General features: G+C 55.2%; 51 protein-coding genes and 6 tRNA genes (2 of these 57 running past the window's edge). 27 read left to right on the forward strand and 30 right to left on the reverse strand.

What is annotated here, in order from left to right:
* Positions 1 to 172, forward strand: partial view of a sensor histidine kinase gene (locus tag AAIE02_RS11885; RefSeq protein ID WP_034809573.1) — the 3' end only. It extends 1532 nt beyond the left edge of the window; only the last 172 of its 1704 coding nucleotides appear in the window; its start codon lies off the left edge, out of view; the stop codon is at positions 170 to 172.
* Complete coding sequence (locus tag AAIE02_RS11890) at positions 169 to 900, forward strand: LytR/AlgR family response regulator transcription factor (protein ID WP_336706841.1); 732 nt, start codon at positions 169 to 171, stop codon at positions 898 to 900. The genes AAIE02_RS11885 and AAIE02_RS11890 overlap by 4 nt, the downstream gene beginning before the upstream one ends.
* 44 nt (positions 901 to 944) lie before the next feature.
* On the opposite strand, the gene glk is transcribed toward AAIE02_RS11890, so the two are convergent.
* A complete protein-coding gene (gene glk / locus AAIE02_RS11895) occupies positions 945 to 1910 on the reverse strand; it encodes a glucokinase (protein WP_166990770.1) in 966 nt (321 codons plus the stop codon).
* 202 nt (positions 1911 to 2112) lie between these two features.
* Between glk and AAIE02_RS11900 the strand changes: the two genes are divergently transcribed.
* On the forward strand, positions 2113 to 3345 hold the full coding sequence (locus AAIE02_RS11900; protein WP_166990767.1) for an ion channel protein: 1233 nt from the start codon (positions 2113 to 2115) through the stop codon (positions 3343 to 3345).
* Here AAIE02_RS11900 and AAIE02_RS11905 read toward each other — a convergent pair whose 3' ends face one another.
* Positions 3346 to 5007 carry an alpha-keto acid decarboxylase family protein gene (locus tag AAIE02_RS11905; RefSeq protein WP_498532579.1) on the reverse strand — a complete coding sequence of 554 codons (1662 nt, stop codon included), beginning with the start codon at positions 5005 to 5007 and terminating at the stop codon, positions 3346 to 3348.
* A 169-nt stretch (positions 5008 to 5176) separates the two neighbouring features.
* Between AAIE02_RS11905 and mgrA the strand changes: the two genes are divergently transcribed.
* Entirely contained in the window at positions 5177 to 6166 is a 990-nt protein-coding gene (mgrA, locus tag AAIE02_RS11910; RefSeq protein ID WP_336819313.1) for an L-glyceraldehyde 3-phosphate reductase, read from the forward strand.
* A 155-nt stretch (positions 6167 to 6321) separates the two neighbouring features.
* The gene (locus AAIE02_RS11915; protein WP_008459618.1) at positions 6322 to 6642 is read left to right on the forward strand and encodes a DUF2502 domain-containing protein; all 321 of its coding nucleotides are present in this window, start codon (positions 6322 to 6324) and stop codon (positions 6640 to 6642) included.
* Between the two features lie 48 nt (positions 6643 to 6690).
* Here AAIE02_RS11915 and AAIE02_RS11920 read toward each other — a convergent pair whose 3' ends face one another.
* On the reverse strand, positions 6691 to 7947 hold the full coding sequence (locus AAIE02_RS11920; RefSeq protein WP_286130863.1) for an Nramp family divalent metal transporter: 1257 nt from the start codon (positions 7945 to 7947) through the stop codon (positions 6691 to 6693).
* 345 nt (positions 7948 to 8292) lie between these two features.
* On the opposite strand from AAIE02_RS11920, the gene AAIE02_RS11925 reads away from it, so the two are divergent.
* A complete protein-coding gene (locus tag AAIE02_RS11925; protein ID WP_008459614.1) occupies positions 8293 to 9480 on the forward strand; it encodes a NupC/NupG family nucleoside CNT transporter in 1188 nt (395 codons plus the stop codon).
* 41 nt (positions 9481 to 9521) lie between these two features.
* Here the strand turns inward: AAIE02_RS11925 and AAIE02_RS11930 are convergent, their stop codons facing one another.
* From AAIE02_RS11930 to AAIE02_RS11945, 4 genes are all read right to left on the reverse strand, one after another.
* Positions 9522 to 11165 carry a diguanylate cyclase gene (locus AAIE02_RS11930; protein WP_498532580.1) on the reverse strand — a complete coding sequence of 548 codons (1644 nt, stop codon included), beginning with the start codon at positions 11163 to 11165 and terminating at the stop codon, positions 9522 to 9524.
* Positions 11166 to 11197: 32 nt separating this feature from the next.
* Positions 11198 to 13381: a sensor domain-containing phosphodiesterase gene (locus AAIE02_RS11935; RefSeq protein WP_336982115.1), complete on the reverse strand. Its 2184-nt coding sequence runs from the start codon at positions 13379 to 13381 to the stop codon at positions 11198 to 11200.
* A gap of 233 nt (positions 13382 to 13614) precedes the next feature.
* Positions 13615 to 13690 (reverse strand) — tRNA-Ala (locus tag AAIE02_RS11940).
* A gap of 46 nt (positions 13691 to 13736) precedes the next feature.
* Positions 13737 to 13812: transfer RNA gene (locus AAIE02_RS11945), tRNA-Ala, on the reverse strand.
* Between the two features lie 230 nt (positions 13813 to 14042).
* Between AAIE02_RS11945 and AAIE02_RS11950 the strand changes: the two genes are divergently transcribed.
* Together AAIE02_RS11950 and AAIE02_RS11955 are read left to right on the forward strand one after the other, a co-directional pair.
* The gene (locus AAIE02_RS11950) at positions 14043 to 14399 is read left to right on the forward strand and encodes a YfeC-like transcriptional regulator (RefSeq protein WP_498532581.1); all 357 of its coding nucleotides are present in this window, start codon (positions 14043 to 14045) and stop codon (positions 14397 to 14399) included.
* A gap of 48 nt (positions 14400 to 14447) precedes the next feature.
* Entirely contained in the window at positions 14448 to 14804 is a 357-nt protein-coding gene (locus AAIE02_RS11955; RefSeq protein WP_008459606.1) for a YfeC-like transcriptional regulator, read from the forward strand.
* 52 nt (positions 14805 to 14856) lie between these two features.
* Here AAIE02_RS11955 and gltX read toward each other — a convergent pair whose 3' ends face one another.
* Positions 14857 to 16272 carry a glutamate--tRNA ligase gene (gltX, locus tag AAIE02_RS11960; RefSeq protein WP_008459604.1) on the reverse strand — a complete coding sequence of 472 codons (1416 nt, stop codon included), beginning with the start codon at positions 16270 to 16272 and terminating at the stop codon, positions 14857 to 14859.
* A 259-nt stretch (positions 16273 to 16531) separates the two neighbouring features.
* Between gltX and AAIE02_RS11965 the strand changes: the two genes are divergently transcribed.
* The 5 genes from AAIE02_RS11965 to AAIE02_RS11985 all read left to right on the forward strand — a co-directional run bounded on the left by AAIE02_RS11965 (position 16532) and on the right by AAIE02_RS11985 (position 17701).
* A tRNA-Val gene (locus AAIE02_RS11965) sits at positions 16532 to 16607 on the forward strand.
* 43 nt (positions 16608 to 16650) lie between these two features.
* Positions 16651 to 16726 (forward strand) — tRNA-Val (locus AAIE02_RS11970).
* 33 nt (positions 16727 to 16759) lie between these two features.
* Positions 16760 to 16835 (forward strand) — tRNA-Val (locus AAIE02_RS11975).
* Positions 16836 to 16837: 2 nt separating this feature from the next.
* Positions 16838 to 16913: transfer RNA gene (locus tag AAIE02_RS11980), tRNA-Lys, on the forward strand.
* Positions 16914 to 17335: 422 nt separating this feature from the next.
* Entirely contained in the window at positions 17336 to 17701 is a 366-nt protein-coding gene (locus AAIE02_RS11985; RefSeq protein WP_008459602.1) for a FlxA-like family protein, read from the forward strand.
* On the opposite strand, the gene AAIE02_RS11990 is transcribed toward AAIE02_RS11985, so the two are convergent.
* Positions 17698 to 18627, reverse strand: coding sequence for a LysR family transcriptional regulator (locus tag AAIE02_RS11990; RefSeq protein WP_336982112.1), 930 nt, complete (start codon positions 18625 to 18627; stop codon positions 17698 to 17700). The genes AAIE02_RS11985 and AAIE02_RS11990 overlap by 4 nt on opposite strands.
* Before the next feature lie 90 nt (positions 18628 to 18717).
* On the opposite strand from AAIE02_RS11990, the gene AAIE02_RS11995 reads away from it, so the two are divergent.
* Positions 18718 to 19713, forward strand: a complete 996-nt coding sequence (locus AAIE02_RS11995; protein ID WP_336819300.1) for a bile acid:sodium symporter family protein — start codon at positions 18718 to 18720, stop codon at positions 19711 to 19713.
* Here the strand turns inward: AAIE02_RS11995 and AAIE02_RS12000 are convergent.
* The 3 genes from AAIE02_RS12000 to zipA form a co-directional block, all read right to left on the reverse strand.
* Positions 19710 to 19925 (reverse strand): DUF3820 family protein, encoded by a 216-nt coding sequence (locus AAIE02_RS12000; protein WP_039295779.1) that lies wholly within the window; start codon positions 19923 to 19925, stop codon positions 19710 to 19712. The two genes, AAIE02_RS11995 and AAIE02_RS12000, sit on opposite strands and share 4 nt — an antisense overlap.
* Positions 19926 to 21944, reverse strand: coding sequence for an NAD-dependent DNA ligase LigA (ligA, locus tag AAIE02_RS12005; RefSeq protein ID WP_498532582.1), 2019 nt, complete (start codon positions 21942 to 21944; stop codon positions 19926 to 19928).
* Between the two features lie 66 nt (positions 21945 to 22010).
* On the reverse strand, positions 22011 to 22967 hold the full coding sequence (gene zipA, locus AAIE02_RS12010; RefSeq protein ID WP_336819302.1) for a cell division protein ZipA: 957 nt from the start codon (positions 22965 to 22967) through the stop codon (positions 22011 to 22013).
* A 232-nt stretch (positions 22968 to 23199) separates the two neighbouring features.
* On the opposite strand from zipA, the gene cysZ reads away from it, so the two are divergent.
* The 5 genes from cysZ (at position 23200) to crr (ending at position 28040) form a co-directional block, all read left to right on the forward strand.
* Positions 23200 to 23961, forward strand: a complete 762-nt coding sequence (cysZ, locus tag AAIE02_RS12015) for a sulfate transporter CysZ (RefSeq protein WP_498532583.1) — start codon at positions 23200 to 23202, stop codon at positions 23959 to 23961.
* Between the two features lie 159 nt (positions 23962 to 24120).
* Positions 24121 to 25092, forward strand: a complete 972-nt coding sequence (gene cysK, locus AAIE02_RS12020; protein ID WP_008459590.1) for a cysteine synthase A — start codon at positions 24121 to 24123, stop codon at positions 25090 to 25092.
* Positions 25093 to 25463: 371 nt separating this feature from the next.
* Positions 25464 to 25721 (forward strand): phosphocarrier protein Hpr, encoded by a 258-nt coding sequence (gene ptsH, locus AAIE02_RS12025; protein WP_002913505.1) that lies wholly within the window; start codon positions 25464 to 25466, stop codon positions 25719 to 25721.
* A gap of 44 nt (positions 25722 to 25765) precedes the next feature.
* Entirely contained in the window at positions 25766 to 27493 is a 1728-nt protein-coding gene (ptsI, locus tag AAIE02_RS12030; RefSeq protein ID WP_045783391.1) for a phosphoenolpyruvate-protein phosphotransferase PtsI, read from the forward strand.
* A 43-nt stretch (positions 27494 to 27536) separates the two neighbouring features.
* Complete coding sequence (gene crr / locus AAIE02_RS12035) at positions 27537 to 28040, forward strand: PTS glucose transporter subunit IIA (protein WP_008459580.1); 504 nt, start codon at positions 27537 to 27539, stop codon at positions 28038 to 28040.
* A 52-nt stretch (positions 28041 to 28092) separates the two neighbouring features.
* Here crr and pdxK read toward each other — a convergent pair whose 3' ends face one another.
* Positions 28093 to 28944: a pyridoxine/pyridoxal/pyridoxamine kinase gene (gene pdxK, locus AAIE02_RS12040; RefSeq protein WP_166871993.1), complete on the reverse strand. Its 852-nt coding sequence runs from the start codon at positions 28942 to 28944 to the stop codon at positions 28093 to 28095.
* A gap of 447 nt (positions 28945 to 29391) precedes the next feature.
* On the opposite strand from pdxK, the gene AAIE02_RS12045 reads away from it, so the two are divergent.
* Positions 29392 to 30603 carry an oxalate decarboxylase family bicupin gene (locus AAIE02_RS12045; RefSeq protein ID WP_498532584.1) on the forward strand — a complete coding sequence of 404 codons (1212 nt, stop codon included), beginning with the start codon at positions 29392 to 29394 and terminating at the stop codon, positions 30601 to 30603.
* A 52-nt stretch (positions 30604 to 30655) separates the two neighbouring features.
* Here AAIE02_RS12045 and cysM read toward each other — a convergent pair whose 3' ends face one another.
* The 9 genes from cysM to AAIE02_RS12090 form a co-directional block, all read right to left on the reverse strand.
* Positions 30656 to 31567, reverse strand: a complete 912-nt coding sequence (cysM, locus tag AAIE02_RS12050) for a cysteine synthase CysM (RefSeq protein WP_498532585.1) — start codon at positions 31565 to 31567, stop codon at positions 30656 to 30658.
* Between the two features lie 70 nt (positions 31568 to 31637).
* Positions 31638 to 32723: a sulfate/thiosulfate ABC transporter ATP-binding protein CysA gene (cysA, locus tag AAIE02_RS12055; RefSeq protein ID WP_008459576.1), complete on the reverse strand. Its 1086-nt coding sequence runs from the start codon at positions 32721 to 32723 to the stop codon at positions 31638 to 31640.
* Complete coding sequence (gene cysW / locus AAIE02_RS12060; RefSeq protein ID WP_008459574.1) at positions 32713 to 33588, reverse strand: sulfate/thiosulfate ABC transporter permease CysW; 876 nt, start codon at positions 33586 to 33588, stop codon at positions 32713 to 32715. Before cysW ends, cysA begins: the two co-directional genes overlap by 11 nt.
* Positions 33588 to 34421, reverse strand: a complete 834-nt coding sequence (gene cysT, locus AAIE02_RS12065; protein WP_008459572.1) for a sulfate/thiosulfate ABC transporter permease CysT — start codon at positions 34419 to 34421, stop codon at positions 33588 to 33590. Before cysT ends, cysW begins: the two co-directional genes overlap by 1 nt.
* Positions 34421 to 35437, reverse strand: coding sequence for a sulfate ABC transporter substrate-binding protein (locus AAIE02_RS12070; RefSeq protein WP_039305348.1), 1017 nt, complete (start codon positions 35435 to 35437; stop codon positions 34421 to 34423). The genes cysT and AAIE02_RS12070 overlap by 1 nt, the downstream gene beginning before the upstream one ends.
* Positions 35438 to 35594: 157 nt before the next feature.
* Positions 35595 to 36494, reverse strand: a complete 900-nt coding sequence (locus AAIE02_RS12075; protein WP_166871987.1) for a Dyp-type peroxidase — start codon at positions 36492 to 36494, stop codon at positions 35595 to 35597.
* Positions 36495 to 36624: 130 nt separating this feature from the next.
* Entirely contained in the window at positions 36625 to 37200 is a 576-nt protein-coding gene (locus AAIE02_RS12080) for an RpoE-regulated lipoprotein (protein ID WP_498532586.1), read from the reverse strand.
* Between the two features lie 49 nt (positions 37201 to 37249).
* Entirely contained in the window at positions 37250 to 37702 is a 453-nt protein-coding gene (locus tag AAIE02_RS12085) for a DUF2919 family protein (RefSeq protein ID WP_166990720.1), read from the reverse strand.
* Positions 37703 to 37722: 20 nt separating this feature from the next.
* Entirely contained in the window at positions 37723 to 38148 is a 426-nt protein-coding gene (locus tag AAIE02_RS12090) for a GNAT family acetyltransferase (protein ID WP_008459564.1), read from the reverse strand.
* Positions 38149 to 38364: 216 nt separating this feature from the next.
* Here AAIE02_RS12090 and amiA point away from each other — a divergent pair, with 216 nt between their 5' ends.
* The gene (gene amiA, locus AAIE02_RS12095; RefSeq protein WP_336982086.1) at positions 38365 to 39237 is read left to right on the forward strand and encodes an N-acetylmuramoyl-L-alanine amidase AmiA; all 873 of its coding nucleotides are present in this window, start codon (positions 38365 to 38367) and stop codon (positions 39235 to 39237) included.
* Between the two features lie 5 nt (positions 39238 to 39242).
* Positions 39243 to 40148 carry an oxygen-dependent coproporphyrinogen oxidase gene (gene hemF / locus AAIE02_RS12100; RefSeq protein WP_336706813.1) on the forward strand — a complete coding sequence of 302 codons (906 nt, stop codon included), beginning with the start codon at positions 39243 to 39245 and terminating at the stop codon, positions 40146 to 40148.
* A 155-nt stretch (positions 40149 to 40303) separates the two neighbouring features.
* On the opposite strand, the gene maeB is transcribed toward hemF, so the two are convergent.
* Positions 40304 to 42583, reverse strand: coding sequence for an NADP-dependent oxaloacetate-decarboxylating malate dehydrogenase (maeB, locus tag AAIE02_RS12105; protein WP_008459558.1), 2280 nt, complete (start codon positions 42581 to 42583; stop codon positions 40304 to 40306).
* 256 nt (positions 42584 to 42839) lie between these two features.
* Here maeB and tal point away from each other — a divergent pair, with 256 nt between their 5' ends.
* Both tal and tkt read left to right on the forward strand, forming a co-directional pair.
* A complete protein-coding gene (gene tal / locus AAIE02_RS12110; RefSeq protein WP_336982084.1) occupies positions 42840 to 43790 on the forward strand; it encodes a transaldolase in 951 nt (316 codons plus the stop codon).
* A gap of 18 nt (positions 43791 to 43808) precedes the next feature.
* On the forward strand, positions 43809 to 45809 hold the full coding sequence (gene tkt / locus AAIE02_RS12115) for a transketolase (protein WP_498532587.1): 2001 nt from the start codon (positions 43809 to 43811) through the stop codon (positions 45807 to 45809).
* Between the two features lie 59 nt (positions 45810 to 45868).
* Here the strand turns inward: tkt and AAIE02_RS12120 are convergent, their stop codons facing one another.
* The 7 genes from AAIE02_RS12120 to napF all read right to left on the reverse strand — a co-directional run bounded on the left by AAIE02_RS12120 (position 45869) and on the right by napF (position 52747).
* Positions 45869 to 46912, reverse strand: a complete 1044-nt coding sequence (locus AAIE02_RS12120; RefSeq protein WP_498532588.1) for a DUF1176 domain-containing protein — start codon at positions 46910 to 46912, stop codon at positions 45869 to 45871.
* Positions 46913 to 47055: 143 nt separating this feature from the next.
* Positions 47056 to 47631: a GDP-mannose pyrophosphatase NudK gene (gene nudK, locus AAIE02_RS12125; RefSeq protein WP_498532589.1), complete on the reverse strand. Its 576-nt coding sequence runs from the start codon at positions 47629 to 47631 to the stop codon at positions 47056 to 47058.
* A 746-nt stretch (positions 47632 to 48377) separates the two neighbouring features.
* Entirely contained in the window at positions 48378 to 48980 is a 603-nt protein-coding gene (gene napC, locus AAIE02_RS12130) for a cytochrome c-type protein NapC (RefSeq protein ID WP_008460173.1), read from the reverse strand.
* A 3-nt stretch (positions 48981 to 48983) separates the two neighbouring features.
* Positions 48984 to 49433 carry a nitrate reductase cytochrome c-type subunit gene (gene napB, locus AAIE02_RS12135; protein WP_166871960.1) on the reverse strand — a complete coding sequence of 150 codons (450 nt, stop codon included), beginning with the start codon at positions 49431 to 49433 and terminating at the stop codon, positions 48984 to 48986.
* A gap of 86 nt (positions 49434 to 49519) precedes the next feature.
* Positions 49520 to 52006, reverse strand: coding sequence for a nitrate reductase catalytic subunit NapA (napA, locus tag AAIE02_RS12140; protein WP_336982075.1), 2487 nt, complete (start codon positions 52004 to 52006; stop codon positions 49520 to 49522).
* A complete protein-coding gene (gene napD, locus AAIE02_RS12145; protein ID WP_039295845.1) occupies positions 52003 to 52266 on the reverse strand; it encodes a chaperone NapD in 264 nt (87 codons plus the stop codon). Before napD ends, napA begins: the two co-directional genes overlap by 4 nt.
* Positions 52256 to 52747 carry a ferredoxin-type protein NapF gene (gene napF / locus AAIE02_RS12150; RefSeq protein ID WP_336982073.1) on the reverse strand — a complete coding sequence of 164 codons (492 nt, stop codon included), beginning with the start codon at positions 52745 to 52747 and terminating at the stop codon, positions 52256 to 52258. Before napF ends, napD begins: the two co-directional genes overlap by 11 nt.
* 351 nt (positions 52748 to 53098) lie before the next feature.
* Here napF and narQ point away from each other — a divergent pair, with 351 nt between their 5' ends.
* From narQ to acrD, 3 genes are all read left to right on the forward strand, one after another.
* Positions 53099 to 54808 carry a nitrate/nitrite two-component system sensor histidine kinase NarQ gene (narQ, locus tag AAIE02_RS12155; protein WP_336982071.1) on the forward strand — a complete coding sequence of 570 codons (1710 nt, stop codon included), beginning with the start codon at positions 53099 to 53101 and terminating at the stop codon, positions 54806 to 54808.
* 19 nt (positions 54809 to 54827) lie between these two features.
* Entirely contained in the window at positions 54828 to 55469 is a 642-nt protein-coding gene (gene narP / locus AAIE02_RS12160; RefSeq protein ID WP_166871949.1) for a nitrate/nitrite response regulator protein NarP, read from the forward strand.
* 152 nt (positions 55470 to 55621) lie between these two features.
* A protein-coding gene (acrD, locus tag AAIE02_RS12165) for a multidrug efflux RND transporter permease AcrD (protein ID WP_008460186.1) crosses the window boundary here: on the forward strand, positions 55622 to 57671 show its 5' portion. It continues 1061 nt past the right edge of the window; only the first 2050 of its 3111 coding nucleotides appear in the window; its start codon is at positions 55622 to 55624; the stop codon falls past the right edge of the window.

Consider the following 57671-nt stretch of genomic DNA (forward strand, 5'->3'; position numbering starts at 1 on the left):
CGAAATGCCGGGGAATAAAATTGGCCTGCTGAACGTGCATCACCGAGTGCAGTTGCTCTACGGCGAAGGGCTGATCATCCGCCGCCTGGAGCCGGGGACCGAAATCGCCTTTTACGTGCCGCGCTATGTCCCCACCGCCGCGCCGCGCCCACTGGAAGGGAGAGAAGCATGAAGGTCATTATCGTAGAGGATGAGTTTCTGGCGCAGCAGGAGCTGAGCTGGCTCATCAAAAACCACAGCGACATGGAGATTGCCGCCTCTTTCGACGATGGTATGGATGTGCTGAAGTATTTGCAGCATCATGAAGTGGACGCCATTTTCCTCGACATCAATATTCCGTCGCTGGACGGCGTGCTGCTGGCGCAGAACATCAGCAAATTTGCCCACAGGCCGTTCATCGTGTTTATTACCGCCTGGAAAGAGCATGCGGTGGAAGCTTTTGAGCTGGAAGCGTTTGACTACATTCTGAAGCCGTATCAGGAGTCACGCATTATTGGCATGCTGCAAAAACTCGAGGTGGCTTATCAGCAGCAAACCTCTCAGCCTGCCGCCAGCCATGAAAACCGCGACGCCACGACGATTAACCTGATCAAAGACGAGCGAATTATCGTCACCGACATCAACGATATTTACTACGCGGAAGCTCACGAGAAGATGACCTTCGTCTATACGCGCCGTGAGTCTTACGTCATGCCGATGAACATCACCGAATTCTGCAGCCGCCTGCCGGAGAGCCATTTCTTCCGCTGCCACCGCTCTTATGTGGTGAACCTGAGCAAAATCCGTGAAATAGAGCCGTGGTTTAACAATACCTATATTCTTCGCCTGCGAGATCTCGATTTTCAGGTGCCGGTGAGCCGCAGTAAGGTGAAAGAATTCCGGCAGCTAATGCGCCTGTAGAGAAGGGAAACTGGCGGGCGCAATCGCAGTGCGCCCGCGCGGTATTACAGGACGTGGCCCAGCGTCTGACGCAGGTGAGCCCCGGCGCCCAGCAGCCCAGGCTGATCGTGCACGATGAGATAAACGGGAATATCCTTCACGAACGCTTTGAAGCGGCCTTTGTCTTCAAACCCGCCGCGGAAGCCCGAAGCCTTAAAGAACTCCAGGAAGCGCGGCACGATACCGCCGGCGATATACACGCCGCCAAACGTACTCATGTTCAGCGCAAGGTTGCCGCCGAAACGCCCCAGGATCACGCAGAACAGCGACAGCGCGCGGCGGCAGTCGGTGCAGGTATCGTCCACGGCTTTTTCGGTGATGTCCTTCGGCTGGTAGTTTTCCGGTTCACGGCCATCGGCCTTAACGATGGCGCGGTAGAGATTCAGCAGACCTGGCCCGGAGAGAATGCGCTCGTTGGAGACGTGCCCAAGTTCATTGCGCAGCTGCTCCAGGATAATGCCCTCTTCTTCGCTGTTCGCCGCGAAATCTGAGTGGCCGCCTTCGCCCGGCAGGCTGATCCAGCGTTTGTCGACGTGCACCAGGTGAGAAACGCCCAGCCCGGTGCCCGCACCGTACACCACCACCGGTTTGCCTGCCACAGGCTCGCCACCGCCGAACTGAATCAGATGCTCTTTTTTCAGCGCCGGGATGGCCATGGAAACGCCGGTAAAGTCGTTGATAATTTCCAGATGATCGAAGCCCAGGTTTTGCTTCATTTCGGCGGTGGAAAATGCCCAGGTGTGGTTGGTCATTTCCACCCAGTCCCCGTTTATCGGGCAGGCAATGGCCACACAGCCTGACTGCACGCTGATATTATGTTCTTTGAGGTAGTGCTGAATCACCGCTTCCAGGCCTGGAAAATCAAGGCCGGAGTAAGTCTTTGCCTGTGAAATATCACCCGTGTTCAAATCGCATAGCGCCAGACGTGCATTGGTGCCGCCGACATCTCCCACCAAAGCATATTTTGTCATTCTCAAACAGCTCCGCTAAAGTCAGAATAAGTTCTGGCAACACTGTAAAATTAGCCAGCCGAAACAACAACGACCATCATCCAGGTGCGGCGCGATTGTTGAACCAGGTCACATTCTGGCTTTACCGTTTCAGCTCTATTTGCAATGCGGCTTAAGACTTTCCGTTTTTGCGCCGTGCGACTTCCTATTGTAAGGATTGACTATGCTCCATCCGCGAGCCAGAACCATGCTGGTACTTTCCATTCCGGCTCTGATTATCGGCGTCTTATCCAGCCTGGTATTAATTGTCGTTATGAAGGTTGCCGCTGCGCTGCAGGAATATCTGTGGGCCACGCTGCCAGCGGCGCGCGGGTACGATCCCCAGTCCCCGTTTTGGATACTGCTTATTTTGACCCTGACCGGCGTCGCGGTTGGGCTGGTTATCCGCTATTTGCCTGGCCACGGCGGGCCCGATCCCGCGACCGAACCGCTTATCGGGGCGCCCGTGCCAACGATGGCTATTCCGGGCCTGGTGATGGCGCTGGTGATTGGCCTTGCCGGTGGCGTGAGCCTGGGGCCGGAGCACCCGATTATGGCGGTGAATATTGCGCTCGCGGTGGCGCTTGGCGCCCGCGTTTTGCCGAAGGTCAGCCCGCTTGACTGGACTATTCTCGCCGCGGCGGGCACCGTCGGCGCTTTATTCGGCACGCCGGTGGCCGCGGCGCTGATCTTTTCGCAAACCCTGGGCGGAAATAATGAAGTCCCGCTGTGGGACAGACTGTTCGCGCCATTGATGGCCGCATCCGCCGGGGCGCTGACCACCAGCATTTTCTTTCAGCCGCACTTTGCACTGCCGGTTGCCAGCTACCCCGAAATGCACATTGAAGACCTGTTCAGCGGGGCGGTTGTCGCGGCTATCGCCATTGCGATGGGCATGGTGGGCGTCTGGTGTCTGCCAAGGCTGCACCGCCTGATGCACCAGCTCAAACATCCGGTGCTTATACTCGGTGCAGGCGGTTTTTTGCTAGGCCTGCTGGGGGTAATCGGCGGTGAGGTGACAATGTTTAAAGGCCTGGATGAGATGCAGCAGCTGGCTATCGCCGATTTCTCCGTGTCGTCGCTGCTGCTGTTTGCCGTGGTGAAGCTGGCCGCGCTGATTATCGCTGCCGCCAGCGGTTTCCGGGGCGGGCGTATTTTCCCGGCGGTGTTTGTGGGCGTGGCGTTAGGCATGATGCTGCACCAGCACGTTGAGGCGGTCCCTGCCGCGATTACCCTCTCCTGCGCCGTCCTTGGCATGGTGCTGGTGGTCACGCGCGACGGTTGGCTGAGCCTGTTTATGGCGATGGCCGTGGTACCGGACGTCAAACTCCTGCCCTTGCTGTGCATCGTGATGTTGCCCGCCTGGCTCCTGCTGGCGGGTAAACCGTTGATGATGGCCGGGCGGCCAAACCGCTAATTAATGTTCCATTTCCGAGTTGCGTTTACCCAGCGAGGTGGTGACCGCTCTGAGCAGCTCGGGAATGTCCTGCTTAGGCAGCACCACTTCCACCAGCGCCAGCCTCTCCGGGCTGGCCAGCTTTTCCAGCACGGCAGCAAGCTGTGATGTTTCCGTGACACGCCAGCATTCGGCCAGGCTATCCACGTTCATTGCCTGCGGCAGGCGGGTCCAGTCCCACGCGGCAATGTCGTTGTAGCGCTGTTCCGGGCCATGGATCGCGCGCTCAACCGTGTAGCCATCGTTATTCAGCACCATGACCACCGGCTTCTGGCCGTCACGCTGCATGCTACCCAGTTCCTGAATAGTCAGCTGGGCGGAGCCGTCGCCTATCAGCAAAAGCACACGCCTGCTCGGCCATGCGGTTTGTGCGCCAAATGCCGCAGGCAGCGTAAAACCAATCGATCCCCACAGCGGCTGGACGATAAAGGTCACACCTGCGGGCAGCGTTAAGGCCGCGGCACCAAAGGCCGCCGTGCCCTGGTCGGCCAGAATGATATCGCCAGGCTGTAAGGCGTCCTGCAGGGTTTGCCAGAAAGCGTGCTGGTCCAGCCGGTCGCTGTCGCAAACGGGAAGCTGCGGTGGCCTTTGCGTGGCCTCCGGCCAGGACGCAGCCTGTTGAGCACACAGCGGCTGCAAAATGGCGATGGCCTGCGCCATCGGGATCCCGCTAAACCAGCGCTCGCCTACCCGCACCGCCTCCGGCTGAACCTCAATTGTCTGCTGCTGACTTAGCTTCTGGCTGAAACCGGCGGTGATGGTATCGGTAAACTTCACACCCACGCAGATAACCAGCTCCGCGCTCTCAATCCCCTGCTTCACCAGCGGCGGACTGGCCGCCCCGCTGTAGGTGCCCAGAAAACCAGGCTGGCTTTCATCGAACAACCCTTTCCCCATCAGCAGTGAAGCGTGAGGGATGGGCGTGCTCGCCATCCACTGCTGGAGCGTTTTTTGCTGCCCATAACGCAGGGCCAGAAAATCGGCCAGCAGCGCTACGCTTCGGCTTTCGGCAATTTTTGCCTGCGCACAATGACGAAACGCTTCCAGCGTTGCCGGTTCAGCCACCGTTTCAGGAGCCATTAGTCGTTTTGAAGGCCGCGTTGCTGGCGCCTCCGCCACATCGCTCGGCAATAACAGGTAACCGGGGCGCTGCTGCTTGAGCGCTTCAAGAATTACGCGATCAATTTCGCTGCAGGCATTGGCGGGGGTGAGCGAAGCCTGTGTCACGGAAACTTCTTCGGCAATACGCAGGAAATGGCGGAAATCCCCGTCGCCTAATGTGTGATGAAGCAGTTCACCGCGCTGCTGGGCGCGGCTATTGGGCGCGCCAACAATATGAATGACAGGAAGATGTTCGGCATAGCTGCCCGCTACGCCATTCAGCGCGCTCAGTTCGCCCACGCCAAACGTGGTCAGCAGCGCCGCCGCGCCTTTGCAGCGGGCATACCCGTCGGCGGCGTAAGCCGCATTCAGCTCGTTAGCGCAGCCCACCCAGGCAAGCCTCGGATGCGCAATCACGTGATCCAGGAAAACAAGGTTGTAGTCACCGGGGACGCCGAAGAGGTGCTCGATCCCGCCTTCGTTAAGCCGGTCAACAAGATAGTCTGCCACACAGTAGCGCATAGGATTTTCCTTCTATGAGGGCTTGCTGTGAGTATTAAGTAACCGGGATCGGTGTCGAGAATATATCCGATTTAAGGGGTGGCACGTGGAATTTACAGTGAAATACGGCGTATTCTGGGCTGTGAAAACGTATACACTGATTTCTCTGTTACCTGTAAGGATGACAATAATGACCTGGCAGCCCAACCCTGAACGCTATTCGTCTATGGAGTACCGTCGCTGCGGCCGCAGCGGCCTGAAACTGCCCGCCATCTCCCTTGGCCTTTGGCATAATTTTGGTGATGAAACGCTGCTGGAAACCAGCCGCCAGCTGCTGAGAAAGGCTTTCGATCTGGGCATTACCCATTTTGACCTTGCCAATAATTACGGGCCACCGCCTGGGTCAGCTGAAGCCAACTTTGGGCGCATTTTGCGGGAAGATTTTCAGGCCTGGCGCGACGAGCTGATTATCTCCACCAAAGCGGGTTACACCATGTGGGACGGGCCTTATGGCGACTGGGGTTCACGCAAATATCTGATTTCAAGTCTCGACCAGAGTCTGAAGCGCACGGGGCTGGAGTATGTCGATATCTTTTATCACCACCGCCCGGATCCTGACACGCCGCTGGAGGAGACCATGCGCGCCCTCGACCATGTGGTGCGCCAGGGCAAAGCGCTGTATGTCGGGATCTCAAACTACCCGGCCGATCGGGCAGAGAAAGCTATTGATATCCTGAACGATCTCGGTACGCCTTGCCTGATCCACCAGCCGCGTTATTCCCTGTTTGAGCGCTGGGTCGAAGGTGGCCTGCTGGATCTGCTGCAGGAAAAAGGCGTAGGCAGCATCGCTTTTTCCCCGCTTGCCGGGGGCCAGCTAACCGACCGCTATCTGAGCGGCATCCCTGCAGATTCACGCGCTGCCAGCGGCAGCCGTTTCCTGAACCCCGATCAGATTACGGCAGAGAAGCTGGCAAAAGTACGGCAGCTCAACGCGCTGGCGGAGAAACGCGGGCAAAAGCTGTCGCAGATGGCGCTGGCCTGGGTACTCCGCGATGAAAAAGTGACTTCGGTGCTTATTGGCGCGAGTAAAACCAGCCAGATAGAGGACGCCGTGGGCATGCTAAGCCAGCGCCATTTCAGCGAACAGGAACGAGCAGAAATCGAGGCGATCTTAGTGTAAACGTTTAACTTTCCCTCCGGGTTCACGCCAGTGACTTGTGCAATAAGTGCTATGGCCGATGATTTAGGAATTGTGTAATTCATCAGCCCGGTTGTCGGTTTGTAAGATTGTGTTAACAAGCCGCAACACGGCTCTGAGAACCAGGGAGAGAAAGTATGTTCAGGTCACTAATGCTTGCCCTTGCCTTACTGGCCGCGGCGCCGATGGTCGCAAACGCGGGTGAAATCACCCTGCTGCCGTCGGTGAAATTACAGATTGGCGATCAAGATTATCGCGGTAATTACTGGGACGGCGGCAGATGGCGCGACCGTGATTATTGGCACCGCAATTATGAATGGCGCGATCGCGGCTGGCATCGCCACCGTGGCTGGGATCGAGGCTGGGACCGCGGACGGAATAGCTATGAACGCGGCTATCGCGAAGGCTGGAACGACCGCGACGACCATCGCGGCAGAGGCCACGGACACCGTCATTAAATAAAAAAGGGCTGGATAATCCAGCCCTTCGCACTTTCTTTGGCAAGATTAGTTGCCAAACAGCGTACTAAAAATTAACCACAGGTTGAGCGCCACCACCACCGCGACTATCGCCCAGCCAACCAGCTTAACCCAGCGCACGTTAACCAAATCACCCATCAGCTTTTTGTCGCTGGTAAACACCAGCAGCGGCACCAGCGCCAGCGCAATCCCGAAGCTCAACAGCACCTGGCTCATGACCAGAATACGCGTTGGGTCGAGCCCCATCATGATGACCACGAAGGACGGCGCCATGGTAATCGCCCGGCGAACCCACAGCGGAATATAAAAACGGACAAACCCCTGCATCACCACCTGCCCGGCAAGCGTGCCCACCACCGTGGATGACAAACCGGCCGCCACCAGGCTAAGCCCGAAAATCGTGGCTGCGGCATGGCTCAACAGCGGTTCCAGCGTTTTATAGGCATCTTCCAGCTCGGCAACGCCGGTATGCCCGGTGAAGTGAAACGCCGCTGCGGCGGTGGCCATCATCGCCAGGTTGACGAAGCCGGCAATCGTCATCGCTATCGCCACGTCCCATTTAGTGGCGGAATAGCGCTCTGCCCGGTTGCCCGCATGCAGGTGCTGAGTCAGAGAAGAGTGCAGGTAAATCACGTGCGGCATGATTGTCGCGCCCAGAACGCCAGCAGCAAGGTAGACCGCCTCGGACGTCGGCAGACTTGGGATCAGCATCCCTTTGCCCAGCTCAGCTACCTTCGGCTGGGAAAAAATAAGCTCAACGATGTAGGCCGCCGCCACAAACAGCAGCAGCCCGCCGATAACTTTTTCCAGCGGCTTTTGCCCGCGGCTTTGCAGCATCAAAATCAGGAAAGTGGCTATCCCTGTCAGCACCGCTCCCTGGAGCAAAGAGACGCCCAGAATCAACTTGAAGCCAATGGCCGCCCCGATAAACTCCGCGAGGTCCGTCGCCATGGCAATAATTTCCGCCTGAACCCAGTAAATCCACACCAGCGGGCGCGGGTAATGATCGCGGATTTGCTCGGCGAGGTTCTTGCCGGTGGCGATCCCCAGCTTGGCGGAGAGTACCTGAATCAGCGCCGCCATCAGGTTTGCCCACACCACCACCCACAGCAGTTGATAGCCATAACTCGCCCCGGCCTGGATATTGGTCGCGAAGTTACCGGGGTCGATGTAGCCGATAGCGGCGATAAACGCTGGCCCCATCAACGCCAGCCGCAGCTTACGCGCGGTACGTCCGGTATTGCTGTCAATGCGACTGCTTGTCATCTTCTGCCTCTGAGATATAGCCTTTGCTATGTTTTATGCTATCAAAATGAGAATGGTTATCAAGTTCATTTAGTGCGGGGAAATTGATTTCTCTGATAGCTGAAAACGATGTGCAGGAGGCGTGAGATAGTGAATCTGGATGCCGGTTAACGGATTAACATTTGGCCAACGTGTAAACTGTCGATGAGCCATCTTAACGTAACTTTTAGCTTCTTTACTTAACATAGCAGAAATGTATGGTGGATCACTATTTTTGCGTTCCGTCACAGCTCATCACTATAGTGTGGAATTGATCTCGTTTTCTTATTGCTTGTTACATAGAATGTGCAACGAAATTAAACCTGCCTCATATTTGGAGCAAATATGTCCCGCGTTTTGCACTTTGTTTTAGCGCTTGCTGTGGTCGCGCTGCTGGCTTTGCTGGTTAGCCCTAACCGCAAGCAAATTCGTATTCGCTTTGTCATTCAGCTGTTGGTGATCGAAGTGTTACTGGCCTGGTTCTTCCTGACCTCCGACGTCGGCCTGGGCTTCGTAAAAGGTTTCTCCGAAATGTTCGAGAAACTGCTCGGTTTCGCTAACGAAGGGACAAACTTTGTCTTCGGCAAAATGAACGATGAAGGCCTGGCTTTCTTCTTCCTGAAGGTGCTGTGCCCTATCGTGTTCATTTCTGCGCTGATCGGTATTCTGCAGCATATTCGCATTCTGCCGATTGTTATCCGCGCTATCGGTACCGTGCTTTCTAAAGTCAACGGTATGGGTAAGCTGGAATCCTTTAACGCCGTAAGCTCGCTGATTCTGGGACAGTCAGAAAACTTCATCGCCTATAAGGATATTCTCGGCAAGATGTCGCGCAACCGCATGTACACCATGGCGGCGACCGCTATGTCTACCGTGTCCATGTCAATCGTAGGTGCGTACATGACGATGCTGCAGCCAAAATACGTGGTTGCCGCGCTGGTACTGAACATGTTCAGTACCTTTATCGTGTTATCGCTGATCAACCCGTACCGCGTGGATGAGAAAGAAGAAAATCTGCAGATGACTAACCTGCATGAAGGTCAAAGCTTCTTCGAAATGCTCGGCGAGTACATTCTGGCAGGTTTCAAAGTGGCGATTATCGTTGCCGCCATGCTGATCGGCTTTATCGCCCTGATTTCTGGCCTGAACGCGCTGTTCGCTGCCGTGCTGGGTATCTCCTTCCAGGGCATTCTGGGCTATATCTTCTACCCGGTTGCCTGGGTGATGGGCGTGCCGTCCGCAGAAGCGCTGCAGGTCGGCAGTATCATGGCGACTAAACTGGTGTCTAACGAATTCGTTGCGATGATGGATCTGCAGAAGATTGCCGGCAGCCTGTCGCCGCGCGCGGAAGGCATCCTGTCCGTGTTCCTGGTCTCCTTCGCTAACTTCTCTTCTATCGGTATTATCGCCGGGGCCATTAAAGGCCTGAACGAAGAGCAAGGCAACGTGGTTTCCCGCTTCGGCCTGAAGCTGGTTTACGGCTCTACGCTGGTGAGTATCCTGTCGGCATCTATCGCCGCGCTGGTTATCTAATTTTTGCGTATTAAAAAGCCGGTGCTGGTCACCGGCTTTTTTTATGCCTGCGATTCAGCCTCGCCGCCCCAACACACTCTGTTTCTCCCCTGCTGTTTCGCCCTATACAGGCGAATATCCGCCTGACTCTGGATGTGTTCCAGGTCACCGTCTGGGGCTTCTTCATGGGAAGCCACGCCCAGCGAGGCCGTCACCAGCAGTTCAGACTCGTCCTCCAGCCTGAGCGGCGTGTTCACCAGCATTTTGCGCACCCGCTGCGCCACGGCAATCGCCGCATGCAGATCGGTATTAGGCAGGTAGACACAAAACTCTTCGCCGCCGATACGCCCGACAATGTCCTGGCTGCGGATCGCCTGCTGGATGCAGCGCGTGGCGTGAATAAGCACCCGGTCGCCAACCTGATGCCCGAAGCGGTCATTCACTTTTTTGAAATGATCGAGATCCAGCTGAATCAGAGAGTAATCCACGTACTGCGGGCTGATACGCCCGGTTGTTTCAAAGAAGCCACGGCGATTTAGAACGCCGGTCAGATCATCGTGCAGCGCATGCCGGTGCATTTCCTGCTGCAAATGGCCCATGTTGCGAATCAGCCGGCAAATCATGCGGTGTGAACCAAACAGAATAAGAATCACCGTCAGCCACATCACTACCAGCAGCACGCTAAAACGCCCAAAGTCCTCGTGTAGCCCCTGCCGGATGGTCTGGACGCTGACAAGGATTGCCCCCGTCCCCGTGACATGGCCGAAAGTGGCATAAGCATAGCCAAAACGTAAGGTGCCCCGGGATTCATCGACCAACTTTTCAAGAATTGCCTGTCGCTGCTTCTCGCTGAGGCGATAGCCATTCTGCGAGCCAACGGGGCGAGTCAGCGGGTTCATCTGCTCATCAAAAAGCAGATAGGCGCTTTGCGTTTCCTCCGGCAAAGCGCTGGAGAGAAACAGCCGAAGCGTTTCGGTGGTGACCGCGATACCAAACAGCCCAATCCACCGATCGTCAAAGTCCACCGGAAGAGAGCCATTAATCAGCGTTTTGCCGGAATCTGCGATATTTTGCCGGGTCCAGAACGGATCGCGGCGCGGGTTCAACAGCGGAGAGCCAAGCACAAACGATCCCTGCATCGCCAGAGGGTTAGCACTTTCGATAAGCAGTTTGTTCACATCGGGGGAGAGCGACGCAATAAATGCCCCGGAGCGCGACATGTAATAAATGTTCGAAGAGAGACGGTTGCTCCCGCCTGCCAGCGGAAAGAGATCCTGAATGTCGCGCAGGGCCTGATATTCCCGCTGCGTGAGTTTTTCCCTTTCTTCTTTCGGCTTGTTTTTAAAAGGTTGCACGCTATCGGGGATCGGCAGGCTCTGGATATGCAGCGGCGACAGCGTCTCTTTATTGCTGGCCCGGGAAGCCAGCTGCGAGATCGGCGTGAACTGCGGCTCATTCAGCGTTTCAATGAACATGCGGCGGAGATAGCGCAGGTTGTCCATCTGATATTCAGATTTGCTTTCAAGCCTGGCGATCACGCTTTCGAGGTGGCTAAGCTGGCTGGTGCGATAGCCGTGGTTGAACAGCGCCCCCTGCTGCCAGAAAAGAAAGGTGATCAGCAAAAAGAGCGACAGAAAGCACACATGGGTGATGCGCAGTGTTTTTACCATCGGCAGACGAATATGGCTAATCAGCGACGTGCTCACGGTGATTCCTTTTTAGGGTGCAAAGGAGAGCGTCAGTGCTTAAGCTGCTGCAAAGGCTTGGGTCTCCCCACCAGATACCCCTGCAGGTATTGGACGCCAAGCTGCAGCAGGATGTCGCGCTGCTCTTCCGTTTCGACATACTCTGCGACGACGCTGAGCTCTCTGGCCGCCGCCAGTTCGCAAATGGACTTCACGATAAGCTTATCCATCACATCGCCGGTGATATCGCGGACAAAGCAACCATCTATCTTAATGATATCCGCCTGCAGCTTCTTCAGGCGCTCATAGTTAGCGTAGCCTGTTCCAAAGTCATCAATAGCAATCTTAAAACCTTTCTCACGCAGCAGGGCAATATTTTGGTTAGAGGTTTCTGAGTTTGAAAATGCCTGCTCTTCCGTCACTTCAATGACGACCGCGCTGGTCGGCACCTTGTAAACGTCAAACTGGGCAATAATCTGCTGGGCAATCTCTTTTTGCATTAGCGTGAGCGGCATCAGATTGACCGAAAAGCGCGTCTGCTGCACGTTGCCTGGGTGCTTTGCAAGCCAGGTCAGCAGCATCTTCATCACCATCATGTCAAAACGGGTGCTGAGGTTAAATTCGGCAACAATCGGAATAAATTTATCCGGGGTGATGTGCTGCCCATCAATCACCAGGCGGCTGAGGATTTCGTGATAGCCCTTCCCTTCGCAGTCGACAATGGGCTGCGCGTAGAGCTGAAAGGCTTCTTCGTCTATTGCCTGCTTAATCTTTTGCAGCAGCAGCACCCGCTCGGTTGTTTGCCCGGAGACCGCCTGCAGCCTGGCATCAAGGCCAAGTACGCGCTGCGTGTCGCTGGCTTTTTCAGCCAGATAGCTTAATTGCCCGAGCATGCGCTGCAGCTCTTTCGGTGAATCCACAATGCCCCAGGAAGCCCCATATTCAATTTCAAGGGTAACATTGTGCCAGGGGATTTTCTTATTATTCAGGTGTTCAACAAAATAGGTAAGCCGGGCTTCTGTTTCGCCTTCCCGTAAAAACAGAAGCAGCTCACTGCCCGGCAGCTGAAATATTTTTTCCCCTTCCAGCAGCCAGGGTTGTAATTCTCTGGCAATGGTTTTCTTGCAGTAAACACGCATCATCATGCCGTAATGTCGGCTAAGAAACTCAAAGTTCGCCATTCTCAGGCAGCAAAGTGCACCGGTTTGAAAGGTCTGAATATGTTCTTCAAGCGCGCGTAAATTAGGTAATTGCGTTAATGGATCTGTCTGCGCCTGGAGATGATAAACCCGCTTCATCCATTCATTTTTATGGTATGAAGTGGCCATATACAACAGACATACGGTAAAGGAGATAAAGACTGACAGAATAAAGGAAAGAGCATATTGCGTATTTACGCCCTGCAAAAAACCCGTGTTGTAACTCAATAATACCCATGCCGAAATCCCCCACAACAGAGAAACAGGCCTCGCACCAAGGCGACGGATCCCCAGGGTAAGCAGCACAAAGACCAGCGGAACCAGATAGCCGGCAATCAGTTCACTATGCCACGGCGAACACATCAGCAGCAAATACGCCATCCAGACAACCAGCCAAATCGGCGTATAGAAACGGTTTTTATCCTGCCTGTAGTGCCGGACACAGCGCCGCCAGAAACCGACCGCAAAATGCGGGTTCAACAGCATACGCAGCGGGTAATAGAAAAGCGTTGTAAAGATGAGCGAGGCCACGACAAGGTTCAGCACATCAACAATCATGTAGATAACGGAACCGCCACCAAAGAATGGCGCCAGTTCTGGTGGGTACTCAATCACATTGCCTGTGAGGTACATCAGCAGTTTGATGGTAAACGGGGCGACAAAACCAAGCCAAAAAATACGCTGCCCCATGCCTTTATTGGGCAGCCCAAAACGCCAGCGACGGCCCACGTAGTGGCGGGTAATTAAACTGGCAATCAATAAGGGGAATAGCAGACAGAAAATAAAAGCAACCAGCGGCACAACGGCTAAATCAAGCAGCCAGCTGTAAACAACCAGCGACCCTAGCGTGAGCGGAATAATCGCAGACCGGCCATAAATAATAATCATTGCCATTATAAAGCTGAGCGGCAGATAGGCGAGGTAGGTTTTATGTCCATCAACAACGGTTGTCGGTGAAATATAACGAGAAAAGGGAATGAGAAGTAAACACAGCGCCAGGGAAACCGCTATTTTTTTTATCATCTTGTAAATAATCATAGGCCCTGGTGTTAATTTTATGTGATTGCTTAAAAAGGGTTTTTCGCTGGCAAGGTTACGTTTATTTATTGAGCGAATCAAGTTTCAGGCCTGCACAAAAGCAGAACTTACCCTACAGCAGAAATAATAGAACAAGCGGACATAAGTTGAGGTTTTTTTACCGAGGGTAGCCAAAAGCAGGTGTGTTGGAGTCTGAAAAACAAAAACCCCCGCCGAAGCGAGGGTTCAAATTTTGGTGGAGCTAAGCGGGATCGAACCGCTGACCTCTTGCATGCCATGCAAGCGCTCTCCCAGCTGAGCTATAGCCCCACTGACAGGTGCTGATTTTACGGTACCAAATCTGCTGGTGAAGATTTGGTGGAGCTAAGCGGGATCGAACCGCTGACCTCTTGCATGCCATGCAAGCGCTCTCCCAGCTGAGCTATAGCCCCAAACCGTAAAGACCTTGTCGTGTTGACGGGCGGCATAATATGAAACCCCACATAGCGTGTCAACGGCAATTTGTTCTTCCGCGATCAATCGCCTAAAAAGCCATCGCCTTCGGCAATTCTCGGTTGCATATCATCCCGTTGTAGTTAATTCTGTCACAGTTTAGCGTTAGTCAGTTCAATAAAATGAACCACTAATAAAGCCGTTTCGGTCGCAATGAAAAGGAATCACTGTGCTCAAGGAAAGAATGACACCAGAAGAACTGGCCGTGATGACCGGCTACAGCCGCCAGACCATCAATAAGTGGGTGCGTAAAGAAAATTGGGAGACCTCACCTAAACCCGGCGTTCAGGGAGGAAAAGCGAGGCTTATCCATATAGATGAGCAGGTCAGGGAATTTATCAATAGCACCCGACGAGTGACGGAAAATACAGCCCGCTACAGCACAACGGACGCCACCCTGGAAAATCTACTGCTCAACTCAGTGCAGCAAATGTCCGACAGCGAACAGAAAAAGATGTCTGCCATGCTGCTGCGGGACGGGATTGCCGGTTTACTTGCGCGGTTGGGGATCAGCGATAACGAATAATTGCCCGGCTATTGTCCTGTCGGCGTCAGGAAAAATAAAGGATTACTGATGTTCAAGGAAAAAATGACCGCCGATGAACTGGCGGAGATGACGGGTTACACCCGCCAGACAATTAATAAATGGGTACTAAAACATAACTGGGAAACCAGTAAAAAACGAGGCGTACCGGGTGGTAAAGCAAGATTTGTTTATATCTCCGAGCCGGTGAAAACGTTTCTCTCCAACACCAGCAAAATGAGTGAGAGAGTGGCATCTTATAGCGTCCTTCGAACGCCGCTGGAACAGCTGATGCTAAACACCCTGCGTACCTTATCCGAAGAAGAACAGCATAAAATGACCGAGATCCTTGAGAGTGAAGGCAGCGAAGGTTTGCTCAAGCGACTCGGAATTCAAAAGAATAAGTAAATAAAAAAGCCGGTGACTGAGCACCGGCTTTTTGCATCTACATTTGCGATGTTTACTGCTGAGCTTCACGCTCGCTGATGAAATCGAGCGCTTTATTAATGCGCGCCACGGAGCGCTGTTTGCCAATGGCATGCACGGTGACATCAAGGCCAGGAGACTGACCAGCCCCGGTCACGGCGACACGCAGCGGCATCCCCACTTTCCCCATCCCAACTTCCAGCTCATCAGCAGTAGCCTGTATAGCGTGATGAACGTTTTCTGCAGTCCAGTCGCTCAGCGCTGCCAGCTTGTCTCGCACCACTTCCAGCGGCTGACGCGCTACCGGACGCAGGTGTTTCTTCGCCGCATCGGCATCAAACTCGCTGAAATCTTCGTAGAAGTAGCGGCAGGTCTGCGCCATCTCTTTCAGGGTTTTACAGCGTTCGCCCAGCAGTTTCACCAGCTCAGACAGCTGCGGGCCGTTACGGGTATCAATATTTTCCTGCTCGATGTGCCATTGCAGGTGCGTTGCCACGTACTCTGGCTCCAGCGTATTGATGTAATGGTGGTTCAGCCACTGCAGCTTTTCAGTATTGAAGGCGCTGGCAGACTTGCTTACCGCGTTCAGGCTGAACATCTCAATCATCTCTTCGCGAGAGAAGATTTCCTGGTCACCGTGGGACCAGCCCAGACGCACCAGATAATTGAGCAGCGCTTCCGGCAGATAGCCGTCGTCGCGGTACTGCATCACGCTCACCGCCCCGTGACGCTTGGACAGTTTTTTACCGTCGTCGCCGTTGATCATAGAAACGTGGGCATAAAGCGGAACCGGCGCGTTCAGCGCCTTCAGGATGTTGATCTGGCGCGGCGTGTTGTTGATATGGTCTTCACCACGGATCACGTGGGTGATCTCCATATCCCAGTCGTCCACCACTACGCAGAAGTTGTAAGTTGGGGAACCATCGGTACGGCGAATGATCAGGTCGTCCAGTTCCTGGTTACTGAATTCGATCGGGCCACGGATCTGATCATCAAAGATGACGGAACCTTCCTGCGGGTTGGCGAAACGCACAACGCACGGTTCGTCATCAGCATGATGCTCATGGCTATGGCGGCAGCGACCGTCATAACGAGGTTTCTCGTTATTGGCCATTTGCTCTTCACGCAATGCCTCAAGGCGCTCTTTAGAGCAATAGCACTTATACGCCGTGCCCGCAGCAAGCATTTCGTCGATGGCCTGGTTGTAACGATCAAAACGCTTGGTCTGATAGTACGGGCCCTCATCCCACTGCAGGCTCAGCCAGTTCATCCCGTCCATAATCGCTTCGATGGCTTCCGGGGTTGAACGCTCGAGGTCGGTGTCTTCTATACGCAGCACGAACTCGCCTTTGTTATGACGAGCAAACAGCCAGGAGTAGAGAGCAGTACGGGCACCGCCAACGTGCAGATAGCCTGTTGGGCTTGGCGCAAAGCGAGTTTTGATTTTCATTAAACGGCCTTAGTTACACATATTTGCCGGCAAAGCGGCAATTGCCAGGGAAAATTAACAGGCAACATTCTATCACTGTGCGCTAATTCCTCAATGTTGATGCCTGTAGATAGCGGTAAAGCAGAGAATTTGATGATAAATCAAACGCCAATGCCTGTTTCTTGATCGCATCGTTTAATTTTAAGACGAACGAATAAAAACTTTAGAAAATGCGTTGACTCATTTTCAACTGTCCCTATAATGCGACTCCACAAACCGGGGGTGATTAGCTCAGTTGGTAGAGCATCTCCTTTACACGGAGGGGGTCGGCGGTTCGAGCCCGTCATCACCCACCACTCTTTAGAGTGACCCGGAATGTGAAGTAAGAGATTTAGAGATGGGTGATTAGCTCAGTTGGTAGAGCATCTCCTTTACACGGAGGGGGTCGGCGGTTCGAGCCCGTCATCACCCACCATCTCCTCTTATGAAATTAGCAGTACCGAAGTTTGGGTGATTAGCTCAGTTGGTAGAGCACCTCCTTTACACGGAGGGGGTCGGCGGTTCGAGCCCGTCATCACCCACCATCGGGTCGTTAGCTCAGTTGGTAGAGCAGTTGACTTTTAATCAATTGGTCGCAGGTTCGAATCCTGCACGACCCACCAATGTGGAAAGGCGCCCTAAAGGCGCCTTTTTGCTATCTGCGATTCGGGCAGGGTTCGAGCCTGCAGCAGGTTCGACAAAATCGCTTTTGATTTTGCGCGTCGCTTGCGACGAGCCCGAAGGGCAATACCATCCTGCACGACCCACCAATGTAGAAAGGCGCCCTAAAGGCGCCTTTTTGCTATCTGTGATTCGGGCAGGGTTCGAGCCTGCTGCAGGTTCGACAAAATCGCTTTTGATTTTGCGCGTCGCTTGCGACGAGCCCGAAGGGCAATACCATCCTGCACGACCCACCAATGTGGAAAGGCGCCCTAAAGGCGCCTTTTTGCTATCTGCGGTATCTGAGAATCCCATCATCAAAAAATTATCAACTTCCTCGCCGCCAGGCCGATAACTCCCTTACCATTCCATCAAAGGAGTTATGATGACTACAATATCCAGTAATGCTCTTCAGGGCTCTCAGCTGACCACCGGCACAGCTACCGGGTCCTCTTCTGCCTCCGGCGGCACTGATAACAGCACAGCCTCGCAGATTGCCCAAATCAGCAAAAAAATTACCCAGCTGACGGAGAAACTGAGAGAAGTCTCCAGCACGCCGGATCGTCCAGCTGAAGAGAAAAAGAAACAGGTCGAGTTACTTCAGACCGAGATTAAAATGCTGCAGGCCCAGCTGGCTCAGCTTCAGCGCAAGCAGGCTGAGGAAGCCCAGCAGAAGCAGGAACAGCAGCAGATCAAGGCCACCGGCGTGAACAAACCTTCCGACGATCACCAGATTGATATTTATATCTAGTCGTCCATAAATAGCGGGTCGCCAATCCGGGCCAGGGTTAACAGCCTGGCCTGTTCCCGCACCTCCTGCCAGATAGCTTCCGCCGCACGGGAAAGCGATCGGTTCTTTCGCCTGACCAGCATCAGCTGTCGGTTTATGACCGGCGTTAACCGCTTCACCACCAGCGGTCTCCCTTGTGGCAAAGGCAGCGCCAACGCGGGCAACACGCTTAAACCAATCCCAGCTTCTACCATCGGGTACAGCGTTGCGGGGTGCCCAATCTGCTGAACAACGCTCACCTCTATCCCCTGCCGGACAAAAGCCTCATCAATCAACGGGCGGCTGCCCGAGGCATAATCTTGCAGCACCAGCTTTTGCCCCTGTAGCGCCAGCCAGTCAACCTGTTCCACTTTAGCAAACGGATGATCGCTGCGGCACAGCAGCAGAAAAGGCTCAGACAACACCGTTTCACACTCCAGATCGCTAGCCTGAACCGGATCGATAACTACGCCAAAATCAACTTCGCCCTGGCGGATACTCTGCAAAACCCACTGCTGGGAAGCATCATGCAGCATAAATCGAATATTCGGATAAGTCTCCGCGCTGGCAGCGATAGATTGCGGCATCAGGTGCGCGGATAGCGTCTGGCTGGCGGCCACGCGAACCGTGCCGCTAAGCTGATGCCCAACCACGCGAGCATCCAGCAACGTTGTGGTCAGCTCTTCCAGCAGCCGCTCAAGGCGAGGAGCCAGCAACTCTCCCGCAGGCGTAAGCACCACTTCCCTGGTAGTACGGTCAAGCAGCTTCACGCCCAGCTCGGCTTCCAGCTCCTTCAGGCTGTGGCTTACGGCTGACTGGCTAAGACCAATACTCTCCCCTGCCCGACTGAAACTGCCGGCATGGGCTACGGCCACGAACACGCGAAGCTGACGCAGGGAATAATTCATCTATTTTCTTCATCAATGCATTTAATAAATCAATTTTATTTCTGAAATTAGCAGAAACACAATAGCGCCCTTCACCTTTGAGGAATGGCTATGAAATTGCTCCGCATTGTCGACCCCTTTACGTTAACGCTGGTTTGTACCGTCCTGCTGGCCTCTTTCTTCCCGGCACAAGGCAGTTTTGTCGGTTTCTTCGAGGGGCTGACCACCGCCGCCATCGCCTTATTGTTCTTTATGCATGGCGCCAAACTGTCTCGCGAGGCGGTGATCTCCGGCGGCGGCCACTGGCGGCTTCATCTGTGGGTAATGTGCAGCACATTCGTCCTGTTCCCGGTGCTTGGCGTGTTATTTAGCTGGTGGAAACCGGTCAATGTCAGCCCCGAACTTTACAGCGGGTTCCTTTATCTTTGTATTTTGCCCGCCACGGTACAATCGGCCATCGCTTTTACCTCTATTGCCGGGGGCAACGTCGCGGCGGCTATTTGTTCAGCCTCGGCATCAAGCCTGCTGGGCATTTTTCTTTCGCCATTGCTGGTTGGCCTGGTGATGCACGTTCAGGGTGCAAGCGGCAGCCTGCATCAGGTGGGCAGCATTATGCTACAACTCCTGGTGCCGTTCGTGGCCGGGCATCTGATGCGGCCCTGGATTGGTGCCTGGGTGGCAAAAAACAAGAAATGGATCGGCAAAACTGACCAGACTTCGATTCTTCTGGTGGTCTATTCCGCCTTTAGTGAAGCCGTGACGCACGGCATCTGGCATAAGGTTGGCGCGGGTTCGCTGCTGTTTATCGTAGCTTCCAGCCTCGTGCTGCTGGCCATTGTGATAGCGGTAAATATCTTTGTGGCGCGGCGCTTTGGCTTTAGCAAAGCGGATGAAATTACGATTGTTTTCTGCGGATCGAAAAAGAGCCTGGCCAACGGGATCCCGATGGCTAATATTCTATTTCCGGTTGCTGCCGTGGGAATGATGGTGCTGCCGCTGATGATCTTCCACCAGATCCAGCTGATGATCTGCGCCGGTATGGCCCGGCGTTACCAAAGAAAAGCGGCTGCAGCCGGTGAAAAACAGGCCGCAGCCATCAGAACCTAGTGCCGCTTGAGGGGCCGGACCAGGTTGTCCAGCCCTTCCACTTTAATCAGCAGCGTCAGGGCCATCAGCTCACCGAGATGGCCCGCGGGGAACTCCCCTTTGCGGGAAAACCACAGCAAATACTCTTCCGGTAAATCAATCAGCATCCGGCCTTTGTATTTACCAAAGGGCATGGCCGTGTTGGCTATCTCAATGAGCTGTTCTTTGTCCATTTAGTCACCCAGTAAACGAATCATTTCCGCTTCGTCAATAACCTGAATGCCCAGCTCCTGCGCCTTGACAAGCTTGGAGCCGGCCGCTTCCCCGGCTATGACCAGATCGGTTTTTTTCGACACGCTTCCGGCCACTTTTGCACCGAGCGCGGTCAGCCGGTCTTTGGCTTCGTCACGGGAAAGAATGCTCAGCGAGCCGGTGAGCACCACGGTCTTCCCGGCAAACGGGCTGTCGATCTCTTCCGCTTTGACGACCACAGGCGCAGGCCAATGGACCTCGGCCTCTTCGGTAAGCTGACGGATAACATCCCGGTTGCTCTCTTCGGCAAAGAAGTTAAAGGTATGCGTCGCCACAACAATGCCGACATCCGGCACTTTTTGCAGCTCCTCAATGCTGGCCGAGATAAGCGCATCCAGCGTGCCGAAGTGCGCGGCCAGCCCTGCGGCGGTGGCTTCTCCGACTTCACGAATACCTAAGGCATACAGGAAGCGAGCAAAAGTTGTCTCTTTGGCTTTTTCCAGCGCATCCACAACGTTTTGTGCCGATTTAGGCCCCATGCGATCCAGCCCGGTAAGCTTACCCGCCGTCAGTTTGAACAGATCGGCTGGCGTGTGAACGTACTCTTTCTCCACCAGTTGATCGATGATTTTGTCGCCCATGCCGTCAACGTCCATCGCACGGCGGGACACAAAGTGCTTCAGCGCCTCTTTGCGTTGGGCACCACAAATCAGGCCCCCGGTACAGCGGGCAACAGCTTCGCCTTCCACACGCTCAACGTCTGAACCGCAAACCGGGCACTGCGTTGGGAAGACGATTGCCTGAGTGTCTTCCGGGCGTTCAGACTCCACCACGCCAACAACCTGTGGGATAACATCCCCAGCGCGACGGATCACAACTCTGTCACCAATGCGCAGGCCAAGACGCTCTATCTCATCGGCATTGTGCAACGTCGCGTTGCTTACCAGTACCCCAGCAACCTGCACCGGTTCCAGACGAGCGACGGGCGTAATTGCGCCGGTACGCCCTACCTGGAACTCCACGTCTCGCACGGTGGTCATCTGTTCCTGCGCCGGAAACTTAAACGCAACGGCCCAGCGCGGCGCTCTCGCCACAAAGCCCAGCGTTTCCTGCAGCGCAAGCGAGTCAACTTTGATAACCACGCCGTCAATATCAAAGCCCAGCGTTGGACGATCGGCCTCTACCTGATGATAAAACGCCAGCACTTCCTCCGGCGTGCTGCACAGACGGATGCGGTCGCTGACCGGCAATCCCCAGGCCTTAAACTGTTGCAAACGCGCCATGTGGCTGCCTGGCAGCTCACCGCCTTCGAGCAGCCCAACACCGTAGCAGAAGAAGGTCAGCGGGCGTTTAGCGGTAATGCGCGGATCTAACTGGCGCAGCGAGCCTGCCGCCGCATTGCGAGGGTTGGCAAACACTTTCCCGCCAGTACGGCGAGCTTCTTCGTTGATTTTTTCGAATCCTGCCTGCGGCAAGAAAACTTCTCCACGCACCTCAAGGCGACGAGGAATATTGTCTCCGTGGAGTTTAAGCGGTATCGCGCGAATGGTTCGGACGTTAGACGTGATATTTTCACCAGTTGTGCCGTCACCGCGTGTCGCGGCCCGCACAAGAACACCGTCTTCATACAGCAGGCTTACCGCCAGACCATCCAGTTTTAGTTCACAGCAAAACGTCAAAGCATCGCTGCTTTTGAGCCTGTCCAGCACGCGTTTGTTGAACGCTAGGTAGCTTGCTTCATCGAAAACGTTATCGAGGGACAGCATCGGCACTTCATGGCGTACCTGGGTGAACTCGCTCAGCGGCGCAGCACCGACACGCTGGGTCGGTGAATCCTGGGTAATCAATTCCGGATGCGTTTCTTCAAGCGCACGGAGTTCGCGCATCAGCCTGTCGTATTCCGCATCGGGAATTTCGGGATTATCCTGCACATGGTACAGATATTCATGATGGCGAAGCGTGGTTCGCAGGTGGTTAAGTTGTTGTTCGATTGAGTCCATATCGCACCATCAATGATAAAAAACCCCCGACAGGCGGGGGTTTAGGGGGAAGATTCAGGCCGGGATTCAGGCGTTGGCTTCAACAACCTCGCGGATCCTGTCCTGGTACTCGCGCAGCTTTTGCGGAGTCATCATGCGACGCTGATCGTCGAGCACCACGCCACCGACTTCATCGGCGATGTGCTGCGCAGACTGCAACATCAGCTTAAAGTTTTGCGCTGCATTGCCGTAGGACGGCACCTGCATAAAGATGGTCACGCCTGGCGTGGCGAAATCCGCCATGTTCTCAGGGTCGAAAGACCCAGGTTTAACCATATTCGCCAGGCTAAACAGAACTGGACCGCTGCCATCAGGGCTAAGATGGCGGTGGAAAATATTCATTTCACCAAACTTGAAACCGGCCTGCTGAATGCTGTTCAAAAGCAACTCGCCGTTTAACATCGTGCCCGCGTGGGCAGCGACGTTCATCACGATCACCGTCTCTTTTTTCACCGGTGCAGGCTGCGGCACTGGTTCAGCAGCCACAGGCTCTGGCGTTGGTTCCGCAGTGAACTGTGGTGCAGGCTGAACGGGAGCGACCGGCTGTGGCTCAGGCACTGCCGCCGGAGCTGGCGCAGGAGGTGCGACAGGACGCACTGGTTCAACATGCTGAGGCGCGGGCTCAACGTGGTGCGGGGTAACCGGTTCAGGCTGGCGCGATTGCGGGGCAGGACGAGGTTCTGCTGACGCATACGGCGGCTCATAGTTGTGCTGAGGTGCCTGAGGCTGACGTGGCGCATTCGCTTCACGAGAGGCAGATTCCGGCACGGGCGCAGTACGACGCACGCGCACTTCACCGACGCCTTCTTCTTCCTCATCATCCTCTTCTTCGTATTCGTCACGCTTCGACTTCATACGTTTCAAAGGGCGATCGCGGAACACGGACGAGCGTTCCTTACGACTGGTCCACAGACCGTGAACCAGTAAGGCTATTATGGCGATTGCGCCAACAATGATTAATATCAGACGCAAATCCTGCATCATTATATTCTCTGTTGTTCTAACACCTTGCCACCGCGGCAAACATTTACTCACTAAGAGTATTTGCCCATCTGCTCAAGTGCAAGTGCGAGCACGGTTTTCTCACCATAAAGATAGCGTAAGCGCACCTTTTAGCTGATTTTTCGACCAATTCCTGGCAAGTTTTTCTGAATGCAGTCAGTTATGATAGCGAAGCAGCTAACTGCATTGACCTGATAAGGAGTCTGCTCAGATTATGGTTTCATCTTCCGGAACCCCGCCGCGCAGTGGCGTGTATTATTTTTCCCAGGGCTGGAAACTGGTCCGCGAACCCGGCATCAAGCGTTTCGTCGTGCTGCCGCTGTTGGTCAATATCATCTTGCTTGGTGGCGCTTTTTGGTGGTTATTCACGCGTCTTGATGTCTGGATCCCGTCGATGATGAGCCACATGCCAGACTGGCTACAATGGCTGAGTTACGTACTCTGGCCACTGGTAACGCTCTCGGTGTTATTGGTGTTTGGTTACTTCTTTTCGACAATCGCAAACTTGATTGCCGCGCCGTTTAGCGGCCTGCTGGCAGAGCAGCTTGAAGCTCGCCTTACGGGCGCAACGCCGCCGGATACGGGCGTGCTCGATATAATGAAAGATCTGCCACGCATCATGAAGCGTGAGTGGCAAAAGCTAGCCTGGTATCTGCCGCGCGCGCTAGTCCTGCTTCTGCTCTACTTTATTCCCGGCATTGGCCAAACTGTCGCCCCGGTCTTGTGGTTCTTATTCAGCGCATGGATGTTGGCGATTCAATACTGCGACTACCCTTTTGATAACCATAAAGTGCCGTTCAAACAGATGCGAGTGGCGCTTCGCGAGCAAAAGATCGTCAACATGCAGTTTGGCGCGCTGGTGAGCCTGTTCACGCTGATCCCGGTTCTGAACCTGTTTATCATGCCGGTTGCCGTCTGCGGCGCGACGGCCATGTGGGTGGACTGCTATCGGGCAAAACACGCCATGTGGAAATAATGCTCTCAGGAAGGGAAGCGGCTTATGCCATGGCTTATTCCATGTTGCATTGGCTTATTTCCCTTCCACATATAGATATGCTATTTCCTTACTTCCGCATATTTCCTGAGCGGGTATGCTGGACCGGTATCCCAAAATTCAGACAGTTAAGGACGAGCCATGAGCAAAATTTATGAAGACAACTCCCTGACAATCGGCCACACGCCGCTGGTTCGCCTGAACCGTATCGGCAACGGACGCATTCTGGCTAAGGTGGAGTCCCGTAACCCAAGCTTTAGCGTCAAATGCCGTATTGGTGCCAACATGATTTGGGATGCTGAAAAACGCGGCGTGCTGAAGCCTGGCGTGGAGTTAGTCGAACCTACCAGTGGCAACACCGGTATCGCTCTGGCCTATGTCGCGGCAGCGCGCGGCTACAAGCTGACGCTGACCATGCCGGAAACCATGAGCATCGAACGCCGTAAGCTGTTAAAAGCGCTGGGTGCAAACCTGGTGCTGACCGAAGGCGCTAAAGGCATGAAAGGTGCCATCCAGAAAGCCGAAGAAATCGTCGCCAGCGACCCGGCTAAATACTTACTGCTTCAGCAGTTCAGCAACCCGGCAAACCCGGAAATTCACGAAAAAACCACCGGCCCGGAAATCTGGGAAGATACCGATGGTGAAGTGGATGTGTTTATCGCCGGCGTCGGTACCGGCGGTACGCTGACGGGCGTCAGCCGCTACATCAAAAATACCAAAGGCAAAACCTCGCTCATTAGCGTGGCGGTAGAGCCAACGGATTCTCCGGTAATTACTCAAGCGCTGGCGGGTGAAGAACTGAAGCCTGGTCCGCATAAAATTCAGGGTATCGGGGCCGGATTTATCCCTGGTAACCTCGATCTGAAGCTTATCGACAAAGTGGTCACTATCAGCAACGACGACGCCATTGCGACCGCTCGCCGCCTGATGGATGAGGAAGGTATTCTCGCGGGTATCTCTTCCGGTGCCGCCGTGGCCGCCGCGCTGAAACTTCAGGAAGACGAAGCCTTTACCAATAAGAATATTGTGGTTATCCTTCCGTCCTCCGGGGAGCGCTATTTGAGTACTGCTTTGTTTGCCGATCTGTTCACTGAGAAAGAACTGCAACAGTAATGCCAGTATTTGATATATGCTTAAAAAAGCACCCGTGAGGGTGCTTTTTTGTGGCCTGCATCAAATTTTCACCCTCATCGGCATTGCGCTTACCCCCGCAGGTCTGGTATTTAACCAGCAATTATTTTGATGCGCGAAATTAATCAAGCTGTGAGATGCGCCTGCTGAATCGATTTAACGATTTGGTGCCTATCTGGTTTTCACGGCATAATGATGAAGAATCTGTGAAACGCTGTTGGCGTTTTTTTCACGATTCCCATGCATCCAGTGCCTCGTTCCTTTGACGATGGCGCTAACGATACAGGCTAAAGTGTGGCCGCCAGGCTAGACTTTAGTTCCACAACACTAAACCTATAAGTTGGGGAAATACAATGTTCCAGCAAGAAGTAACTATTACCGCTCCGAACGGTCTGCATACCCGCCCTGCTGCTCAGTTTGTTAAAGAAGCTAAAGGCTTCACTTCCGAAATCACTGTGACTTCCAACGGCAAAAGCGCCAGCGCTAAGAGCCTGTTCAAACTGCAAACTCTGGGCCTGACTCAGGGTACCGTAGTGACGCTCTCCGCCGAAGGTGAAGATGAGCAGAAAGCCGTTGAGCATTTAGTAAAACTGATGGCTGAACTCGAGTAAGTTCTGGGTTCTTCGTAAATATCAGTCACAAGTAAGGTAGGGTTATGATTTCAGGCATTTTAGCATCCCCGGGTATCGCTTTCGGCAAAGCACTTTTGCTGAAAGAAGATGAAATTGTCATCGACCGGAAGAAAATTTCTGCCGACAAAGTTGAGCAGGAAGTTGAACGTTTCCTCAGCGGGCGCGCCAAAGCATCCGAGCAGTTAGAAGCGATCAAAATTAAAGCTGGCGAGACCTTCGGTGAAGAAAAGGAAGCTATCTTCGAAGGCCACATTATGTTGCTGGAAGACGAAGAGCTCGAGCAGGAAATCATAGCCCTTATCAAAGACAAGCTGGTCACGGCGGACGCTGCGGCGTACGAAGTGATTGAAGGCCAGGCAACGGCTCTGGAAGAGCTGGATGACGAATACCTGAAAGAACGTGCGGCTGACGTACGTGACATCGGTAAGCGTCTGCTGCAGAACATTCTCGGCCTGAACATTATCGATTTAAGCGCAATTAAGGATGAAGTTATCCTGGTTGCCAAAGATCTGACCCCGTCTGAAACCGCACAGCTGAACCTGAAAAAGGTGCTGGGTTTCATCACCGACATCGGCGGCCGTACCTCCCACACTTCCATCATGGCGCGCTCCCTTGAGCTGCCAGCGATTGTGGGCACCGGTAGCGTCACCTCCGACGTGAAAAACGACGACTATCTGATCCTCGACGCGGTTAACAACAAAGTTTACGTTAACCCAACCAACGAGCAGATCGAAGAGCTGCGCGCCGTTCAACAGCAGGTTGCCTCTGAAAAAGCAGAGCTGGCTAAGCTGAAAGACCTGCCAGCCATCACCCTCGACGGCCATCAGGTCGAAGTGTGTGCCAACATTGGTACCGTGCGTGACATCGACGGTGCTGAGCGTAACGGCGCTGAAGGTGTGGGTCTGTATCGTACCGAATTCCTGTTCATGGACCGTGACTCACTGCCAACCGAAGAAGAGCAGTTTGCCGCGTACAAAGCCGTGGCTGAAGCCTGTGGCTCTCAGGCGGTTATCGTCCGTACCATGGACATCGGCGGCGACAAAGAGCTGCCGTACATGAACTTCCCTAAAGAAGAGAACCCGTTCCTGGGCTGGCGTGCCATTCGTATCGCCATGGATCGCAAAGAGATCCTGCGTGACCAGGTTCGAGCTATTCTGCGCGCCTCTGCGTTTGGCAAGCTGCGCATTATGTTCCCGATGATCATCTCTGTTGAAGAAGTGCGTGCCCTGAGAAAAGAGATTGAGATCTTCAAGCAGGAACTGCGTGACGAAGGCAAAGCATTCGATGAATCTATCGAAATCGGCGTGATGGTCGAAACCCCTGCGGCCGCGACGATTGCTCGTCATCTGGCCAAAGAAGTCGACTTCTTCAGCATCGGCACCAACGATTTAACTCAGTACACCCTGGCAGTTGACCGCGGTAATGATATGATTTCACATCTTTACCAGCCGATGTCACCGTCCGTACTGACTCTGATTAAGCAAGTTATTGATGCTTCTCATGCAGAAGGTAAATGGACCGGTATGTGTGGTGAGCTTGCGGGCGACGAACGTGCTACACTTCTGTTGCTTGGGATGGGCCTGGACGAATTCAGTATGAGCGCCATTTCTATCCCACGTATCAAGAAGATTATTCGTAACACGAACTTCGAAGATGCGAAAGTGTTAGCAGAGCAGGCTCTTGCTCAACCGACAACGGACGAGTTAATGACGCTGGTTAACAAGTTCATTGAAGAAAAAACAATCTGCTAATTCACGAGATGCTGCCCAAATTACTGCTTAGGAGAGAAGGCTAATGGGGTTATTTAGTAAACTGTTCGGTGACAAAGGCAATAGCGACACCGGAACCATTGAGATCGTTGCTCCACTGTCTGGCGAAATCGTTAACATTGAAGACGTGCCGGACGTCGTGTTTGCTGAAAAAATCGTTGGTGATGGCATCGCTATCAAACCAACCGGCAACAAAATGGTTGCTCCGGTTGACGGCACCATCGGTAAAATCTTTGAAACCAACCATGCCTTCTCTATCGAATCCGATAGCGGCATTGAGCTGTTTGTTCACTTTGGTATCGACACCGTTGAGCTGAAAGGCGAAGGCTTTAAGCGCATCGCTGAAGAAGGCCAGCGCGTGAAGAAAGGCGACGTGGTTATTGAGTTCGACCTGCCGCTGCTGGAAGAGAAAGCCAAGTCTACCCTGACACCGGTTGTTATCTCCAACATGGACGAAATCAAAGAGCTGATCAAACTGACAGGTAGCGTGACCGTGGGCGAAACCCCGGTTATCCGCATCAAGAAGTAAGATTCATGCAGAGAAAAAGGCACCCTGGGGTGCCTTTTTTATTGGCTGCGATTCAGCGAGGAAGAATCAGTTCATCTGAGCGCTGCCCCTGAGTCCAGGTCATCACTTCAAACACCCGATGCGCAGCTTCTCCTGCGGCAACCGCCACCTGCTTGCCTGCAAGTATTCGGCTTACCAGCTCGGCGCAGAACAAATCCCCGGTGCCTTTCAGGTCGGTCACCACGCGAGCGTGGCTGGTCACATCGGCTTCATCAGCGGTCACCGTCACCACGGAAATAGTATCCGCGCAGTTCCCCGGCGCACTGGTTATTACCACCCAGCGCAGCGTTTCAGAGAGAAGACTTCTGGCCGCCATCACCGCCTGCTCCAGCGTATCGCAGGGCATTCCGGTCAGAATATGCAATTCAAAGAGATTAGGCGTGATCCCCTGTGCATGAGGCAGCAGCGCCGTGCGATAAGCTTCAGGAATACCCGCCTTGACGTAAACACCGCTGTCGGTGTCCCCCATTACCGGGTCGACAAGTATCAACAGCTCAGGATGGCTTTTGCGTCTTTGACGCAGCCACTCCGCCAGCAGATGGATTTGCTCCGCACTGCCCATGTAACCCGTCGTCACGGCCTTCAGTTCGCGCAACGCATCCCGTTCTTCGAGCGCTCGCAGATAGCCGCTAAACCAGTCCGCCGGGATCACGCCGCCATAAAACGTATCGTAATGCGGCGTGTTGCTGAATAACACCGTTGGCACCGCCATCACCCGCCACCCATGCTGCCGAATCGCCGGAACCGCGATACTGTTCCCGACGCTGCCGTAAACGACCTGAGATTGCACCGCCACAATATCGGCCTGCAGCGCCCGGCCTGCATCGTGAAACAGTACAGACTGTATATCGTTATCCTGACTCATATTTTCCCCTTGCCCGCCAGACAGCTAAGGTCTGAATTGCGAAGCGGCCATTATAGCCAGACCCGGGCGGTACAACCATGCTAAGAGCGCCCTCTTTATTCCGGCAATAGCAGAGATACAGCTACCATCCTTCAGATTTATCAAATTAACGACAAAAGTAATATTTTCTTTCAGCCGTTACACCTTGAAAATGTATCACCTGAATGGTGAAGAAAACATTATTACCGATTAGTGCTGGATACCTGGAAATTAATAACTACCACTTAAACATCACATCAACAAAATATCCATTACATCATAAGGATATATCTTCTCCACCCGCTGTTTACATTGTCGACTCATGCCTGTCTTACAATTCCACAAGGTCAAACTCCATAATTTCACCTATAACAAAAGTTCCCTCCGGAGAATAAACCTCACTCTGCATGAATATAAGGAAGCTATTATATGAAAGATATATCCAGAAGAAGCTTCATGGCTTTTGCCGCAGGCGGTACCGTCGTATTAGCCGCCGGGCAGGCCCATGCCCACGATGACAAAGTAAAATCCTACCCGGCAAGCGTGCGCGATCCAGGCCCTCACGACCCCATCCGGGAAGCTGAAAACCCTGACATTGTTAACCCGCCCGCTACCGACAGCGGCACGTTGCCTAACCTGCGCTACTCCTTCAGCGATGCCCATGTCAGAAAAGGCACCGGCGGCTGGACCCGGCAAGTCACCAAGCGGGAGCTGGGGATTTCAACCACCATCGCCGGGGTGGACATGCGCCTTAATGCCGGAGGCATCCGCGAACTTCACTGGCACAAAGAGGGTGAATGGGCCTACATGACCTACGGCAATGCGCGGGTAACGGCCTTCGATGCAAAAGGAGGCTGGTTTGTGGATGATATCGGCGTCGGTGATTTATGGTATTTCCCGCCGGGCATTCCTCACTCCATTCAGGGTATCGGGCCTGACGGCTGTGAGTTTCTTTTGGCCTTCGACGACGGCGGATTTGATGAAGACAGTACGTTCCTGTTATCCGACTGGTTTAAACATATCCCTCCGGAGATATTAGCAAAAAACTTCCAGGTGCCCGTGTCTACATTTTCTAAACTGCCTTCACCTGCTGATGAATATATTTTCGCGGGTACAGTACCCGGCAGCCTTGCCTCAGACAGTATTAATGGCGCAGCTAAATCAGAGATTAAATTCACCCACCATATGCTGGCTCAGGATCCGATCAAAGCCCCTGGCGGTACCGTCAGAATAACGGATTCATCTAATTTCCCGGTGTCGAAGACTATTGCGGCAGCCCTGGTGGAAATAGAGCCCGGCGGGCTGAGAGAACTTCACTGGCACCCAAATAACGATGAATGGCAGTACTATCTTGAAGGGGAAGGCAGAATGGGCGTTTTCGCCTCTTCGGGTCAGGCCAGAACCTTTGATTACCGCGCCGGGGATGTCGGCTACGTTCCCTTTGCGATGGGGCATTATATCGAGAATACCGGCACCACAACCCTGCGTTTCCTGGAACTGTTTAAAAGCGACTATTACGCGGATATTTCGCTTAACCAGTGGCTGGCCAGCACGCCGCCTGAGCTGGTGAAACAGCATTTACAGCTTGATGATACCTTTATGAAGGCGTTGAACCTGCATAAAAACCCGGTTGTGAAGTAAGCCTGCTCTCAGGAAAAGATCGCCTCAGGCGACCTTTTCCTGGCTTACAGCGTCAGATGCCAGCGCCCTGAACGTAGCTCTCTTCCCCGAACACGCCGGTAGAAAGATAGCGATCGCCCCTGTCGCAAATAATAGCGACCACTACGGCCCCCGGATTTGCTTTGGCTACGCGCAACGCACCCGCCACCGCCCCGCCGGAACTTACGCCGCAGAAAATCCCCTCTTCCATCGCCAGGCGGCGCATCGTCTGCTCGGCTTCGGTCTGTGCCATGTCGATGACTTCATCCACCAGCGTCGGGTTGAAAATTTTCGGCAACCACTCCTCTGGCCAGCGGCGGATCCCCGGGATGCTGCTGCCCTCTTCCGGCTGCAGCCCGACAATTCTCACCGGCTTGCTTTGCTCGCGCATAAAACGACTCACGCCGGTTATCGTGCCCGTCGTGCCCATGCTGGAGACAAAATGCGTGATTCGCCCTTCGGTCTGCCGCCAGATCTCCGGCCCGGTCGTCGTGTAATGCGCCAGCGGGTTATCCGGGTTATTAAACTGATCGAGGATCTTGCCTTCGCCACGGTCGGCCATTTGCTGAGCCAGCTCACGCGCGCCTTCCATGCCCTGAGCTTTACTGACCAGAATCAACTCGGCGCCGTAAGCCTGCATCGCCGCCTTGCGCTCCATGCTCATGTTGTCCGGCATCAGCAGCTTAATAAGGTAGCCTTTGAGCGCAGAGATCATCGCCAGCGCAATGCCGGTATTGCCGCTGGTTGCCTCAATCAGCGTATCGCCGGGTTGTATTTCCCCTCGCTTTTCCGCCTGAACAATCATCGACAGCGCCGCGCGATCTTTAACCGAACCTGCCGGGTTATTTCCTTCGAGTTTGACCCAAATCTCGCTGCCGTTCGTCAGCCCGCTGCGCTGCAGCCGGACCAGAGGAGTATTACCAATAGTGCTTTCTAAAGTGATCACTTGCCTGCCCGCAATAAATGAAAAAGCGGCCTCGGTGGGCCGCTAGTGCGTGTCCTGTCGGGGTAAATTATCAGGCGGACTGCGCCAGGTCTACACCCTGAATACGGTTGGCACCTTCATACAGGCGCGCGTTTTGTAATCCCACAAACAGACGCTCACCGCGCTGCGGAATTTGCTGTTCCTTCAGAACCACCGTCAGCGGTTCGTCATACCAGCCCAGCGGCTGCACAACCAGCTGCATGTAATGCCCGCGCGGGCTGACTTCCAGCACCTGCACCGGCAGAGGTGAATCTAGATTCGTGCGGCGGCTGACGTCCACTTCCCACGGACGCAGGAACAAATCAACATCCCCCTGATGGGCCGGCGTGAACCCCAGCGGCCAACGATGCGCGCCGACGTGAAACTGGCTCCCACGAATCACGCCTTTCAGGCGGTTAACCTCGCCGAGGAACTCCAGCACGAAGCGGGTCGCGGGCTCACGCCAGACCTGCTCAGGCGTATCGACCTGCTCGATATTGCCCTGGCTCATCACCACCACGCGGTCGGCAACTTCCATCGCTTCTTCCTGATCGTGCGTCACAAACACGCTGGTGAACTTTAACTCTTCGTGCAGCTCGCGCAGCCAGCGGCGCAGCTCTTTACGAACCTGTGCGTCCAGAGCGCCAAACGGTTCATCCAGCAGCAGGATTTGCGGCTCCACCGCCAGCGCACGCGCCAGGGCAACACGCTGCTTCTGCCCGCCGGACAACTGCGCCGGGTAGCGGTCGGCCAGATGGGAAAGCTGCACCATTTCCAGCAGTTTCGTCACTTTCTGTTTGATCGCAGAGGCGGAAGGCCGTTCGCGACGCGGCAGCACCGTTAAGCCAAAGGCGATATTGTCGAATACAGACATATGGCGGAACAGCGCATAGTGCTGAAACACAAAGCCGACTTTGCGATCGCGGGCATGCATCCGGCTGACGTCGGTGCCGTGGAAGCTGATGCGACCGCTGTTCTGGTGCTCCAGCCCGGCAATAATACGCAGCAGCGTAGTTTTACCAGAGCCGGACGGACCAAGCAGCGCCACCATCTGACCAGAAGGGATATCCAGCGAGATATCGTTCAGCACCTGGGTGCGTCCAAATGACTTCTTAATATTGGCAATATCAATGCTCATGATTTTCCTCCTGCTTCAGGCGTTTTTCCTGATTATTCAGACGCCACTGCACCGCACTCTTTAAGAACAAGGTCAGGACTGCCATCAGGGTCAACAACGCCGCGGCGGTAAACGAACCAACGGTGTTGTAATCCTGCTGCAGTAACTCAATCTGTAACGGCAACGAGAACGTCTCGCCGCGAATCGAACCGGACACCACCGACACCGCGCCAAATTCACCGATGGCGCGGGCGTTGGTCAGCACCACGCCATAAAGCAGGGCCCAGCGAATATTGGGCAGCGTCACGCGGCGGAACATCTGCCAGCCGGAAGCGCCCAGTAAAATCGCGGCTTCATCTTCCTGGCTGCCCTGGCTTAGCATCACCGGCACCAGCTCACGCACCACAAACGGGCAGGTGACGAAGATAGTCACCAGCACCATGCCCGGCCAGGCAAACATGATTTGCAGGTTGTGGGCATCGAGGAACCCCGCCAGCGGGCCGTTAGAACCATAAAACAGCAGGTAAACCAGGCCCGCAACCACCGGGGAAACGGCAAATGGGATATCCAGCAGCGTCAGCAACAATTGGCGGCCAGGGAAGTTAAAACGCGTCACCAGCCAGGCCAGCAGCGTGCCGAACACCAGGTTTACCGGCACGGTAATCAGGGCAATCATCACCGTCAGCCAGATGGCGTGCAGCATGTCCGGGTTAGCGATATTTTGCAGCGCGGGCATCAGCCCTTTGGAAAAGGCTTCTACAAAAATAGACGCGACCGGCACCACCAGAATCAGGAAAGAGACGAGCACACCGATGGCGATCAGCGCCCATTTTCCCCAGTTAATGCGGGAGCGGGTATAGTTTTTCAAAGCAGTGACGTCCGTCATCAGTGACCTACCACGCGTCGACCAAAGCGACTCTGCAACGTGTTAATGGTGAACAGCAGCAGCAGCGACGCCGCCAGAATCACTGACGCAATGGCGCTGGCCGCCGGGTAATCAAACTCCTGCAGGCGCACGAAGATCATCAGCGAGGTGACTTCCGTCTTCCAGGCGATGTTTCCGGCGATAAAGATAACCGCGCCAAACTCCCCCAGGCTACGGGTGAAGGAAAGCGCTACGCCCGCCATCAGTGCCGGAGAAAGCTCCGGCAGCACTACGCGGCGGAAACTCTGCCAGCGAGTCGCGCCGAGCGTTTCAGCAGCTTCCTCGTATTCTGGCCCCAATTCTTCCAGCACGGGCTGAACGGTGCGCACCACAAACGGAATGCTGGTAAACGCCATCGCGACGGCAATACCCAGCCAGGTGTAAGTCACCTTAATGCCAAACTGCGCCAGCCACTCGCCGTACCAGCCGTTGACAGAAAACAGCCCGGCGAGGGTTAAACCTGCCACCGCGGTGGGCAGCGCAAAGGGTAAATCCATCAGCGCATCTAGCAGGCTGCGCCCCGGAAACTGATAACGCGTCAGGATCCACGCCATTAACAGGCCGAACACGCCGTTAAACACGGAAGCCAGCGCGGCGGAGAGCAGCGTGACTTTATAGGCGGCCACCACCTGCGGGTTGGTAATCACGTCCCAGTACTGGGAGAACGACATTTGCGCCAGCTGCATCACCAGCGCGCTCAGCGGCAGCAGCAGGATCAGGCAAACAAACAGCAGGCTGGTGCCGAGGCTAAGCGTAAACCCCGGCAATACGCGTTTTGAACGGCTGGCAAACATTAACTACGCCCCGCCGCTAACAGCTTGTCGAGCTCCCCGCCGGTAGCAAAATGCGTTTTCATCACTTCCGGCCAGCCGCCGAACGCATCTTCCACGCGGAACAGCTCGGTCTGTGGGAATTTATCTTTCAGCTTATCCATTACCTGCGGGTTATTCACGCGGTAGTAGTAATCGGTAATGATGGTCTGCGCCTGAGGGCTATAGAGATAGTTCAGGTAGGCTTTGGCCGCTTTTTCCGTGCCGTTGGCCTTCACGTTTTTATCCACCCAGGCAACCGGGAACTCGGCCAGAATGTTGACCTTCGGCACTACGACTTCATAACCGTCTTTGGCGTACTGGTTGCGGATATTGTTCACTTCTGATTCAAAAGAGATCAGCACGTCGCCCAGCCCACGCTCGACAAAGGAGGTTGTCGCCCCGCGGCCGCCGGTATCAAACACTTCGACGTTTTTCAGGAATTGCGTCATGAACTGCTCGGTTTTGGCTTTATCGCCGCCGTCAGCTTTGTCTGCCGCCCCCCAGGCTGCCAGATAGGTATAACGAGCGTTACCAGAAGTTTTCGGATTCGGGAAAATGAGCTTCACGTCCGGGCGCACAAGATCGCTCCAGTCGTGGATGTTCTTTGGGTTGCCTTTGCGCACCAGGAAAGCCATGGTGGAGTAGAAAGGCGAGCTGTTGTTGCCCAGACGGCTCTGCCAGTCCGCCGGGATCAGGTTGCCTTTGTCGTGCAGGATCTGCACATCGGTCACCTGGTTATAAGTTACAACGTCAGCTTTTAAGCCCTGCAAAATGGCCAGCGCCTGTTTTGATGACCCGGCATGAGATTGTTTTATCGTCAGCTTGTCGCCGTTATTCTCCTGCGCCCACTGTTTTTCAAACGGCGGGTTAAGCGCGGCAAACAGCTCGCGGGACACATCATAAGAGCTATTCAGCAGCTCGGTTGCATGGGCAGAGCCTGCCAGCAGCAAAGAGACAGCGAGCGCGTTCCATACTTTTTTAACTGACCTGATTGCCATGCTTCGCCCTTATAAATGTGATGAATACCATAAAGTCATGACAGTCAGTGTATTTATAACGAGCGATAAAGCTGTAACGCTTTTATATACCGTTTGGCGATTTACAAGAAGAAAGGGATATAAGAAAGCGGCGTAGCAAACGCTACGCCGGAGGGGATTACAGGCTCAGTAATTTATCGAGCGACGGCGCAAAGTAGTAACCGCCGGTGACCGGCTTAGTGAAGCGCAGCATACCGTCACGCTTCCCGTCAGCGTCGCCAAACATGCTCAATAGCTGCTGTTCAATGTTATGCAAACGCGCGCAATAGGCGATGAAATAGAGACCGTGCACGCCGCTGGCGGTGCCGTAAGGCAGGCTCTGACGCACAATTTTCAGCCCCTTGCCGTCTTCTTTCAGATCGACCCGGCTCAGGTGAGAAGTGGCTGGCCGCGCGTCGCCGTCAATTTCTTCGTTTTCCTGTTTGGTACGGCCGAAGATCATCTCCTGGTCGTGCACGCTCAGGCGGTTAAGCTGCTTGAGGTTGTGTTCCCAGCGCTGAACCAGCACGTAGCTGCCCCCGGCATCCACGCCTTCGTTGATCACCGCCACCTGGCGACGATTTTCTTCGCCCTGTGGATTTTCGGTCCCGTCAACGAAGCCGCTGAGATCGCGCTCTTCTACCCAGCGGAAACCGTGAATCTCTTCTTCAATTTTCAGCGCATCGCCAAACGCGGCCAGCGCGGCCTGAGCCACGGAGAAGTTCACGTCATGGCGCAGAGAAAGAATGTGGATCATCACATCGTGCTGGGTCGCGGGCGCCAGGCCTTTGCCTAGTGGCGTAAAGTTTTTCAGCTCTGCGGCACCTTCGCCTTTGCTGAGGTCGCGCCACAGGTCGTGCCCGAAGCCAACGGTCGCCCCCAGCATCGCGTCAGGGAATTGTTCCTGGAAAGCATTCAACGCTTCAATAAAGGTTTTGCACCCTGCGCTCAGCGCGCTGAAGTCGCCCTGGACAGAAGCTTCCAGCCAAACGGCGGCACGACAATGTTCCGGCAGAATGCCGCTTTGAACCCGAGACATGATTCCTCCTGAAAAAAATGCCACCAAAGGTGGCACATAACTATGATGACTCCGAACGGAGGCATTTATCGGGCTATTCTAACCTGATTTATTCACGCCGACTTGCGACGGCGCAAACCCGGCGCAAATTTTATCGACGCCAGATAATTTTGTTAAGCGTCCATTTCTTCAGCGTATCATCCGACGGCATCAATCCTTCCGGCCCGTGCCACTCGCCTGTAAACAGATAGCTGATGTGCTGGCTGTTCGGCGCCTGGCAGAGAACGCCTGCCGCATCGTCGCTGGTCGCTTTTTCGCAGGCCCCAAACGCTTTCTGATACAGATCGCTGAAAGGCGTGCCGATTTTCACGCCGCTGGCGGTTTTGATGTCAGCATCCATCACATCTACGCGACTCACGGTGCCTTTTTCGCCGTTCACCACCAGCTTAACGTCTTTGTCTTTCATCGCCTCAAAGTAGCGCACGATGGTGCCGTTTTCAGTTTTCATGCCGCTGCGCAGACGATAATTGTCATTCAACCCCTCGCTCACGACCTTCTCATCCATCGCGGTGGCTGAAGTCAGTTTCCCCACGCCCTGCTCGCTCACCTCAACGGAAGAGCCAAACCAGTTCCACGGATAAGCCGCAGACCAGTTAACGGAGGACAGCGTGGAACACCCGCTCAGAACCAGCGGCAGGCCTAGCATCATCAGGCGCAGAGATTTCATTGATCATTCCTTTTCAAAAAATGGTAACGGCCTTTGGAGTACGGGGACGTCAAAAAGTGCCGCTTAACTCGTTTTTCAGGGCAAAGTAATCCCGCAGCCGGCGGTTAGTCAGCAGCCACCAAAGCGCGAACAGATCGATAATCAGCAGAACAACGGTGGTACCGGTCAGCGTTTCATCCCCGGCCAGCAGCGCCAGTTGCCACGCCAGCAGCCCAACCTGGGCGGCAATCAATATCCAGCGAAACGCCCGCCAGAACCGGGGCCAAAGGTGGCGACGTCCGCTGAGCAAAAAGGCCAGCGCAGCCGGAATACCGGGGATCAGCCCCAGCCAGAAGTTATCGCGATCGGGATAAAACAGGCCCAGCAGCGCATCGCCCTGCTGACGAGAAGCCCCCGCCAGCACCAGCAAAACCCAGGTGCGGGCCTGTAACAACAACACCGCCCAGAACAGCAGCGGTGCTTTTAAGTTGCCCTGTGAATCATAATCAGCAGGCAAATACATGGCATGAACACATTTGAAAATTAATATTCCTGATCTTCTATCAGCCGTTTGCCGAGCAAAATGGTGTCCTGATGCTCGTAATCGAGCTTTTCATAAAGGCCGATAACCAGATCGTTCTCTTCGCGCACCATGATGTGGATCTTCGGGCAACCGCGGGCAATCAGCTTCTTTTCCAGCCGGTTCAGCAAGGCGTTAGCAATGCCGCGGCCCCGAAACTCCGGGTGCACGCCCAGGTAATAGGCTGAACCCCGATGGCCGTCATACCCGCCCATCAACGAACCGACGATCTCGCCACCCACCTCAGCGACTAAAAACAGGTCCGCATCGTGATGCAGCTTACGTTCAATGTCCATTTCCGGGTCATTCCATGGGCGCAGTAAATCGCAGCGCTCCCAAAGGGTAATGACCTCTTCGAAATCTTCCTGGCGAAAAACGCGAATTTCCATGGTATTAGCCACCTTAAGCCGTAAAAGGTTGATTATGGCGTTAACCGTCCGTTAAGCCAATAACTGCCGCAAAAGCGCGAAAAAAATGGCATAATCTCCGACCAGTCATGAAATGAAACGAATGGATATACATTTCTGACGCCAGAGTGTCGTTTGCATGAAGCCGATACGTTATAACTTCCCATCTGGACTCCATAAGATAAATAATTCATCCGCATGAGCAAAATTAAATCGCTAACGCAACTTACGACGCGCCGCCAGATCCTGCTCACAGGTTTAGCAGCGTTGACGCTAACCGGTATGAACCAAGCGCTGGCAAAGGAAGAAGCCAAATCGCTGAAAACCACCAATTCCCACAGTAAAGTGGCCAAAAAATCCGGGGCAAAACGCATTGTTATGCTCGACCCGGGCCACGGTGGGATTGATACCGGCGCCATCGGCCACAACGGCTCGAAAGAAAAACACGTGGTGCTGGCCATTGCCAAAAACGTGCGCAGCATCCTGCGCAGCAACGGGATCGATGCCAGGCTGACTCGCACCACGGACGAATTTATTCCGCTGTACGATCGCGTTGAAATCGCCCACCAGCACGGCGCAGATCTGTTTATGTCGATCCACGCGGATGGCTTCACCAGTCCAACCGCCGCAGGTGCCTCCGTATTCGCCCTGTCTAACCGAGGCGCAAGTAGCGCTATGGCGAAATATCTTTCAGACAGAGAGAACGCCGCGGATGACGTAGCGGGTAGCAAAGTGAAAGACAAAGATCACTACCTGCAGCAGGTGCTGTTTGACCTGGTGCAGACCGACACGATTAAAAACAGCCTGACGCTCGGCTCGCATATTCTGAAACAGATAAAGCCGGTGCATAAGCTGCACAGCCGCAACACGGAACAGGCAGCCTTCGTCGTTCTGAAGTCGCCGTCCATTCCGTCCGTGCTGGTTGAAACCTCGTTCATCACCAACCCGGGCGAAGAAAAGTTGCTCGGCACCACCGCCTTCCGCCAGAAGATTGCCACCGCCATCGCCTCCGGCGTGATGAGCTATTTCAACTGGTTTGATAACCATAAAGTCCACGGTAAGAAGCGTTAATTTTTATGACTGAGCCCGATATCCACGCCGTAAAACAGTTCCTGCTCTCCCTGCAGGATACGATATGCCAGCAGCTTTCCGCCCTTGATGGCGCCGTCTTCCAGGAAGACAACTGGCAGCGAGAAGGCGGCGGCGGCGGGCGCAGTCGAGTTTTGCGCGGCGGCGCGGTGTTCGAACAGGCTGGCGTGAACTTTTCTCACGTTCACGGTGACGCCATGCCGGCGTCTGCCACGGCCCACCGCCCGGAACTGGCGGGCAGAAGCTTTGAGGCCATGGGCGTTTCGCTGGTGGTACACCCGAACAACCCTTATGTGCCGACCAGCCACGCCAACGTGCGTTTCTTTATTGCCGAAAAACCTGGCGCCGATCCGGTCTGGTGGTTTGGCGGCGGCTTCGACTTAACGCCTTACTACGGCTTCGAAGAAGATGCGGTGCACTGGCACCGCACGGCGCGTGACCTGTGTCAGCCGTTTGGTGACGACGTTTTCCCGCGTTATAAAAAGTGGTGCGATGACTACTTCTTTATCAGACACCGCAACGAGCAGCGCGGTATCGGCGGGCTGTTTTTCGACGATCTGAACAAGCCAGACTTTGACTACGGCTTCCGCTTTATTCAGGCCGTCGGACAAGGATTCCTGGACGCTTATCTGCCGATTGTTGAACGCCGCAAGGATCATCCCTTCGGCGAACGCGAACGTGACTTCCAGCTCTATCGCCGTGGGCGCTACGTTGAGTTCAACCTGGTGTGGGATCGCGGCACGCTGTTTGGCCTGCAAACCGGCGGGCGCACCGAATCGATTTTAATGTCGATGCCGCCGCTGGTGCGCTGGGAGTATGACTATCAGCCTGAAGAAGGCAGCCCGGAGGCTGCGCTGTATCGTGATTTCCTGCCAGTGAAGGAGTGGGTGTAGCTTTCGCGTTTTTGCCCTCACCCTCTCCCTAAAAGGGAGAGGGGATTTTTAGTACTCGCTGTCCCCCATATCCCTTTGGGGAAAGATGACTCTATTATCCGCTTTACTCGGTTTTCCCCCTCGCCCCTCCGGAGAGAGGGCGAGGGGGAGTTCAATCACAGCGGTGCGGTTTGCGCCTCCACAACCGCCAGCGCCACCATATTCACAATGCGGCGCACCGAAGCAATCGGCGTCAACACGTGAACCGGCTTCGCCACGCCCATCAGGACCGGTCCAACGGTCACCCCTTCAGAACTCGACACGCGCAGCAGGTTGTAGCTAATACGCGCCGCCTCAACGTTCGGCATGATCAGGATATTGGCAGAGCCTTTCAGCGGGCTGTCCGGCATACGCTCATGGCGAATACTTTCAACCAGCGCGGCGTCTCCGTGCATCTCCCCGTCAATTTCCAGGTCAGGCGCACGCTCGCGCACCAGATCCAGCGTTTTGCGCATTTTGCAGGCGGCTTTGCTGTTGGAAGAACCGTAGTTGGAGTGGGAAAGCAGCGCGACTTTCGGCTCAATGCCGAAGCGGCGCACCGTTTCCGCCGCCAGCAGCGTGATTTCCGTCAGTTCTTCCGGCGTAGGGTCATCGTTCACATAGGTATCCGCGATAAAGGTGTTGCCGCTCGGCAGCAGCAGCGCGTTCATCGCCCCGGCAGCCTTCACGCCTTCGCGGTAGCCAAACAGCTTCTCTACCACGTCAAAGTGCTCGTGATATTCGCCGATTGTCCCGCATATCAGCGCATCCGCTTCACCACGATGCACCATGATCGCCCCGATCACAGTCGTGTTGCTGATCACCGCCCGCTGCGCCTGCTCCTGAGTGATCCCACGGCGCTTCATGATGTTGTAGTACTCGTGCCAGTACTCTTTGAAACGCGGATCGGATTCGTTATTCACGATCTCAAAATCTTTGCCCGGCTGAATTTGCAGGCCCAGCTTTTTGATACGCATTTCGATAACGCTTGGGCGACCAATCAGGATAGGCTTCGCCAGCCCCAAAGTGATCAACTCCTGTGTGGCATGCAGCACGCGCGCTTCTTCCCCTTCGCTTAACACCACACGCTTCGGCTCTTTGCGCGCCTGGGAGAAGATCGGCTTCATAAACAGGTTGGTTTTGTAGACAAACTCTTCCAGCTTCTCGCTGTAAGCATTGAAATCCTGAATCGGGCGCGTGGCCACGCCGGAGTCCATCGCTGCTTTGGCTACCGCCGGGGCAATTTTCACGATCAGGCGCGGGTCAAATGGCTTAGGAATGATGTATTCCGGGCCGAACGTCAGTTCCTGCTCGCCGTAGGCGGAGGCCACCACGTCGCTTTGTTCAGCGTGAGCCAGCTCGGCTATCGCATGTACCGCAGCCAGCTTCATCTCTTCGTTAATTGCCGTGGCGCCCACGTCCAGCGCGCCACGGAAGATGAACGGGAAGCACAGCACGTTGTTCACCTGGTTCGGGTAGTCCGAACGGCCGGTACAGATAATGGCTTCCGGGCGCACCTCTTTCGCCAGCGGCGGCAGAATTTCAGGCTCAGGGTTAGCCAGCGCCAGAATCAGCGGCGCTTTGCCCATTTTCTTCACCATTTCCTGGGTCAGCACTTTCGGGCCGGAGCAGCCGAGGAAGATGTCCGCGCCTTCAATCACGTCGTCCAGCGTCCGCTTGCCGCTGTCTTCTACGGCATAGGCGGCTTTGGTTTCGGCCATGTTCTCTTCGCGGCCTTTATAAATAACGCCCTTCGAGTCGCAAACCACGATGTTGTGTTTTTGCATTCCCAGCGCGACCAGCAGGTTCATACAGGCGATTGCCGAAGCCCCCGCGCCGGAAACCACCAGCCGTACATCGGTAATGTTCTTTTCAACCACGCGCAGGCCGTTCAGCACTGCGGCGGTACAAATAATCGCGGTGCCGTGCTGGTCGTCGTGGAACACCGGAATGTTCATGCGCTCGCGCAGCTTCTGCTCTATGTAGAAACACTCCGGTGCCTTGATATCTTCCAGGTTAATGCCGCCGAAAGTGGGTTCCAGCGCGGCCACCACGTCGATAAGCTTGTCCGGATCCATCTCATCAATTTCGATATCGAAGACGTCGATACCGGCGAATTTTTTAAACAGGACGCCCTTACCTTCCATGACCGGCTTGCCTGCCAGCGCGCCGATATTGCCTAGCCCGAGCACCGCGGTACCGTTAGAAACCACGCCCACAAGGTTGCCACGCGCGGTGTATTTGTAGGCGGCGAGCGGGTCCTTTTCAATTTCAAGGCAAGGTGCCGCTACGCCCGGCGAATATGCCAGCGCCAGGTCACGCTGGGTAGCAAGGGGTTTGGTCGGAGAAACCTGAATTTTCCCCGGAATTGGAAACTCATGGAAATCGAGGGCACTTTGCTTCAGTTGTTCATCCATTGCATCGTTCCTTTTTGGGTCTTCTTTATTGTTACGTCAGCCGCCTAGTATCACGCGGGCACGTTTCGCAAACTTTGAAGGTAGCCATACTATTAAGATTAGGCGTGATTATTGTTAGCTAACTATAGAACCGATGTTAGCGGCTGCCCCGTCATCGCCCCCATCTGCTATGCTTTTGGGTTATGCAAAGCGTAAGTTTTCACGGCGAGCGACACGGAACGCTCAGGTAAGACGTTGCTTTTTCAAGGAGATAGTAATGAATCAGTTAGACAGCATTAAACAGTACACCACCGTGGTTGCAGACAGCGGTGATATCGACTCTATTCGCCACTACCAGCCTGAAGACGCCACCACCAACCCTTCATTGTTGTTAAAAGCCGCGGGGCTTGAGCAATATCAGCCGCTGATTGATGATGCCCTGGCCTACGGCAAACAGCACGGCGGCAGCAGGGAACACATTGTGGCCGAAGCCAGTGACAAACTGGCGGTCAATGTCGGTGCGGAAATTCTGAAAAGCATTCCAGGTCGCGTGTCTACCGAAGTGGATGCCCGCCTCTCCTACGACAAAGAAAAGAGCATCAGCAAGGCTCGTCGCCTGGTGGACCTGTACGCCGAACAGGGGATCGATAAATCCCGCATTCTCATCAAGCTGGCGTCGACATGGGAAGGCATCCGCGCGGCGGAAGAGCTGCAAAAAGAAGGCATCAACTGCAACCTGACACTGCTGTTCTCTTTTGCTCAGGCGCGTGCCTGTGCGGAAGCGGGCGTTTTCCTGATTTCCCCGTTCGTGGGCCGTATTTACGACTGGTATCAGGCGCGTAAACCGATGGATCCGTATATCGTTGAAGAAGATCCGGGCGTGAAATCCGTGCGCAATATCTACGACTACTTCAAGCAACATAACTATGAAACCATCGTCATGGGCGCCAGCTTCCGTCGTAAGGAACAAATCCTCGCCCTGGCGGGCTGCGACCGGCTGACCATAGCCCCTAACCTGCTGCAGCAGCTGCAGGACAGTGAAGAAGAAGTTATCCGTAAACTGATCCCATTCTCACAGGGCTTCCGCCGTCCGGCCCCCATGAGCGAAGCGGAATTCCGTTGGGAACATAGCCAGGATGCTATGGCCGTGGAAAAACTGGCCGAAGGGATCCGCCTGTTCGCCATAGATCAACGCAAACTGGAAGACCTGCTCGCCGCCAAACTTTAACAAGACCTGGAGTGAAACATGTCATCACGTAAAGAGCTTGCCAACGCCATTCGCGCCCTCAGTATGGATGCGGTCCAGAAAGCCAATTCCGGCCACCCCGGAGCGCCCATGGGCATGGCCGATATCGCCGAGGTGCTGTGGAATGATTTCCTCAGCCATAACCCGTCTAACCCGCACTGGGCCAACCGCGACCGCTTCGTGCTGTCGAACGGCCATGCGTCGATGCTGCTTTACAGCCTGCTGCACCTGAGCGGCTATGACCTGCCGCTGGAGGAGTTGAAAAACTTCCGCCAGCTTCACTCCAAAACGCCCGGCCACCCGGAAGTGGGCTATACCCCCGGCGTGGAAACCACCACCGGCCCGCTGGGCCAGGGGTTAGCCAACGCCGTGGGGATGGCGATTGCCGAGCGCACGCTGGCCGCGCAGTTTAACCAGCCGGGCCATGACATCGTTGACCACTACACCTATGTGTTCATGGGCGACGGCTGCCTGATGGAGGGCATTTCCCATGAGGTATCTTCCCTTGCCGGGACGCTGGGTTTAGGCAAGCTGATCGGCTTCTATGACCATAACGGGATTTCCATCGACGGGGAAACCGATGGCTGGTTTACCGACGACACGGCCAAACGCTTCGAGGCCTATCACTGGCACGTGATCCATGAGATTGACGGCCACGATCCGGCAGCGCTGAAAAAAGCCATCAAAGAAGCCCAGAGCGTGAAGGACAAACCGTCCCTCATCATCTGCCGCACCGTGATCGGTTTTGGTTCGCCAAACAAAGCGGGCAAAGAAGAGGCTCACGGCGCACCGCTGGGTGAAGAAGAAGTCGCCCTGGCGCGCAAGCAGCTCGGCTGGAAATACCCGCCGTTTGAGATCCCAAAAGAGGTCTATCACGCCTGGGACGCCAAAGAGGCAGGCGAAAAAGCGGAGGCCGCCTGGAAAGAGAAGTTTGCCGCTTACGCAAAGGCTCACCCTACCCTGAGCGCCGAATTTAAACGCCGTACCGAAGGTAAACTGCCGGATAACTGGCAGAAAACAGCCCAAAGCTACATTGAACAACTGCAGGCGAACCCGGACAAAATCGCCACCCGCAAAGCTTCGCAGAATACCCTTAACGCCTTTGGTCCGTCGCTGCCGGAACTGCTTGGCGGCTCCGCCGACCTGGCCCCGAGTAACCTGACCATCTGGAAAGGCTCGAGGTCGATTAAAGAGGACACCGCCGGGAATTATATCCACTACGGCGTACGCGAATTCGGTATGACCGCCATTGCCAACGGCATCGCCCTGCACGGCGGCTTTATCCCTTACACCGCCACTTTCCTGATGTTTGTGGAGTACGCCCGTAACGCGGCACGTATGGCGGCGCTGATGAAAGCCCGGCAGATCATGGTTTATACCCATGATTCCATCGGCCTTGGGGAAGATGGCCCGACACACCAGGCCGTCGAGCAGTTAGCCAGCCTGCGCCTGACGCCCAACTTCAGCACCTGGCGGCCTTGCGATCAGGTTGAGGCCGCCGTGGCCTGGAAATCCGCACTTGAGCGCCAGACCGGCCCAACTGCGCTGATCCTGTCTCGCCAGAATCTGGCCCAGATGGACCGTACGCCCGAGCAACTGAAAGCGATCGGCCGAGGGGGTTATATTCTGAAGGACAGCGACGGCAAACCAGACCTCATCCTGATTGCCACAGGCTCTGAGATTGAAATCACCGTCGAGGCCGCGGCAGCATTGAGCAAAGAAGGGCATAAGGTTCGCGTCGTGTCTATGCCGTCCACCGACGTGTTTGATGCTCAGGATGAGGCGTATCAGGAGTCCGTCCTGCCTTATGCGGTTCGCGCTCGTGTGGCAGTTGAGGCGGGTATAGCCGACTACTGGTATAAATACGTCGGTCTCAAAGGCGGGATTGTGGGTATGACAACCTTTGGCGAATCCGCGCCTGCCGGGAAGCTGTTCCCGTTCTTTGGCTTTACGGTAGAAAACATCGTAGCCGTAGCGAAAAAATCACTCGGCAAGAAATAGCCTACACTGCCAGCCCTCTCCTCATGGGGAGAGGGTTCTTCTTATTCCATGAATCCACCCTATTTGGTGACCCACAGCGTCGGCCAGCCGCCCGCTTTATGCCAGCTATCACAGGCAGATTCAGCGGCATAACGCACAAGCCGGAAACGCTGCCCGTCAAAGCGCCAGCGCGTGGCCACGCCGCAATCGCCGGGCCCGCGCCCTTTCGCCAAAGTCGTTAACTCTTTGTTGTGCTCATCAAATCCCACGTTCATCAGCTCCAGCTCTGAACTCCCGTCGGCCGGTACGAAGGGCAACCGCAGGTGAATCGTCCTGGCGACAAACGGCTTTTGCCGGGAGATGACCCAGGCCAGATAAACCACGTTATAGGCACCTGCTTCACAGCTGGTAAGCATCAAGGCTTTATCGTCAGTCAGAGGGAAAACGCGCACTTCCCGGCGCTGCGGATCGAGCGAGCACTGGCTGTTATTCATCCGCCATGTGCCGTAATCCAACAGGTCGTTCAGTTCATCGTGTGAAAGTGGCGTTGTTGGTGCCGTAGCTGCAGCCACTTCTTTGAGCGGTGGAGCCGGAGGCACGCTGAGCGGAGGTCCGTCGCCTTTTTTAATCCATGCGGTTTCGCTGCCGATACGCTTTTGCTGGCTGTCGATAAAGAGTAGCGCCGCTTTGAGCCCGCTGAGTGAAATGATGCCCCTGCCGTCGGCAAGGGTAATTTTATCGCCGTTCATAACAGCGTCTAGCAGACCGTTAATCGCCTCCGGATTATTGGTCATCAAATGATGAGGCGACACTTTCCACTCGCTGGGCTGGATAGCAAGCGGCGCGTCGTCAAACCGCAGCCTCGGTGCTACAGGCGAGACTGTAACGTCCGCACTCTCCATATTCCCCAGGTCGATGCGCAAACTGGCGTCAGTGCGAGCCCCGGCACCCCGGGTAATCGTCATCACCAACCCCTGATGCAGTCCGGTATTACGGGTGCTGCAAAAGTTCTGGTTATTGCAGGTCACCTGCCAGTCGGAAAACTGCTTTTGCGCTGGCGCGGCAAATGCCGCATTGGCTACCAGCAATGCAAGCATAAGCAAGGAGGATGTCCGATAGAACATTGAAGGCTGCCCTAAAAAGCGAAGCGTGAAAAACGTACGATGGTGCGACGTATCTTCGGCCCACGAGACAGCCTGCTCAATCGGATTTGTCGGATAGCTTTATATCAATATTAAAAATCGCAATAACATGATTTTATGGAGTTTTACCCCATAATATTGCGCAACTGTAGCTGTTGAAGCAGTATCACTGTCTTCCCGTCGCGAATGTCCCCATTCTTCACCATCGCCATTGCCTGGCTAAACGGGATTTCCAGCACGTCGATATCTTCATCTTCCACCCCTCCGCCGGCGCCTTCTCGCTGAGAATCACTGTATTCTGCCAGATAGAAATAGACGATTTCGGTCACGCCGCCGGGAGACATATACAACTCAAAGACTTTCTCAACCTCTCCTACCTGAAAGCCCGTTTCTTCCATCGCCTCTTTGCGGGCGCAGACTTCCGGCTCGTCGGCATCCAGCAGCCCGGCACAGGCTTCTATCAGCATGCCGTCTTCATTCCCGTTAACCCAGGTCGCGACGCGGAACTGGCGTGTTAGCACCACATTTTTCTTTTCGCGGTTATAAAGCAGAATGGTCGCCCCGTTGCCCCGGTCATAAACTTCGCGCTTATGACGCACGCTTTCGGCCCCGTTACGAGACAGGTCATAGGTAATATTGCGCAGGATGAAGTAGTTATCAGACAGGACTTTATCTTTGATGACTTCGATACGTAACGACATACGGTCTCCACAAGGCGGTAAGGGAGCCGACAATCATATGCCGTTCTGTGAGCGTTGTCGCGTGGCGTTAGGTGTGTTTGTTGGGTGTGTTTTTTGGAGGGTGATTTTATTTATGTTTACCAGATAGTAGTTCCGTTCACTTCCAGCCCTTTTTTATATATAGCCCCCGCACCGGTGAACGTCTTAGGGGAGTCACCGTCACTCCCCTAAGAACCCGGACTCCCGGCCAAATAAATCGACTGCTGAAGCGGCAGACCTCCGTTTTATCTCCCAGTCCTGGGTCGGCTGAGATGCGTTCCCGACGCTCTCAGCCTCCGGCCGTTCCCGACGTCCGGACCCTGGCCAGTCGGAGAGAAAACGCAGGCGATTTAAGCCGGAACCGTGCCTCGCTTTAAACCCGCAGCCACACGGAACGTTAACGTTGCTGCAAGTCCTACAAGCCACTCCCTTGTTCCCGGCTCTCATCGCCCCCGGCTATGACCCAACTCGGGCGGGGTTGAGCTGTCGGGAACAGCGAAAGAGAGCGATCGTCGGGAACGAATCGCGAACGACCCCGAATGTTTGGGTGATAGCCGGTGGGTTTACCGCTTCAGCGGCGATGAGCTCGCCGGGCGCCGGGGGTTGTCAGGGGGCATGGCGTAATGCCCCCTGACACGTTCACCGTGCTCTGAGCGTACATGGGGAATCGATCTACGGGTGAACGGAAATATGCCTGGCTTACAGAAATAAGAAATCCAGAATATTAATCAAAACCCCGCCTCAACCTCTCGCATATCCGGCAGCTTATGCGCTATGCCTTTATGGCAATCAATACAGGTTTTTCCGTCTTTGATCGCCTCATCGTGCATTTTGGCCGCCACGGTTTTCTGCGCGGTGAAATCCATATAGTCGAAGTTATGGCAGTTTCGACACTCCTGGGAGTTATTGTTTTTCATCCGCCGCCACTCGTTTTGCGCCATCGCCAGGCGGTGATCGTCAAACTTCTGCGGCGTGTCTATCAGCCCAAAGGCCTTGGCGTACAGCTCCTTGCTGGCCTGAATTTTACGGATCATTTTCGGCACCCATTCGTGCGGCACATGGCAATCCGGGCAAGTCGCACGCACGCCACTGCGGTTGTTGTAATGCACCGTGCCCATGTATTCCTCATACACGTTATTGCGCATTTCATGGCAGCCGATGCAGAACTCTTCGCGGTTGGACATTTCCATCCCGGTGTTGAAACCGCCCCAAAAAATTATCCCGGCAGCAAAGCCAATCAGCAGCAACGTGCCTAGCGCTAACCGGCTCGGCCTGCGCCACCACTGCCACACGCGTTTAATGATGCCGGGTTGACGAGTTGATTTATCCATAACTTATTTCCCAAACCCTTTGGATGGCTCGAAGGTATTTTCAACAATCGGGGCAACATCCGCCTGGGGCACGTGGCATTGCAGGCAGAAATAGCGGCGAGGCGCCACGTTCGAAAGCACCTTGCCGTCGCTATCCATAAAGTGCGTTGGGCTGACGCGCGGAGCTCCCGTGGTGCGGTAACTTTCAACACCGTGGCACTGCAGGCAGCGGTTACTGGTCGTCGTGACCTGGTAGCCGTCCACGCTATGCGGGATCATCGGCGGCTGGTTAACGTAGTTCAGCGCCATCCGCTGCTGCTGCTTTGGCATCAGCACAGCCCCTTCCGGGGTGCCGGACACTTCAGGCGATTGCTTAAGATCCACGCCAGTTGCCGCCCAAAGCGCACCGCTGACAACCAGAGTGAATGCCGCTCCCCATTGAAACAACGCCTTCATCAGGCCTTGGTTATTCATGATTTAGCTCCCAGGCTCCATCGAATTGTTATTCTGAAAACACCCTCCGGACACTTAGCGATGCCGCGACCGAAGGGCATTGCACGTTACACCTTCGCCAGCTTTACGGCGCACTTCTTGAAATCCGCCTCTTTGGAGAGCGGGTCGGTGGCGTCGAGCGTCAGGTTATTCACAAGCTGCGCGGCGTCGAAGAACGGCATGTAGACCAGGCCTCGGGGCGGCTTATTGCGGCCACGGGTTTCGACGATGGAAACCACTTCACCACGGCGAGAAATCACCTTCACTTTGTCGCCACGGCGCAGACCGCGCGCCTGGGCATCCAGCGGATGCACAAACGTGACGGCCTCGGGGAAGGCACGATGCAGCTCCGGCACGCGGCGCGTCATGCTGCCGGTATGCCAGTGCTCGAGCACACGCCCGGTAGATAGCCACAGGTCGTACTCCTGGTCCGGGGCTTCTGCCGCCGGCTCGAACGGCAGCGCGAAGATCACCGCTTTCCCGTCCGGTTTACCGTAGAACTTGAAGCCTTCCCCGGCCTTAACGTACGGGTCGTGGCCCTCGCTGTAGCGCCACTGGGTTTCTTTCCCGTCGACCACCGGCCAGCGTAAGCCCCGGGCTTTGTGATACTCGTCAAACGGGGCCAGATCGTGCCCGTGCCCGCGGCCAAAGCTGGCGTATTCCTCAAACAGGCCTTTTTGCAGGTAGAAGCCCAGCTCGCGGGATTCGTCGTTTAGCTGCTCTGCTGCCAGTTCGGTCACCGGGAACTTGCGGACCGCATCGCTGGCAAACAGCACGTCGAACAGGGTTTTGTCCCGGTATTCTGGTTTTTTCTCGAGAAGCTCAGCAGGCCAGACATCCTCGACCTTGAAGCGTTTTGCGAAGGTCACAAGTTGCCAGAGATCGGACTTCGCCTCGCCCGGCGCGCTCACCTGCTGACGCCAGAACTGCGTACGGCGCTCGGCGTTACCGTAGGCGCCCTCTTTCTCAACCCACATTGCCGTCGGCAGGATCAGGTCCGCCGTTAACGCGCTGATGGTCGGATAAGGATCGGAGACGATGATGAAATTACGCGGATCGCGCCAGCCCGGCATACGCTCTTCGGTGATATTCGGCCCGGCCTGCATGTTGTTGTTGCACATCACCCAGTACACGTTGAGCTTGCCGTCTTTCAGCGCCCTGTCCTGCGCCACTGCGTGCAAACCCACTTTGGCTGGAATGGTGCCGGCGGGCAGCTGCCAGGTTTTTTCGACGATCTCCCGGTGCTTTTCGTTGGTGACGACCATGTCTGCCGGTAAGCGGTGTGCAAAAGTGCCCACTTCACGCGCGGTGCCGCAGGCGGACGGCTGCCCCGTCAGCGAGAATGGCCCGCAGCCTGGCTGAGAGATTTTCCCGGTCAGAAGATGCAGGTTGTAAACCAGGTTATTCGCCCAGACGCCGCGCACGTGCTGGTTAAAGCCCATCGTCCAGTAGGAAATCACTTTCTTATTCGGGTCAGCGTAGAGCTTCGCGAGCGCTTCAAGCTGGTCTTTCGGCACCCCGCTCATTGCAGCGGTTTTCTCCAGCGTGTACTCGGCGACAAACGTTTTGTATTCGTCGAAGCTCATCGGCTCGGAAGCGTCAGATCCCGGATTCTTCGCGGCCTTTTCCAGCGGGTGCGTCGGGCGCAGCCCATAGCCAATATCCGTCACGCCACAGCGCAGGTTAACGTGCTGCTTAAAGAACGACTCGTTCACCGCGTTGTTCTGAATGATGTGGTTGGCGATGTAGTTCAGGATCGCCAGATCGCTTTGCGGCGTGAAGACCATACCGTTGTCCGCCAGCTCGAAGCTGCGGTGCTGGAAGGTCGAAAGCACGGCAACCTTGACGTTTTCATCGGTCAGGCGGCGGTTAGCGATGCGTGACCAGAGCACCGGATGCATCTCTGCCATGTTGGAGCCCCAAAGCACAAAGGCGTCCGCCTGCTCAATATCGTCATAGCAGCCCATCGGCTCATCCATGCCGAAGGTGCGCATAAAGCCCACGACGGCAGACGCCATGCAGTGACGCGCGTTCGGATCGATGTTGTTCGAACGGAAGCCTGCCTTGAACAGCTTCGCGGCGGCGTAGCCTTCCCACACCGTCCACTGCCCGGAGCCAAACATGCCGATGCCGTCCGGGCCTTTCTCTTTCAGGGCGTTCTTGAATTTATCTTCCATCACGTCGAAGGCTTTTTCCCAGCTTACCGGCTGGAACTCGCCCTCTTTGTGGTACTGCCCGTCTTTCATGCGCAGCAGCGGCTGGGTGAGACGATCTTTTCCGTACATGATCTTTGGCAGGAAGTAGCCCTTAATGCAATTCAGCCCTCGGTTGACCGGCGCTTCCGGGTCGCCCTGGCTTGCGACGACGCGGCCGTTTTGGGTCCCCACCAGCACGCCGCAGCCGGTACCGCAGAAGCGGCACGGCGCTTTGTCCCATTTAATGGCATCGGGTTTGCCGACCACCGCACGAGCCACGCCCGGTGCGCTGAGGCCCGCCGCCGCGGCAGCTGCGGCAACGGCATTCGCTTTCATAAAGCTACGACGACTGAGTTTCATGGTGCTTCCTCACCTTGTTCATTCTGCTGGTGATAAACCAGCGACACCGCCAGCACGCCGGAGATATTGCGTGCCCGCTCAATTTGTTCCAGCAGCGTGTTGCTTTCGGCGGCTTCAATAACCACCGCAAGTTTGCCGCTGTCGATATCGTCAACCGCAACCTCGCTGCCGGGCAGCGAGTTGATCGCGCTGCGTACGGCAGCAACATGTTCAGGTCTGGCCTGAACCACCAGGCCGCATACGTGCCAGTCAGTGTGCATTTTGTGGCCTCAGGGTGATGGCTGACGTTGGGCACCCGGCAACACAAGCGCCGCAGCCGTGACAGGCAGACAAAGAAATCTGTGGACGGGAAACGTCCTGCAGAGTGGGGATGAACCGGATGGCCTGCGGTTCACAGGCATCTTCGCAGCTGCGACATTCCACCTGATGCCAGGCCAGACAGGTTTCGCCGAGCTGTAAAGTCAGTGCCCAGGGTTGCGCTGATTGCGGGGCAAAAAGCCGCTGAGGGCAGGCGTCCGCGCACGCGTAGCAGAAAGTGCACTCCCCCCGGCTAAAGTCGATTTCGGGGTAGCCGCCCTGGCCACGGCGAAGCACCCGGCTCTGACAGGCGGTCACGCAGCTATCGCAGCGCGTGCAGTCCAGAAGAAAATGGTTTTCATCGCCGCTCCATGGAGGGCGAACAGCGGGAGTAGAACTGTGCCAGCCCCCGGTCAGCAGGCCACGACGGGTCAGTTTAGCCATTGGGCAGATCCTTGCTCAAAATGCCCGGCCAGGTCGCCACCGGGTAGAAACGTTATTCTTTTTATCCGCGTATTCTCTGCGGTTTTTACGGCACTTAAGGTATGTGATGAGGGGTTACAAAAGCATCCCCATAAAGGGGTAAATGCCGTTGTCGGATCAAAGAGGTGCACGGTTTCGGCGTGACGAGGAGGAATCAGCAGATGTAAGGCAGACGTTATGCTGTCGCAAAGCTTGCGTTAAATACGGCTGCATTTTTCGCGCTGGGGCGAAAAAGTCACCGCCAGGCGTTTGCGTCTCAGGCAGATTCTGGTAGGTTTCGCTCCACCGCATACTTTAAAGGGTTATTCCCCAGTGACAGTCAAACGCTCGGTCTCCACCAGCCTTGCCCGCGCTTTCTTTTCGATTGTTTTGCTGTCATTGCTTTCCACCGGCATCGCAATGCTGACGCTCGCCAGCAGCCTGAAAGACGCAGAAGCGGTGAACATTGCGGGCTCGCTGCGTATGCAGAGCTACCGTCTGGGCTACGATCTTCAGAGTAACCCCAGGGCTATTCCGGCACATTTACAGCAGTTTCAACAGTCGCTGAACGCCCCAACATTGCTGCAGCTTAACCGGTTTTGGGTGCCTGCTGAGGTGCAAGCCCGCTATAACGCTCTGCAGCAGGCCTGGCAGCAAATGCAACAGCATATTCAGAACGAAGACATCGACTGGTACCGCTATAACATTGCCGCCTACGTGGAACAAATCGACCTGTTCGTGCTGGCGCTGCAGCATTATGCCGAGCGAAAAATGATGCAGGTTGTCGCGGCTTCGGTGGTCGGTTTTATCGCTATTTTTACCCTGGTATTCTTCACTTTGCGCCGCATCCGCCAGCAGGTGGTCATGCCGCTCAATACCATGGTGGAAGCGAGTAAAGCTATTGAGCGCGGCGAATTTACCCTCCCGAACCTTGACCGCTCTCTGCCCAATGAGCTGGGTGCCCTGGCACAGGCTTTTATCCGCATGGCGGATGAGCTGCAAAAACTTTATCGTTCCTTAGAGCAGCAGGTGGAGCAAAAGACCCTGCGCCTGCAGGAAGCCAACCGCATGCTCGAAGTGCTGTACAGCTGCTCCCAGGCGCTGAACGTCAGCACCATCAATCGCGACTGTTTCATGCAGATCCTGCAAATCATCCACCAGCATGAGGCGGTCAGCGCCCTGGAAATGCAGGTGGGTGAAAACTGGCGGCTGACGGAAGGCTCCCCGGTCCCGGACGAAAAATGGCATACCCTGCCGCTGGTTCAGCAGGACAGCGCTTTTGGCACGCTGCGCTGGCAGTCACCGGATAAAGCCCCTTCCCAACAGCTGATGAAAAGCGTGGCCACCATGCTGGGGCGAGGTGTGTACTTTAATCAGGCACAAAAACACTACCAGCAACTGCTGTTAATGGAGGAACGGGCTACGATTGCCCGCGAGCTGCATGACTCTCTGGCCCAGGTGCTCTCATATCTTCGTATCCAACTGACGCTGCTCAAGCGCGCGGTGCCCGAGGAAAACCTGCCCGCACAGCGAATTGTCGGGGATTTTTCACAGGCCTTAAACGACGCCTATCGCCAGCTACGCGAGCTGCTCACCACCTTCCGCCTGACGCTGCAGCAGGCAGATTTACCCGCCGCGCTGCAGGAGCTGCTTGAACCGCTGCGCGAGCAAACCCAGGCAGACATTAGCCTGAAATGCAGCATGCCGACTCAGGTTCTGGACGCTTCGCAGCAAATCCACCTGCTGCAAATCATCCGGGAGGCGGTACTGAATGCGATTAAACACGCCAATGCGAGCCATATTGAGGTGGTTTGCCGCTCAGAAAGCGGCGGCGAGCATTTCGCTTCGGTATTTGACGACGGGCACGGGATTGCCAGCCTTGAAGAGCCGGAAGGTCACTACGGGCTGAATATCATGCACGAACGCGCAGGCCGACTTGGCGGCCTGCTGACAATATCCCGTCCGCCAGAGGGCGGAACGCGAGTAGAAGTCCACTTTACCTCTGCGCCTCTGGCTGACGCCGGGAGCCATAACAATAATTAGCTTTATTCAGGAGTTAGCAATGTCTGAGAAAACGGTATACCAGGTTTTAATCGTGGACGATCACCCGCTGATGCGGCGCGGAGTGCGCCAGTTGCTTGAGCTGGACAGCACGTTTACGGTCGTCGGTGAAGCCAGCAGCGGTGCGGAGGCCATCAGTTTAGCGAATCGCCTTTCACCGGATTTGATTCTGCTCGACCTGAACATGAAGGGCCTGAGCGGCCTCGATACGCTCAACGCCCTGCGCCGGGACGGGATCAGCGCCCGCGTGGTTATCCTGACCGTGTCCGACGCCCGCAGCGATATCTTTACGCTGATTGATGCCGGGGCCGATGGTTACCTGCTGAAAGACAGCGATCCGGAGGTTTTATTGCAGGACATTCACCGCTGCCTGACGGGTGAAAAAGCATTTAGCGAGCAGGTACGCGAGTATCTGACCAACCGTGGGAGTGAGCGGCAGAGCAGCGATCCGTTTGCTATTCTCACTGAGCGTGAGCTGGACGTGCTGTCAGAGGTGGCCCGTGGGCTGTCAAATAAGCAAATTGCCAGCGGGCTGCATATTTCAGAAGAGACGGTAAAAGTGCATATCCGTAACCTGCTTCGTAAGCTGCAGGTAAGGTCACGCGTCGCGGCCACGGTATTATTTTTGGAAAGCCGGGGTTAAAACGACCCAATAAACGGTATGGTTACAAATCCTGCCAATTCCAAAGCATATTTACACTATCTCCTAGATTTCTCCACGTTTGACTAAGCGGTTAAAGCTACAGTGATGCGGTTATTGATAACAATTAGAAGCTTTTAAGGGGTCCTGACCGCATGGCGAATTTTTTCATTTCTCGCCCCATTTTTGCCTGGGTGCTGGCAATTTTACTTTGCCTGACCGGGGCACTGGCTATTTTTTCACTGCCCGTCGAACAATATCCCGATCTTGCGCCACCCAACGTAAGGATCACCGCCAACTATCCAGGTGCTTCCGCGCAAACCCTGGAAAACACCGTCACGCAGGTGATAGAGCAAAGCATGACCGGCCTGGACAACATGATGTACATGTCGTCCCAAAGCAGCAGCGCCGGTCAGGCCACCATTACCCTGAGCTTTAAGGCCGGGACGGACCCGGACTCTGCGGTACAGCAGGTGCAAAACCAGCTGCAGTCTGCGGTAAGAAAGCTGCCGCAGGACGTGCAGACTCAGGGCGTCACGGTGAACAAGACCGGTGACACCAATATTCTGATGGTGGCCTTTGTTTCCACCGACGGCAGCATGGATAAGCAGGACATCGCTGACTACGTGGCCAGTAACGTACAGGACCCGATGAGCCGCGTGAACGGCGTCGGCAGCGTCGATGCTTACGGCTCGCAGTATTCCATGCGTATCTGGCTCGACCCGAATAAGCTCATCAACTACCAGATGACCACCCAGGACGTGGTCACCGCCATCAAATCCCAGAATGCGCAAATTGCCGTGGGCCAGCTTGGCGGCACGCCGTCGCTGGACAAACAGGCGCTGAACGCCACCATCAATGCCCAGTCGCTCCTGCAAACACCGCAGCAGTTCAAAGACATTACGCTGAGGGTGAATCAGGACGGTTCGCTGGTCACGCTGGGGGATGTGGCGGACGTTGAGATGGGGGCGGAGAAATATGACTTCCTGAGCACCTACAACGGGCAGCCCGCTTCCGGGCTTGGCATTAAGCTGGCTTCCGGTGCCAACGAAATGGAAACCGACAAGCTGGCCCGCGCCAAAATCGAAGAGCTTTCGCAGTTTTTCCCACACGGTCTGGAAGCTAAAATCGCCTACGAAACCTCCCCGTTCGTTAAAGCCTCAATCACCGACGTGGTGAAAACGCTGCTGGAAGCGATTCTGCTGGTGTTCCTGGTGATGTACCTGTTCCTGCAAAACTTCCGCGCCACGCTTATCCCGACGATTGCCGTACCGGTGGTGCTGCTCGGCACCTTTGCCGTGCTGTATGTCTTCGGCTACAGCATTAACACGCTGACGATGTTCGCCACCGTACTGGCTATCGGCCTGCTGGTGGATGACGCCATCGTGGTGGTAGAAAACGTCGAGCGAATTATGAGCGAGGAAGGCCTCTCCCCTCGGGAGGCGACACGCAAATCTATGGGCCAAATCCAGGGAGCGCTGGTCGGCATCGCCATGGTGCTCTCCGCCGTGTTCGTGCCGATGGCGTTCTTTGGCGGCACAACCGGGGCGATTTACCGCCAGTTCTCGGTCACTATCGTCGCCGCCATGGTGCTCTCGGTGCTGGTGGCGATGATCCTCACCCCAGCCCTGTGTGCAACCATTCTTAAGCCGTTGCATAAAGGTGAGCATCACGGCCAGAAAGGCTTCTTTGGCTGGTTTAACCGCACCTTTAACCGCAGTGCCGAACGCTACGAAAACGGCGTGGCAAGAATCCTCTCCCGTAGCCTACGCTGGATGCTGATTTATGCCCTGCTGCTTGGCGGCATGGTGTTCCTGTTCCTCAAACTGCCGACGTCATTCCTGCCCCAGGAAGACCGCGGCGTGTTCACCACGTCAGTACAGCTTCCGAGCGGCGCAACGCAGCAGCAGACAACCAAAGTGGTGCAGCAGGTGGAGCAGTATTACCTCACCAAAGAGAAAGACAACGTCGTGTCGGTGTTCTCCACCATTGGCGCAGGCCCGGGCGGGAACGGGCAAAACGTGGCGCGCATGTTTATTCGCCTGAAGGACTGGGACGAACGCAGCGCCGACGGCAGTTCGTTTGCCATCATTGAACGGGCCACCAAAGCCTTTAATAAGATCAAAGAAGCGCGCGTCATTGCCAGCAGCCCGCCCGCGATTAACGGTTTGGGCAACGCCGCAGGCTTTGATATGGAGCTGCAGG

Source organism: Cedecea sp. Ae19-4, assembly GCF_059801165.1.

Coding starts and splice junctions, on each gene's coding strand:
- AAIE02_RS11890 (WP_336706841.1), top strand. CDS start 169: ATGAAGGTCATTATCGTAGAGGATGAGTTTCTGGCGCAGCAGGAGCTG.
- glk (WP_166990770.1), bottom strand. CDS start 1,910: ATGACAAAATATGCTTTGGTGGGAGATGTCGGCGGCACCAATGCACGT.
- AAIE02_RS11900 (WP_166990767.1), top strand. CDS start 2,113: ATGCTCCATCCGCGAGCCAGAACCATGCTGGTACTTTCCATTCCGGCT.
- AAIE02_RS11905 (WP_498532579.1), bottom strand. CDS start 5,007: ATGCGCTACTGTGTGGCAGACTATCTTGTTGACCGGCTTAACGAAGGC.
- mgrA (WP_336819313.1), top strand. CDS start 5,177: ATGACCTGGCAGCCCAACCCTGAACGCTATTCGTCTATGGAGTACCGT.
- AAIE02_RS11915 (WP_008459618.1), top strand. CDS start 6,322: ATGTTCAGGTCACTAATGCTTGCCCTTGCCTTACTGGCCGCGGCGCCG.
- AAIE02_RS11925 (WP_008459614.1), top strand. CDS start 8,293: ATGTCCCGCGTTTTGCACTTTGTTTTAGCGCTTGCTGTGGTCGCGCTG.
- AAIE02_RS11935 (WP_336982115.1), bottom strand. CDS start 13,381: ATGATTATTTACAAGATGATAAAAAAAATAGCGGTTTCCCTGGCGCTG.
- AAIE02_RS11955 (WP_008459606.1), top strand. CDS start 14,448: ATGTTCAAGGAAAAAATGACCGCCGATGAACTGGCGGAGATGACGGGT.
- gltX (WP_008459604.1), bottom strand. CDS start 16,272: ATGAAAATCAAAACTCGCTTTGCGCCAAGCCCAACAGGCTATCTGCAC.
- AAIE02_RS11985 (WP_008459602.1), top strand. CDS start 17,336: ATGACTACAATATCCAGTAATGCTCTTCAGGGCTCTCAGCTGACCACC.
- AAIE02_RS11990 (WP_336982112.1), bottom strand. CDS start 18,627: ATGAATTATTCCCTGCGTCAGCTTCGCGTGTTCGTGGCCGTAGCCCAT.
- AAIE02_RS11995 (WP_336819300.1), top strand. CDS start 18,718: ATGAAATTGCTCCGCATTGTCGACCCCTTTACGTTAACGCTGGTTTGT.
- AAIE02_RS12000 (WP_039295779.1), bottom strand. CDS start 19,925: ATGGACAAAGAACAGCTCATTGAGATAGCCAACACGGCCATGCCCTTT.
- ligA (WP_498532582.1), bottom strand. CDS start 21,944: ATGGACTCAATCGAACAACAACTTAACCACCTGCGAACCACGCTTCGC.
- zipA (WP_336819302.1), bottom strand. CDS start 22,967: ATGATGCAGGATTTGCGTCTGATATTAATCATTGTTGGCGCAATCGCC.
- cysZ (WP_498532583.1), top strand. CDS start 23,200: ATGGTTTCATCTTCCGGAACCCCGCCGCGCAGTGGCGTGTATTATTTT.
- cysK (WP_008459590.1), top strand. CDS start 24,121: ATGAGCAAAATTTATGAAGACAACTCCCTGACAATCGGCCACACGCCG.
- ptsH (WP_002913505.1), top strand. CDS start 25,464: ATGTTCCAGCAAGAAGTAACTATTACCGCTCCGAACGGTCTGCATACC.
- ptsI (WP_045783391.1), top strand. CDS start 25,766: ATGATTTCAGGCATTTTAGCATCCCCGGGTATCGCTTTCGGCAAAGCA.
- crr (WP_008459580.1), top strand. CDS start 27,537: ATGGGGTTATTTAGTAAACTGTTCGGTGACAAAGGCAATAGCGACACC.
- pdxK (WP_166871993.1), bottom strand. CDS start 28,944: ATGAGTCAGGATAACGATATACAGTCTGTACTGTTTCACGATGCAGGC.
- AAIE02_RS12045 (WP_498532584.1), top strand. CDS start 29,392: ATGAAAGATATATCCAGAAGAAGCTTCATGGCTTTTGCCGCAGGCGGT.
- cysA (WP_008459576.1), bottom strand. CDS start 32,723: ATGAGCATTGATATTGCCAATATTAAGAAGTCATTTGGACGCACCCAG.
- cysW (WP_008459574.1), bottom strand. CDS start 33,588: ATGACGGACGTCACTGCTTTGAAAAACTATACCCGCTCCCGCATTAAC.
- cysT (WP_008459572.1), bottom strand. CDS start 34,421: ATGTTTGCCAGCCGTTCAAAACGCGTATTGCCGGGGTTTACGCTTAGC.
- AAIE02_RS12070 (WP_039305348.1), bottom strand. CDS start 35,437: ATGGCAATCAGGTCAGTTAAAAAAGTATGGAACGCGCTCGCTGTCTCT.
- AAIE02_RS12075 (WP_166871987.1), bottom strand. CDS start 36,494: ATGTCTCGGGTTCAAAGCGGCATTCTGCCGGAACATTGTCGTGCCGCC.
- AAIE02_RS12080 (WP_498532586.1), bottom strand. CDS start 37,200: ATGAAATCTCTGCGCCTGATGATGCTAGGCCTGCCGCTGGTTCTGAGC.
- AAIE02_RS12085 (WP_166990720.1), bottom strand. CDS start 37,702: ATGTATTTGCCTGCTGATTATGATTCACAGGGCAACTTAAAAGCACCG.
- AAIE02_RS12090 (WP_008459564.1), bottom strand. CDS start 38,148: ATGGAAATTCGCGTTTTTCGCCAGGAAGATTTCGAAGAGGTCATTACC.
- amiA (WP_336982086.1), top strand. CDS start 38,365: ATGAGCAAAATTAAATCGCTAACGCAACTTACGACGCGCCGCCAGATC.
- hemF (WP_336706813.1), top strand. CDS start 39,243: ATGACTGAGCCCGATATCCACGCCGTAAAACAGTTCCTGCTCTCCCTG.
- maeB (WP_008459558.1), bottom strand. CDS start 42,583: ATGGATGAACAACTGAAGCAAAGTGCCCTCGATTTCCATGAGTTTCCA.
- tal (WP_336982084.1), top strand. CDS start 42,840: ATGAATCAGTTAGACAGCATTAAACAGTACACCACCGTGGTTGCAGAC.
- tkt (WP_498532587.1), top strand. CDS start 43,809: ATGTCATCACGTAAAGAGCTTGCCAACGCCATTCGCGCCCTCAGTATG.
- AAIE02_RS12120 (WP_498532588.1), bottom strand. CDS start 46,912: ATGTTCTATCGGACATCCTCCTTGCTTATGCTTGCATTGCTGGTAGCC.
- nudK (WP_498532589.1), bottom strand. CDS start 47,631: ATGTCGTTACGTATCGAAGTCATCAAAGATAAAGTCCTGTCTGATAAC.
- napC (WP_008460173.1), bottom strand. CDS start 48,980: ATGGATAAATCAACTCGTCAACCCGGCATCATTAAACGCGTGTGGCAG.
- napB (WP_166871960.1), bottom strand. CDS start 49,433: ATGAATAACCAAGGCCTGATGAAGGCGTTGTTTCAATGGGGAGCGGCA.
- napA (WP_336982075.1), bottom strand. CDS start 52,006: ATGAAACTCAGTCGTCGTAGCTTTATGAAAGCGAATGCCGTTGCCGCA.
- napD (WP_039295845.1), bottom strand. CDS start 52,266: ATGCACACTGACTGGCACGTATGCGGCCTGGTGGTTCAGGCCAGACCT.
- napF (WP_336982073.1), bottom strand. CDS start 52,747: ATGGCTAAACTGACCCGTCGTGGCCTGCTGACCGGGGGCTGGCACAGT.
- narP (WP_166871949.1), top strand. CDS start 54,828: ATGTCTGAGAAAACGGTATACCAGGTTTTAATCGTGGACGATCACCCG.